The following is a 57,139-nucleotide window of genomic DNA, read 5'->3' on the forward strand; positions in this document are numbered from 1 at the left end:
TGCTCTGCGGCTGCTGAACACCGGCGCCGGCAAAGGCAGTCGGGAGGGCACGACCCTGGGGCGCCGATCCGGGCGCACTGCCCGGCCAGCGCCAGGACGGGAATCGTGAGCATGAGCAACGCCAGCGCGACACCGGGCCGCAGGCCGGGTTCACGCAGCAGCGGGCTGGTGTAGGTCTGTGCCCAGACCACGCTGCCGTCGGCGGGAGCGGCCGGCTTGCTGATGGAGAGCACGGTCAGCGCTGCGAGCCCCGCGAGGGCGGCGAGAGCCGCGCTGAAGGCGGTGAGCAGCACGCGCAGGATGTCCGTACGGGTCCCGGCCAGCGCGAGCCGTACGACAGTGGCGGGACGGAGACCGCCGTTCCCCAGGGCGATCATGCCCGGCCCCCCATCTGCGCGGGGACGCCGAATCCGCTGGGGTCGGGCTCACCGTCGCGCAGGATGACTTCCCGGTCGGCGTAGGCAGCGACGCGCGCTTCGTGCGTGACCAGCACGACGGTCGTTTCCTGCTCGCGGGCCACCCGGACCAGCTGGCCGAGGAGTTGTTCCCCGGACAGTGCGTCCAGAGCGCCGGTTGGCTCGTCCGCGAAGAGCACGCGGGGTTCGGTGACCAGCGCACGTGCGGCGGCGCAGCGCTGCTGCTGACCACCGGACATCTCTCCGGGACGCGCGTCCGCGACGTCCGCGACGCCGAGTCTCTCCAGCCACGTCAGCGCCGCTGTCCGCGCCTCTTTGCGTGCACGTCCGCCGAGCAGCAGCGGCAGCGCGACGTTCTCTGCGGCGGACAGTTCGGGAACGAGCTGGCCGAACTGGAAGAGCACGCCGAAGTCGGTACGCCGCAGGCGGGACCGCTTGGCCTCGGACCAGGCGTCCAAACGCTCGTCGCGATAGAGGACCTCGCCGGCGTCGGGCACGAGGATGCCCGCCAGGCAGTGCAGCAGCGTCGACTTGCCGCAGCCGCTGGGGCCGGTGACGGCGAGGATCTCGCCTGCCGCCACTTCGACGGTCACTCCGCGGAGTGCGGGCGTGGGGCCGTAGGACTTCACGACCCCGCGGGCTTGAAGGAGCGTCATGAGTGCACCTCCCGGTGCAGGTCGGTGACGCGGTCCAGCGTGGTCTGCATCCAGCGCAGGTCGGCGTCGATGTGGGCGATGGCGTAGTCCGCGGCGACGACGTCGCCGATCGCTGCCGCCGGGTCGGTCTTGAGCACGGTCAGCTCCCGCAGCCGCGCGGTGTGTGCGCGGCGTTGTTCCGTCAGGTAGGTGCGTGCCTCTTCGGTGTCGGCGACCAGCAGGGCGACGACGACCTTGGCGATGAGGTCGCTGCTCACGTACGGGGCGGGCGTCTCGATCTGCGCGAGCCAGCTGTTCAGGCGGGCCCGCCCGGCGTCGGTGAGCGCGAACCGGGTCCGGTCGGGGCCGCCGTCGCGGGTCTGGCCGGCCTGCTCGACGAACCCGTCGCGTTCCAGTCGCGAGAGTGTGCCGTACACCTGCCCGAAGGCAAGGGGCTTGCCGCGTGGGAAGCGCTGGTCGTGCGCCTTCTTGAGGTCGTACCCGTGCAACGGCCCGGCGGCCAGCAGCGCGAGCAGAACGAGTGCTGCGGTGGACATGACGAGGACTATTCCCTGAGAGAATAGTGACCGTCAAGTCCACTGGTGAGGGGTGCTCGGGGGTGAAGGACGGGGAGCTGGGCTTCCTGTGGGGTGATTCACGAGAAGGGTCCTCCCGTCGTCAGGAGGGGCCGCTGTTCATCCGGGTTAAATCAAACTGAATTGATGTATTCTGCGGTCGTGGTATCCACAGGCCGAGCTGCACCCGCGTTCGTACGCATGGCCGCCAACCCGCTCCGGTGGCGGCTGTTGACCGAGCTGGCGGCGGGCGATCTCCGGGTCGGTGAGCTCGTCGATCTACTCGGCCGGCCTCAGAACCTGGTCTCCTACCATCTCCGGCAGCTGCGCCGGAGCGGGCTGGTCACCGCCCGCCGGAGCAGCTTCGACGCGCGCGACAGCTACTACCACCTGGACCTGGAGCACTGCGGGCACGCGCTGACCGCCACCGGTGTCGCCCTGCACCCGGCACTGCGCCTCGATCCCGCGCCGCGAACTCCCACGGCTGCCCAGCAGCCGACCCGTCCTCGCGTGCTGTTCGCGTGCACCGGCAACAGCGCCCGCTCACCGGTCGCCGAGGCCCTGCTGCGTCACCGCATCGGCGGCCGTGCGGAGGTGACCAGCGCCGGCAGCCACCCCAAGCCGCGTACCGATCCCGGCGCCGTGCGGGTCCTGCGCGAGCACTACGGCATCGACATCGCCGACCGGCGGCCGCTCCACCTGGACGCGGTGGCGGGCCGCCGTTTCGACCACGTGATCAGCCTGTGCGACAAGGTCCGCGAGGTCTGCCCCGAGTTCAGTGGTGAGCCACGACGAACCCACTGGAGCATCCCCGACCCCGCCGCCGCCGACGGCCGAGCGGGCCCCCCGGCCTTCCGTCACCTGGCTGCGGAGATCGACACCCGCATTCGCCACCTGCTGCCCGTCCTCGCCCCCGCCGCGAACCCGGAGGTCCAGTCATGACAACAACACCCGGCGAACTCGCCGGCGTCCGCTACGTCGTCGACGACGTGGCCGCGGCGGTCGCCTTCTACACCACCCATCTCGGCTTCACCCTGCTCACCAATCCCGCTCCCGCCTTCGCCGACGTGGTCCGCGGCCCGCTGCGGCTGCTGCTGTCCGGCCCTGCGAGCTCAGGTGCGCGGGCCACGCCCGACGACTCCACCGCGCCGGGCCGCAACCGCATCCACCTCGTGGTCGACGACCTCGACACCGAGATCGACCGGCTGCGCGCCGCCGGTCTGCCGTTCAGCAGCGACGTCGTGGCAGGGCCGGGCGGGCGCCAGATCCTGCTCGCCGACCCGGCCGGCAACCTCGTCGAGCTGTTCGAACCCGCCGCACGCTGAGCTGCGTCCTGGAGCAGCCGACGGAACCGGCCCCGGAACACCTCGGTGCCGGTCAGCCGGGGGGAGGCCCACCGCCGACGCGCAGCGCCGGATTGTCCAGCGGCGGGGTGCCCAGAACGTGCACACGCCGCAGGTGGCGCGGGGCGCGGCTGGTGAACGCCTCCCGGCCGTGCAGCAGCGTGTAGTTGTCCGCGATCACGAGGTCGCCCGTGCGCCACCGGTGCGTGTACATGTGCTCGGGCGCGCGCAGAGCCGCACTCATGCTGCGGTGGAACTCCGGCAGCCGCTCCGCGGGTACGCCGGTGAACTCCAGGTCCGGGTGGTTGATGAACTCGTCGTCGGGGGCGACCGGTTCGTTGTAGCGGATCACCGGCTCGGCGGTGACGGGATGCGCCGTGACCACCGGCGAGACGGCCGTGCTGTCGTAGTACTCCATCTTCCGGCGGTAGATCCCGGTGACCTGCTCCCACAACTCCCGTACGGCCGGGCCGGCGTCGCGCAGGACGGCGGAGGTCTGGGAGAAGACCGTCCCGCCGCCCTGGTCGTGCCCCGGCGCGCTCACACAGTGGAAGAGCTGGAACTCGGGCACCTGGGGGCGGTACATGCCGTCCCAGTGCAGGGGCACATGGCGGTGGTCGAAGATGTGGTCCTCGGGATTCTCGTGCTCGACCAGTTCCAGCACGGCGCCGAACGGCCACATGCTGATCTCGCCCCAGCGCGCGCAGTACGCGGTCAGCTCCTCGGCGTCGGCGAAGGCAGAGAAGCCGCGCAGGAGCAACAGGTGGTGGGCGCGGACCAGTTCGCGCAGTTCGCCGACGGGGAGCTCCTCCAGCCGCTCCCCGGTGGAGGACGCCTCGATGAGCGCACCGTAGCCGGCGAGCGGCAGGCGTGCGGGGATGCTGGTGGTCATGTCACCACTCCTTCGGTGCGGCGGGAACGGTGGCGGCCGCCGGCTGCCACCCCGTGCGGCGGGCGGTGTCCTCGTGCGCCGAGCGGACCGGATCACGCAGGACGAAGTGGCTCGGCCGGCCCGCGCGTTCGACGAGGTCGCAGTTCAGCCCTTCGGCCTCCGACCGCTTCATGAGCACCAGCCGCCCGCCGACGTCCACGGCGACTCCGTGCCACGGCGTGAGCCACGTGCCGGTGGACTCGCCCAGATGGATGCCGAGCTTGGCCGTCGAGCACGGCTGGGGATGGATGGACAGCCGGACGGAGCCGGGGAACCGCTGGGCCAGGAAGTCGCCCCAGGCCTTGCTGCGCTGGATGACGACGTACGCACGCGCTCGCGCGTCCCGCTGCAGAGCGGCCCTGCTGCCGCTGTACTCCGGTGTGTTGCCGTCCTCGAAGAGGAACCGCGTGATGGCCCGGTAGAGCGGCACGTCCTCGCCCTGCCGGACGCGGCCGCGCAACTCCTCCAGCGGCACGGCATGGCGCTCGGTCAGGACCGCCCGCATGCCGTCGTGCCCGAGCCCTGTGAACTCGGAGACCTGGTCGAGGGTGAAGAGGGAGACGGCCCGGTGCGGCAGCGCGTTGATCATCGTGCGCAACTCCCGGTGGTAGGCCGTGATGTCGTCGTCGGGGATGCGCACGGCGTCGCTGAAGACGCGGCCGTCGGAGCAGATCACGATCTCGGCGCCGGGCGGATGGATCCGGCGTATGCGCCCTGCGAGGGAGTCGAGGAAGCCCAGCGCCAGTTCCTCGGCCATGTCCGGGAGGGTCCCCAGCACCTTGGCGCGGTTCGGCGACTTGCCCGGGAAGGCGGGCAGCACCAGGCGTACGGGACGGTCGGCCGCCACGAACTGCTCGATCACCCCGGCCTGGGTGCTCCGGCAGTCACGGCAGGGGGTCTCGCGGCAGCCTTCCGGCCGGCCGCGTCCGTCCGGTCTTCGGTGACGGCGCAGGAGCAGCCCGGCTATCTCGTGGGCCTGCGCCCTGGCGTCGGACGCGGGCAGGGGGTGCGACGTGAGCATGCGATTGCTCCTCGCGGAGTGGGGGTGTGGGGGGTGGCGTGGGGGCCGGGCCCCCAGGACCTCACGATGCCCTCTGACGGTCACTCCCGGCTCATCCCGAGTGGCCATAGCATCGTGTGATGGACCTCGAAGTGCGCCACCTCCGAGTCATCCGGGCCGTGGCGGATGCCGGGAGTCTGACCAGGGCGGCAGCGGAGCTCGGGATGTCCCAGCCGTCTCTGACGGCCCAGCTGCAGCGCATCGAGCGCATGCTGGGCGGCCCCCTCTTCGTGCGACACCGGGCCGGTGCGAGCCCCACGGCCCTGGGCGAACTCGTCATAGCCAAGGCCCGCGATCTGCTGCCGCAACTTGACTCGGTGCAGCAGGAGGTCCTGTCCCATCTCGGCTTCTCCGACGGCCGGTTGTCCCTGCGCTACGTCGCCAATCCGGGGCCGCTCATGGTGCGGCTGCTGGACCCTCTGCGGGAGCTCTTCCCGGGCGCCGACGCGAAGTTGCGCACCGAGGCGCACGTCGCGACCGTGGTCGACCTGGTCGCCGACCGTCAGCAGGATCTCGGTGCGCTCGTGGAGTACGAGGGGAAGCCCCGTACGCCCCGACGCGAGGTGGAGGAGCGAGTCGTCGCAGTCGAGCCGGCGTTCGTGCTCCTCCCGGACGTCCACCCGAAGGCCCGTCGGCCGATGCTGGAGCTTGCCGAACTGGCCGAGGAGGAATGGGTGTTGCCCCCCAGCCACGGCAGCGGCCTCCACGACGCGTTCACCGCCGCATGCACGGGTGCCGGATTCACACCCGTCGTCCAGCACGAGGCCGAGGCCGCGGCGGCACGCGAACTCATCGTCGCCGGGGCGGCGATCGGGCTCGGACAGGCCACCTTCCGCAGTACGCCGGGCATCGCGCCCCGCCCCCTGCGGGGAACTCCGTTACGGCTGCGGCACTCCGTGGTGTGGCACCGCGAGAGCGCCCTCGCCGCCCATGGGCCGGCCGTCCTCGACCGTGCCGAACGCGCGTACGCGGACGCGATCGGCAACAACCCGCAGTACCCGGCCTGGCTCAGCGACCACGACGGCCGGAGCCTGACGCACCGGGGCCCGGGGGCGAGCGCGACCCGCAACGCGCCTCTGCCACCTGCGAGTTGACGCACCTCGCCCGAGGGTGGTCGAGCGCGCCGCCCGCGCCGGACGCGGCGAAAAGCAGTGGGGTGCCTGGCCCGGAAGCGGCGATACTCCCGTGCCGAGCCCGGTGAGGCCGTTCTTGACCGCGCCCGCTCCGGCACCGTCGGGGGCCTGCGCCAGACGAAGACCTCCGTGCTCGGGAGGCGTTCGGAGAAGAGTCCTGCGGGGGAGGCCTCCCGGAGCAGCTGGAGCAGGTCTGCCTCGAAGGCGACGAGGTGCTCGCCGAACAGGTGCGGTGCGGAGAAGGAGTGCGAGAACACCCACGCGACGACGTCACCCCGGGAGCGCTCGAGAGCCTGCCCGCCGGGCACGACGAGGTGCTTGGGGCCGGCGAAGCCGGAACGGGTGAGCACGGCGGCTTCATCGCCGGGTGTGCCGTGGGGCAGGAATCCGCGGCCCGCCCGCCTGACCGGACCGAGGAAGCGCGTGACCAGGTCGCTGACGGCGGCGTAGGGCACCGCGGGATGCGGTAGTCCCTCGACGGCCGGCGATTCCGACTTCAGGTCCGAGATGTGCACGAGCGCGCCGCCCGGCCGGAGCATGTCCCTGACCGCCGCCGCTACGACGTCGCGGTCCATCCAGTGGAAGGACTGACCGAAGGTCGCAACGGTGAACTTCCCCAGTCCCGCCGGCAGTTGCTCCGCGCGAGCTTCGACCCATCTGGTGCTGCCGGACACCCCGGCCGCCGCCGCCCGGCGCCTGGCCTCAGCGATCATCCCGGTGTCCGGGTCCAGTCCGACGACCTCGTGGAAGTGACGGCACAAGCTCAGGGCGAGGGTGCCCGGCCCGCATCCCACATCGAGGAGACGCCCCCGGCCGTCGAGTTCGAGTGCGCCGGCCAGCACGTCCGGAAGCCCCGGCGCATACGGAAGCCGTCCCCGCGGGTAGTACGGGGCAGACCCAAGGAAGAGTGTGCTGTCCCATTCCCAGCCGTCGGGCATTTCGGGTTCCCGCTCTCGTCTCACGTGGACGTCATCCCCCCCGTCGAGCATTCCAGCAGCGGAGCCGCGCGGCATCCCGCCGCGCTACCACGTACCCCTATGCGCGGGGCTGAGGGGGCCTCAGCAGGCAGGGGGGGGCGAATCTGATCTTCTGGACGCTGTCACCCAAGAAGCGCGCGGGCCACGGGGGAGGGACTGCACAGTGTCGGCTGAACGCCGCTCGGGCGAGATCGGGGTTCTGGGAGCGGGCAGTGAAGGCCTCGCGCTTGCGGCCCACTTGGCGTCCCGAGGCGAGTCGGTGCACCTGCGCACCCGGTTCCCGGACCGGATCCGGACGATCGCGAGCGAGCGGTCCGTCCATGCGCGAGGTCTTCTCCAGGGGCGCTTCCCTCTGGCCGCTGTCGGAAGCGACCTGCGAGAGGTGGCCGGGCGGTGCGGGGTGCTGTTCGTCGCCGCCGTCACCACCGCCTACCGGCCCCTGGCCGCCGCGCTCGCACCGCACCTGGAGCCCGGTCACGTCGTGGTGCTCTTCTCCGGGAAGTTGTGCGGCACGGCCGAGTTCGGACATGCGCTGACCCGTTCCGGAGCGGCGCGGGTGGACGTCCTGGAGACGGACGCGCTCTTCGCGGCACGCACCTGGGGCGACGCAGGAGTGACCGTCCACGGGCAGAAGCAGTGGAACCTCTACACGGGGCTCGACCGGGACACGACCGAGCGCCACGGGACGCGAATGCGGCAGCTCTTCCCCGGACTTGAGCAGGCACGCAGCCAAGTGCAGCGCGGACTCACGGACTTCGGAGCCGTCGCCCACGTACCATCGCCCTCGCCAACATCAGCCGCATCGACCGTACCGAGGAACTGCTCTTCTACCGCGAGGGGTTGTCCGAGCGGACGGTCGTCCTGATGGAGCGGGTGGAGCGGGAGTTCCAGCAGGTGGGTGAGGCCTACGACGCTCCGGTGCCGTCCATGGTGGAGTTGCTGGACCGCTACTACGGGTGCGAGGGCGACACCGTGCTGGAGGCGATGCGCAGCGTCCACGTGTACCGGGACATCACTGCACCGCGGTCCTTGAACCACCGGTTCCTGAAGGAGGACGTGGCGTCCACCCTCGTCCCCCTGACGCAGCTGGCCGAACGGGCGGCCGTGCCCACTCCGATGACCGACGCGCTCGTCAGCCTCTTCTCCGCACTCGGCGGTGAGGACTACCGGCGTACAGGGCGCACACTCGCGCGGCTCGGCTGGGAGGGCATGTCCCACGCCGAGATCCGCGCGGAGCTGAGCCGGTGAGCGGGCCGAGGCCGGTCGCACCGACCACACCGAACTCCCATGCCACGCCTTGCCGTTCATTCCTGTGACGGCACGACGCGCCGCTGCGTGAGCCCTCCCGCACTGAGGCGGAAGGGGCTCACGGTCACTCGACGGCGCATTTCGATCTCCCCCACTTTCCGCCTTCCCGACGTGTCGGCCTGCGGCATGACACCGCATGACACTTCTCCGCTCGGAAATTCCCGGCCCGTGAGGTGAATCGGCGTACGGCAAGCGGGGGCTGACGCGCGTGGGGTTTCACATTCGGCGTGTGCCGGGCGATCACATTCGGCGTGTGCCGGGCGACCACGGTCGGCGAAATGCAGAGGGGCGGTGCCATGCGTGTGTCCACATGCCTGTGTGCCTGCGGTACGAAAACCCGCGTCCCCAACTCCGTCCCGCCAGTGGTGACTTCGCCCCGAAGGCGAAACAGGACCGAGGGTGCGGTGATCAACTCGGTCTGCGTCTCCTGCGATCACGCGAAGGAAGAATCGGTCACGACCGCAACCACGACCCCCTCTCGCTTGTCCTGTCTGTGTAAGCCGTGACACGCGCCCGAGATCGACAACCGCATTGCTTGCGGGGCGAGTTGACGGCACCACCGACCAACGCGACCAGCCATCCCCCTCGCTCCCGGCGCCGTCCGGGTTGGCCGCTGACCACGACCAACTGGAGGATCCGTGCTTCCACGACGCAGACTCGTCACCGTTCCCAAGGCCGCAGCTGTCGCCGCGCTCGTCACCGGATGCGCCGTCCTGGCGGTCCAGGCCGGGGCCGTACCGCTGCCGCACGACGACGACAGCCGCCCGGGGCGCGGCCTCGTCGCCTCACAGGCGCGTGCCGGAGCGGATGCCGGAGCGCAGCGCCCTGCCGGGCTCGCGCCGAAGGCCGACTTCAACAAGGACGGTTACGGGGACTACGCCGTCTCGGCTCCGAAGGGCGCCGTCGGCGCGAAGAAGAAGGCGGGCTACGTGGCCGTCGTCTACGGATCCGCGGACGGCGCCGACATCGGCCACCGGCAGATCCTCAATCTGGACAGCCCGGGAGTCGCCGGTGCGGCCGCGGCCGACGACGAGTTCGGGGACCGCAGCGTCGCGCGTGACCTCAACGGCGACGGCTTCACGGATCTCGCTGTCGGCGCCAGCAACTACTACGAGCCGGACAGGCGGTTCGTCACCATCCTGTGGGGCGGCGCGAGCGGGCTGACCTCCGGCACCCGCCTCACCGGTGTCGAGTGGCTCGACGGCCGCGAGATGACGGCGGGCGACTTCGACGGGGACGGCAAGGGCGACCTGGTCGCCACCGGCCAAGGCGGCGCCATGCACGTCTTCTACGGCCCGATCAGCAAGGACGGCACCGCCGCAAAGGTCACCCCGCTGCCCGGTCAGGACTCGACCGGTGTGAACGTCGTCGCCGGGGACATGACCGGCGACGGCAAGGACGACCTGGTCAGCATGCACGTCTACGAAGAGAGCGCGGAAGGCAGCCTGTTCTGGAAGGGGAGCGGCAAGGGGCTCGGCGGTGAGCCCAAGCGGCTGGAGTCCGCGGCCACGGGGACGGTCGGCGACCTCGACGACGACGGCTACGGCGACCTGGTGATGCGCATCATCCCCGACGACGCCGCCGACCTGCTCGAAGAGGACGAGGGCACCGTGAAGGTCTACTACGGCTCGCCCGAAGGGCCCGGCGGCAAGGGCACCACGGTCAACCAGGACTCTCCCTCGATGCCCGGAGCCGGCGAGAAGGGCGACCAGTTCGGCTACGACCTCACCGCGGGGGACGTCAACGGGGACGGTCACGCCGACATCGGCGTCGGCGTCCCGTACGAGACGCTCGGGTCCGGCAGCGCCCGTAAGAACACGGGCACGGCGATCCTGCTGCGGGGCGGCAAGCGCGGCACGTTCGGAACAGGTGCGCAGGTCGTCTCGCAGGACGGCTACGGCGTGCCCGGCAAGGCCGAGGCCGGGGACCTGTTCGGTAGCACCGTCACGCTGCGGGACCTCGACGACGACGGCCTGGACGAGTTGGGCATCGGCGCACCCGGCGAGTACGGCAACGCCCAACGCTCCGGCGCAGGCTGGGTGCTGCGCGGCACGCCCGGCGGGCTGGGGGCGGAGGGAGCCGTCTCCTTCAACCCGGGCGACCTGAAAGCACCGTCCGCGGGTGCTCAACTCGGGCGCTGGTCCGCGGAGTAGGGCACACGCACCGACCGGCAGACGGCCCGCTGAGGACGGACCCGCGCGATGGGGGCCCTCCTCGGCGGGCCGTCCGGCACGTCCACGGCCGTCCGGCATACGCAACCGGGGCCTCGCCCGCGTCACGCGGATCAAGTACCGTCAGCCGCGGTGATCCACATGCGGCCCGCCGTTACCAAGGGCGCTGCCCGGTCCCTTTGTTGAGGAGTTCCGGCATTTTGGGACGGTGCGCTCCCGTTTGACGAATTCCCCGTCCTTTGTGGCACCGCCGCTCACCGTTCCAGACGCATGGCCGGTGCCCGGTGTTCCGGACCGGTTGAAGTCTTTGCCCGATGAATGGCAACTTCATTGGATCGACCACGGGTGCACTTCTACGCCGGATTCGCCCATCGCTGTCCCCGGGCGGTAATTCGCGGCGTCGGGCCGCCCTCCGGAAATGGGCAGACGGACGAATCGCCACCACTCGCCACCAACTCACTCGCTGACTTCATCGCCTTTGGCCAAAGGCTGCGCTGGCTATGGCGCTCGGGCCCCGATTGCGCTGGACTTGACGCCGACCACCCAGGAATCGACGCGGAACCCGGCGTCGAGCCCGCGCGCGAAGCATTCGTCTTCACCCAGCCACCTTCGTGCCCCACAACGGAGACGCCGTGAACCGCCGGGAGTTGATCGGGGGAAAACGGATGGATTACGCATACCTCGCCGACGCCGACCTGCTCCACCTCGTGTGGGAAGGAGGAGAGGCCTCCTACCCTGCCGTGCAGGAGCTCGAACGGCGTCACTTCCCTGCCGTGCGCGCTTTCGCAGCAGTCAGTGCCGCAGGCCCGCAGGCCGTCGACGAACTGGCGTACCAGGCGTGGCACGCAGCGCTGCGGCAGCAGGTCGACAGCGGAGCCGTACGTCCCCGTGCGCTCTCCTCGGTTCTGCGCACGGCGTCCGGATGGGTCCGGGGGAACCATCGGGTCGTGTTGAACCCGCAACTGGCCGCCTGGATCGAGACCAACGGCCCGGTGATGCTGGGGAACACCGCGACCGCGGGATTCCGCACCCCGTCACTCGTGGCACGGGCCTTCGCCGGTCTTCCGTTCCGCAGCCAGACGATCCTGTGGCACCAGAAGGTCGAGCACGACGACATCGCGCTGATCGCCGGGTTGATCGGAACGGGCCCCGAAGAGGTGTCCGTATTCAGCGGCGCGGCACAGGGGGAGCTCTACAACGGGTACGTCCAGATCCTCCGGGAGGGGATGTCGGACGAGTGCCGCCGTTACCACCGGCTGGTCCTGGCCTACGCGGAGTCGAGGTCCAGCAACATCGAGGTCCAGGTCGCGCCGCACCTGGACCGCTGCCCCCGTTGTGCCCAGGCCGTCGCCGACCTCGGGGGTGTGCGGCACGAATGCGGCACGCTGCTGGGGCAAGCGCTGCTGCCTTGGGGCGGCGCGGACTATGCCGTTCGCGCGATGAACGAGAGGGCCGCTCGGGAGAACTCGATGCCCGGAGCGGGCAGTCCGGGTCTTCCTGGAATCCCGGGTGCCCCGGCGCTCAGGGCCCTGCCCGCCGGCAGCCAGACGTCCGAGCCGCTGGTGCCCGACTACGCCGAGCTCGGAAGTCAGGGGATCGACGACCGGGCGACCGGCACGGGCCGGCATGCGGCCCTCGGCGCCGAGGGGCTCGTCCCGCGCAAGAAGGGCAGGCGGCGTACCGAACTGGTCGTGCGAGGCGTGGCGGCGGCCGGCGTCTTCGCTGTGGGCACTGCTCTCGCCTTCAGCTTCGTCGGGGACTCCACCACGGAGGAGCCGCAGAGCAAGGGAACGGCGCCGTCGGCCAAAGCTGAGTTGCCGTCCCCTCCCGCCAAGAGCCGCCCCAGCCCCTCCCGTTCGGACAAGGCGAGATCGACGGCGAGGTCCATCGCGAAGCCCACTTCGAAGCCGTCCAAGAGCAAGCCCGAGCCGTCCCAGCCCAGCAAGAGCCGGCCTGCCCCACCGGCGTCCGTCGACAACGCGTCGGTGGAGTGGCTGTTCAACAAGGTCAGCGGCAGCGGTGTGACGCCCGACAGCTCGGACAACAACAAGGACGGGACGCTCTTCGGCGCGGCTCGGCCAAGACCCGTGAACGGGGGAGCGCTCGCGTTCGACGGGCAGCAGTTCGTCGGGGCGAGAGGTCCCCTGGTCGACACGAGCGGGAGCTTCACCGTCTCGGCGCGGGTCAAGCTGGACCGCACGGACTTCTCGCAGACGGTGGTGAGCCAGGACGCGACGGATTCCAGCGCCTTCATGCTCCAGTACGACGCGGGTGAGTCCCAGTGGGAGATGCGGATCCCGGGGCGGGACTCGTCCGACGCGGAGGGGGACGACGCCGACGAGGCCACATCGGCGTCGAAGCCCGAGGCGGGCGAGTGGACCCACCTGACCGGTGTCTACGACGACGCCGACAACGAGGTCCGCCTGTACGTCGACGGCCGCCTCGGTGAAACCGTCAGCCGCAAGGAAGACTTCAAGTCCGAGGGGACCTTCGCTGTCGGACGGGCGCTGTCGAACAACGAGTTCTTCCAGGGAGTCGACGGGACCATCGACGACGTCCGGGCGTTCGGGCGGGCCGTCTCCTCGGCGGAAGCGAAGACCCTGGCACGCAAGTCCTGACCACATGACGCGTGTTGAGCCCCGGAGCCCGCACCGTGGACAGCCGCCGTGGACTGCACCTGCGCAACGCCCCGTACCGGACCCCGGTACGGGGGCGTTGCGGACTCCGCACCGACGGCACGTGCGGTCGTGCCGGGAGGCCCGCACCTCGACGGCACGGGCCCCCCAGGTGAGCGGTAGCCGCAGCCCCCCGTGCCGCTGCGGCTACCTGGTCGGTGTCAACGCCTGGGCCGTTGCTTGACCTTGTCGACGACGGCGAAGTCGGTCACCCAGATGAACTGCTCGTAGCTCTTCTTGTTGTCCAACGTGGTGCGGATGTCCCTGTCGCCGACGTATTCGTAGCCGTCCTCGTCGAAGAGGAGCATCTGCTCCTTGGAGAACTTGCGGTCGTAGGCGACCCCCACCGCAGGGCGCCCCTTGCCGTCCACCACGCCTGAAGTGGCCTTCATCCCGGGGACCTTGGCAAGGGCCTCGTATGCGGCCGGGCGCAGGCCCTTGGGCGCCACCTCTCGTGTCGCCAATCCCTTCAAGGTGAACTGGAGCATGTACCAGTCCTGCTTCTTGATGTCTTTCAGCGAGTCCGGCTTCTTCCCCACCCCGGCGGGCCCCTTCGCCAGGTAGCGGATCAATTCGTCGGGGTCCGTGGAGAGTTCCTCCAACGCCTTCCAGCCGGGTCGCGGAAATGTGGACTCGTTCCTGCCCAACGGCTCCACCCACGTGCCCGTGCCGCCGATCTCGTCCACCCACCCGCGCTTGGTCCTGTCCACCGAGTCCCAGTTCTCGGCCGTCCTCCTCTCGGTCTTACCGGTCTTGCGGTCGGTCTCCTTGACGGTCTCCTTGGTGTAGACGAACTGGTCGTCCCGCGGGACGTCGAGCTCCGCGCCCTTCTCCGCCTCCCGCACACGGTCGGCAGCGGCGTTGAGCACCTTCTTCGCGCTGACCGTCTTCGTACGTGCGACGTCCGAGCCGGGCCGTGCCGAACCGCCTTGCCGGTCACCGATGTTGCCGGCGACGACGACCGTCGTGGTGACCGCGACCGCCGCAGCGGCGGCCACCACGACACCCAGCATCGGCCGCCGGCGGAAGAGCCCCCGGGAGTCCTGCCCGGAGTGACCCGTGATCTCGACCTCGTTCATGGTTCCCCCTGTCGGTGATGGATCCGAGGCGGTCCTGGACGCTGACGCCTCCTCGTCGATCGCGGCTTGGAGCCGCTCCCGGCCGGTGGTCAGCCGGTCCGGGCCGGGGCGAGAGATCTCCGCCCGCATGTGCCGAAGCGTTGTCATCTCATCCACGGTTGAACTCCTCGCGTGCCGCGGTGGGGTCGACTCCACCGAGCGCTTTCCGGACCTTCTTGCGAGCCCGGTTCAGTCGGGAGCGCACCGTCCCGACGGGAATCTCCAGCGCCTGTGCCACCTCGTCGTAGGTCAGCGACTCCCACGCGACCAGCAGAAGCACGTCCCGGTCGCCCTTGCTGAGCCGAGCCAGAGCCGCACCCAGCTGCCGGGCCACCGCGGCCGCGGCCACCCGGCTGTCCGAGCGCTCGTGGTGTCCTTCGACCACGGGGTCGACCGCGGTCCTGGCCAGCACGCGGTACTGCATGACCTCCGAACGCCGGTGTCCGGCGATCAAGTTGCTGGCTATCCCGTAGAGCCACGGGCGTGCGGCACCCCGCGACGGGTCGAAGCGGTCCCGGCGGCGGAACGCGACCAGAAAGGTCTCCGCCACGACGTCGTCCGCAGCGGAGTCCCCCAGGCGTCGCGCGGCATATCTGTGAATGTCCGGCGCGTGCCGGTCGTACAGTTCGGCGAACCGCTGCGGATCGGTCTGTGACGCCTGCACCAGGACCGAGTCCTCCAAGGGGTCCGGCCGGCGCTCCACATGGGAGGGCGCTGTCACATCGGGCTCCGTTCGTCTCGCCTCGCCGGGCGAACACCGAGCCCGGTCACTCCCTACTCCGCACGAGCCCGCAATCGAGTTCACGGTCGTTCTCACCGTCCTTCCCGGAAGGCTCCGGCGAGGAAGGCCATCGGCGCGGTTCGCTGGGCTGCGGGAGCCGGCACGAAGGTATCCGTCAACCCGGCGCCGTCGAAGGCGAGTTCGCCTCGGAGCCCACGTCCTCCCCGCGGGTACGGGCAGCGGCACGGCGGCGCTCAGCGGTCGGGGCCGCAGGTCACGTACAACCCTGGACGGTCTTCAGTGGTCTTCCAGGTGACTTGAGTTCGGGGCATTGCCCTCATCGCGCTACAAAGCGGGCAGGCCGCACGCGATTCCGCGCCGTTCCGCGGCGGACGCGTCGGCGACACCCAGGCCCTCCCGGGCACCTGCACCGGTCCGTGCTCCGGCGTCCTGCCGGGGCCGACCGGGCAACTCTCGCCCCGCCCGCGCACATCCACCGCAGCTGAAACGGACGTCGCAGGCACCTAGGGGACCAAGGAGGTTCTCCTGTGCGTCACATCAGAAGCGTGGCCCTCACGGCCGCGGCACTCATCGGCCTCGGAGGCGGCGCCGTGTTCGCGGCCCCCGCCGCGTCGGCCGCCGTGCCTTTTCCGTCGATCGGCTGGCAGCAGCGCAACTGCGACTACGACGGCAACGGTTTCGACGACGTGCTGACCGGTGCCCCGGGCGCCACGGTCAGCGGTGTCACGGGCGCCGGCTACGTCACCGTGCAGTACAGCTCGTCGAGCGGTCTCAGCACCACCAAGAAGAGCGTCCTCAACCAGAACACCTCGGGCGTCCCGGGCGGTGCCGAGGCCGGCGACGGCTTCGGACGGGCCGTGGCCTCCGGCGACCTGGACAACGACGGCTACGACGACGCGATCGTGGGCATCCCCGGCGAGGACCTGGCAGGGCTGTCCGACGCGGGCGGCGCCACCGTCCTGTGGGGCTCGCCGACCGGGCTGCACGGGAGCGACAGCACCTGGCTGGAGAACCCCGACCAGCCGCGGACCGGCGCGAACTTCGGGCGGGCGATCGAAGCGGCCCGGTACTTCGCCCCGGACCCGGCGAACCCCGACGCGAACCTGCGCGACAGCATCGCCGTCCTGGAGAACGACGCACTGCTGTTCTTCACCGCCCCGCCCGGGGCGGCGACCCAGCTGAAGCTGGCGGACAAGGAAGTCCAGATCCTCGAATCGGCCCCGGCGGCCGGGGACATCGCCCTCCGGAGCCTGAGCCACGGCAACTACAACGAGGACCCCTGGGCGGACCTGGCGATCTCCGGGGTGACCACCGGCGGCCAGCCAGGTGTCGGCGCCACGCAGGTGCTCCACGGCGCACCCGACGTCGAGGACCTGGGGGAGGGCGGCGTGTTCGAGGGCGGTCCCGCGGTCACCTCCAGCGACTTCAACCACGACGGCCAGGACGACCTGGCCGTCGGCGACACGGGCTCCGGCTCGTCCCTCGGCGGCTCCGTCTCCGTCTACCTGGGCCAGGGCGACCTCTCCGGTCTCGACCCCGCTCCGGCGCAGACGTGGACGCAGGACTCCCCGGGCGTCCCGGGTGTCGCCGAGGCCGGCGACCAGTGGGGCGCCGAGATGTCCTCCGGCGACACGAACGGCGACGGTCGTCCCGACCTCGCCATCGGCGCCCCCGGCGAGGACATCGGCTCCACCTCCGACGCGGGCGCGGTCTGGTCGTTGCGCGGCGCACCGGGCGGCCTGACGGCGACCGGGGCACGCAGCTTCGACCAGAACCACGCCGACATCCCAGGCGTGGCCGAGGCCTCGGACCGCTGGGGCGGCCAGGTGCGGCTGCTCGACGCCAACAAGGACGGCCTCTTCGGCCTGCTGGCGGCGGCACCGGGCGAGAACACCGGCGACGGCTTCGTGTGGGTGCTGCCCGCGGCGTCGTCAGGGCTGGTCGCCGGCGGCACGTGGACGTACGACGGAGCGAGCCTCGGAGCCCCGGTGGCCAACGCGCAGTTCGGGGCCGCGATCGACGAGTGACGCGGGCCCCGGGAGGGCGGTTCACACAGTCGAGCGCGGGGATCCGGCGGCCCACACCGCCGAGTCCCCGCGCTCGAAAGTCCTGTCGCTCTAGTAGCTGAGTGAGGCGGCCCAGTCGCCTCGGCCCTTGCGGGTGAGGTCGAGGAAGTGCCACACGGGGCTGTAGAGGTCGGTGCCTCGCTGGTCGATGTCCTCGGACATCCGGGGGTGCACCGAGTAGACGTGGCGTACCGACCCGGTGTCGTCGCGGGAGAACACCGACACCGTCGAGTCCTGGTCGCCCTCGGCGTCCTCGCTGCCCGTGTCGTACTTGAAGGTGCTGTCCCCGGCACTGAGCAGACGCAGATTCGTCCACCCCCGGCCCCGCGCGTGCGCGCGGAGCGCGGGCAGGTCTGCCGCGGCGACGACCGCGAAGTCGATGTTCTGCGTCAGGTGGCGGACCACTCCGTTGAGCCCGTCGAGCCACATCGTGCACATGGGGCACGGCTCGGTGTGCGTCTTGCCGTACATGAGCTGGTAGACGACCAGGTCACGCCCGGGCCCGGTGAACAGCTCACCCAGCCGCACGCTCCGCACCGGCGCGTCACCGGCGTCCAGATCAGCAGGGCCCTCCTCCAGGACGTAGTCGTCCATGACAGGGCCCAGCGGCAGTCGCCGACGCTGCTCGGCGACGCGTTCGCGATGACGCATGAGCTCGATCTCCGCCTGCTGCAACTCCTCGCGGGCGCTGACGTATTCGGCCGACTCCGTGAGATTGGTCTGACGCATCGCTGCCCCCGGGTTCGTCTGCGGTAGTGGTCACCTTCTGAGCTGACCCGGCATCGTATTCCCGCGCCCCGGGCTCGCGGGGCAGTGAAACGACGAGGGCCTGGCCGGAGACCCCTATGGATCAACCGGGATCCACCCGAACCGGCGTCGCTCCTCGCATCGTGACGGAGGTCCCGGGCACACCCGGATCGGCCGGTCAACCGCTCGCAGGCACCCGGGTGGCACGCCAGGTCGCGGGGGTGCCGGGCGCCCGGTCTCCCCGGTCACATGGAGGAATCGGCGACTCCGACGGAAACGCGAGGATCGTCCCCGAGGCCGATACTGGGTCCAGCATCGTAGGTGCCGCCACCGGAACACGGTGGGGATCACCTCGAGCGGTGCTGCCGCGTGGTCCCGCTGGGAAGGCCCGAGGTGGTGGTGATGGGCACGTCGCTGTTCGGTGAGGGGCCGAAGGACCCGTTCGCGGTGGTTTCCTCGGCCTCGGTCGTACTCGACGATCACGGAACGGTCGTGGGATGGAGCGAGCGGGCCGAGGCGCTGCTCGGCTACACGCTTGACGAGGTCCTCGGCCGTCCGGCGGAGGACGTCCTGGTGGACCCTTCCGATCGTGATGCCCTCATGGAGGCGGTGGCGGCGGGCACGCGCGACCGGGTGTGGTCCGGGATCGTGCCCGTACGGCACCGCGGTGGTCACCGCGTGGAGCTGGGGTGCCGCGCCAGGGCCGTCTCAAGGGCTGATTCCACCTACGAGTGGTTCCTCGTCGGCTCTCCGGCCGAAGAGGTGGTCCAGTGGGAGACGGAGCGGTCGCTCCTGTACGCGCTGTTCCGCAAGTGCCCGATCGGACTCGCGATCTTCGCTCCGGACCTGAGCATTCTCCGGGTGAACCGGGCAATCGCGAAGTTCAGTGAGGTCTCGGCCGACGAGCACACCGGCGGGCGCGTGGGCGACTTCCTGTTGCAGCCGGATGCGGAAGCGGTGGACGCGCAGCTACGGGAGGTACTGGAGTCGGGGAGGTCCTCGCTCTTCGCCGAGCAGCTCTGCCGGACCAGCTCGGACCCTGCCCGCGAGATGATCGTGTCGGTCTCGGCGTTCCGGATGCAGGACCCCGAAGGCCGGGTCTTCGGCGTGGCGCAGACCGTCGAGGACGTGACCGAGCGCTACCGGGCACGCCAACGGCTGGCGCTGCTCAACGAGGCCAGCGCCCGCATCGGGACCACGCTGAACGTGGCGAAGACCGCTCGCGAACTGGCCGAGGCGGTGGTGCCCGACCTGGCCGACTGCGCCTCCGTGGATCTGCTGGAGCCGGTGATCGGCGGTGACGAGCCGGTCCAGGGGACGTACGGACCGGCGCGCAGGATGGCCGTCCACTGCCTCCCGCCGGAGATGTCGCAGGTCATGATTCCGGCGGGCGAGACGATCTCCTCCTTCCCACCGGACTCTCCGCACCTTCGGTGTGTGAGCCGGCGGCGCCCCGTCCTCGAAACGCATCTGGACAGCCGCCTTCCGTGGCTGGCCGACGATCCAGAGCTGGGCGAACGTGCGCTCGAGATGGGCGTCCACTCGTTGATGGTGGTGCCGCTGGTGGCGCGCGGCATGGTGCTGGGCACGCTCGGCCTGTGGAGGTCGCGACGACCCGCGCCGTTCGAGGAGGACGACCTCACGCTGGCGGAGGAGATCGCCTCCCGCGCCGCGCTGTGCATCGACAACGCCCGCCGCTACACCCAGCAGCACCAGGCGGCACTGACCCTCCAGCACAGCCTGCTGCCGCACGAAGTCCCCGGACACCCGGCGGCCGAGATCGCCCACCGCTACCGACCGGCCGACCCGACCGCCGGCGTCGGCGGCGACTGGTTCGACGTCATCCCGCTCTCCGGGCTCCGCGTCGCGCTCGTCGTCGGCGACGTCGTCGGACACGGCACCCACGCCGCGGCCACCATGGGGCGGCTGCGCACCGCCGTGCACACCCTGGCCAACCTCGACCTCACTCCGGACGAGGTACTCGCCCACCTCGACGATCTCGTCGACCGCCTGGCCGCCGAGCAGGAGACGGCCGACGCGCACTCCCCGCAACTCATCGGCGCGACCTGCCTCTACGCGGTCTACGACCCCGTCTCCCGGCTCTGCACCCTGGCCCGCGCGGGCCATCTGCCGCCGGCCGTCGTCACCCCGGACGGAGAGGTGAGCATCCCCGAGATCGCCGCGGGGCCGCCGCTCGGCCTGGGCGGGCTGCCGTACGAGGCCACCGAGCTTGAGCTGGCCGAAGGCAGCCTGCTGACCCTGTACACCGACGGCCTGATCGAGACCCGCCGCCGGGACCTCGACGAAGGGGTGGCGCGTCTGCGCGGCGTGCTGGGCGTCCCCGGCCGCACGCTGGAGGAGACGTGCACGGCGGTGGAGGAAGCGATGCTGCCCGAAGGGCCCACCGACGACGTTGCGTTGCTCATCGCCCGCACCCGGGCCCTGACGGCGGAGAAGGTGGCCACCTGGGAGCTGAACGCGCAGTCCACCGTCGCTGCTGAGGCCCGGAAGCTGGCGACACGTCAACTCACAGACTGGGGGCTGGAAGAGATGGCCTTCACCACCGAACTCATCGTCAGCGAGCTGGTCACCAACGCCTACCGCCACGCCGAGGGGCCGATCACCCTGCGCCTCATCCGCGATCGTGAGCTCATCTGCGAGGTCTCCGACAAGAGCAGCACTTCCCCGCGCATGCGCCGTGCGCGCAGTACGGACGAGGGGGGCCGCGGGCTCTTCCTGGTGGCCCAACTCGCTCAGCGTTGGGGCACGCGCTATGTACGCGACGGCAAGACGATCTGGGCCGAACAACCGCTGACCCTCACCACGCCGATGACGCCGCCGGCCGACATCGAGGACGTCTTCGACCGGATCGAGCAGGCGCAAAGCTGAGCTGGCTGGTTGGTCGGCGGGCGGGCAACGGCAGCTGCAACAGGGCGTCCGCCCCGAGCAATCGACGACTGAGTCTGGCTCCACCGTCCGGGCATGGTGACGTGGAACCAGACCAGTCGCTGACCGGGATCGCTGCGATCACCTGGTTGGTGTACCTGTTGATCACCGACGCCGTCGCGGGGACCAGCCCCTTCCCCGTCAACTGGTTCGACAAGGTCAACGAGACGGAAGTCCTCGCCGGGCAACGGGAGTTCCTGGACCTACTCGGCAAGGTCGGCTTCCAGCACGAGCGACACGAGGAGCTTTGCGGCCACACCTTCCGGGGAACATGATCAGCCGCGATCTGGGCGGCATGATCGAGCGGCTGCGCAAGGCGAAGGGGTTGGGACTTGCTGATGCCGGTGCGCGTCCGTGAGGGCCGGGTGAATCCCCGAGCGAGGGGAGCAGGGGGCCGCGCGGTGTGCCGAGCGGCCGTGACCACCTACTCACGTGAGTAGGTGGTCACGCTGTACACAAGCGTGGCTCGATGCGCAGGACGAAGGAGCGTGTAACGATGTTGTTGAAGCGGCGCAGGTGCGGATGCCGCGCCGTGCTAGCCGGACCCGCGACGTACCTTTGCCTGCCAGTTGCCGAACGTCCGTCGTCTGGTCAGTTCTTGCCGGCGCGGGTCTTGAGAGCAGTTCGAAGCACGGTGCTGGCCTCATCGCTCATGTGGAACTCGTCCAGCAGGACAACTGCCGTCTCCATGACAGCCGGGTACTCCCGCCTCTTGGCATAGATCTCAAGGAAGGGGTCGGCCACGGCGTCGTGCTGCTCCTCCTTGAGTAAATGCAGCGCGGCAGCGCCCTCATGAGCGGTCAGCTCACCGGCGGCAACGCGGACGATAGACAGGAGTCCTGACGGGTTCGACTTGAGGGTTGCCGCCCGATCTACGAACTGGCGTGCGTTCGGGGCCGTAGGCAGTGCCCCGGGGCGGGGGGAGGTTCTGTGTCGTTGCCGGTCCCTCGCCGACAAGGGGACCGGCAGCGATGACTGGGCCGTTGCGGGGGTCTCAGAAGTTCCAGCGGCTGCAGGCGGCTTGCTCTCAAGGTCCTTCTTGCCGCGCTCCTCGCGTATGCGACGTTTCGTCCTGGCCGCGAAGGCCTTGCGCGCGAGCTCCTCTATCCTCTCCTCGGAGTACTGAGGACTAGCGAGTAGTCGGTGCAGGCCATGCATGACCTCCACGCGTGGCAGGGCGTTGTTCCGCCCGTGCAGCATGCGCCATGCCCAACTTCGGCTGATGAACTTCAGCTCTCTTGCCAGCTCAGCGGCCGATGCGACGCCCAGGCTTATGGTCATGTCGCGGAAGGCCTGGACGTAGACCTTCTCGTTTCGTGTGAGCTGAGGGTCGATCTGAGATAGCTCCAACTTGGCAGACACCTGTGCCCCCTCGTGAATTTTCAGGTGAACCACCTTGTCTACCACCCGCAGCAATGGCAGCTGAAGAGCACCGTGTTGCGTGATTCGGAGACTGTTCCCGGCTTCCCTTTTTCTCGCAACCGCCGGCGCTGGACATGGCGTTCGACGAGTGGGCATGGTTGAAGTCGATGTCAATTCAGGCCGCGAGCCAAGCCATCTGGCGTGCTCGTGCAGGGTACGACTGTGTCCCGTGGGGCAGTTAGGAGAAATCGGATGGGTCGGCTTCCGCAGTTCTCGGTGGAGGAAAAGGTCCGGATCGCGTCGTCGGTGATCTCGGGCCAGATGACGATTCCCGAGGCAGCGCACCGGAACAAGACGTCTACGTCTTCGGTGTACAAGTGGCGGGCGCAGCTCTTGAAGTCTGGGGAGTCGGGCCTGTCGGGCGACGCTTCGAGGCGTCGCCCGAATCAGAAGTTCATGACGAAGAGGGAGATGGACGTGCTGCGCAGGGTGCTGGAAAGGGCGGAGAAGTAGTAGTCGCGGCTTCCGAGAGCTGAGTGCCGATCCGCGGCAGTGCTGGCTCTGCGTTCTTGCGGGTTTCGTCGGCATCCGATTTCACGGGTGCATCAGCTGGACGTCGGGGCGCAGGTCCAAGGGGGCAAAATTCTGCAACCGTGTTTTCAGGGCACTTTTCAAGTCGGCGTCCCGGCGTGCCAGTTAAGTATTACTCAACACAAATGAGGAGTAAACCCATGGAGCAGCCGTCGTGGCAGGACAAGGAAAAGGGCAGCATGATCCGAGCCGCCCTCTGGCTGGAGCGCGAGGTGGGCGAAGGGAACATCTTCAAGAAGTCCCAGTTGCGTGAAGCTTTCCCGGACGTAGCCCAGATCGACCGGCGTATCCGTGATCTTCGTGATTTTGGGTGGCAGATCGATACACATCGCGAAGACAAGCGTCTCCTTCAGGACGAGCAGCGTTACGCCAAGAAGGGGGCGGAGGTCTGGATCCCGGGCCAGAGGAGGGCCAATGCCAGGGCGCGGGCCGGCCTCTCCTCGGTGCAGCGGACCCGGATCATGGATGGTGATGACCACCTTTGCCGTTCGTGCGGCATCAGCGCGGGAGAGCCCTACCCGGACGGGCAGGACGCGCAGTTGGACGTTGCACGCCGAAGGGTCATTCTGGAAGACGGTTCGGAGGACGTCCAGCTGGTGACCGAGTGCAACCGCTGCCGCGTCGGCGGGAAAGGCCGACTGGATGACGTAGGTGCCCTGATCGAGGCTGTGCGGGACCTTACGCAGCTTGAACAAAGAGTCCTTCTGGAATGGATGGCTGCTGGCCAGCGGTCCCTGGGGCCGGCGGAAGAGATCTGGGGCAGGTACCGGACACTCCCGGAGGAGTCGCGCAAGACTGTTCTGCAGGCTTTGACAGAAGACCAGGACTGATTTAGGGAGATACCATCTCATGACGCACGACTTCTCATTGCCGCCCGCGGCCGGCGAAATCGCCGAGCTGGTCGGGAAGAGGCTCAAGGAGGCGAGGGAGGCAGGCGGCTCTCGTGAAAGCGTGACCGTAGACCTCAATGGCCAGCCGTACCACGCTGAGGTTATCGACCTTCAGTTGAAGGACCTCTGCTTCAACCCTGCGACGCATCGCATCCGAGCCCAGCGAAGCCATCAACCAGAGCGTGAAAAGGCTCTGCTGAGGGATCCTTGGGGTTCCGTGGGGCAAGACTATTTGAGGCTCCTGCTCAAAGCTGATCCGTCGAATCCAGAGAAGCGGGATTCCGCCTTCGACACGCTGAAGGAAGACCTCAAGAAGTACGGCCAGAACGAACCTGGCCTTATTACCTATTACGGGGTCCTGGTAAACGGAAACACTCGTGCTGCTGCCCTGCTTGAGCTCGGCGAGACTTCGATGCGCGTCGGCGTGCTGCCCGAGTCTGCTACGTGGGCTGAGATCAATGCAGTTGAGCTGTCGCTGCAAATGCGGGAAGACCATCGTCGTGACTACACGTTTCTCAACAAGCTGCTTGCCATGGAGGAACGACGCGAGGCGGGCCTACCTCCCGAGACAATCGCCAGGGAGTTCCGGGTTCAAGTCAAGACGTATGAGCAGTGCCAGTGGATTCTCCAGCTTCTCTATGATCAGATCGAGCGCAGCGGCTCAAATGACGCTTCGCTTCGGCTGGTCGACTTCGAGGATGCTCAGGAGAAGCTGAAGGAGCTGCATCGTGACTACATGAGTCTCGCCGCAAATGATCCGGATGGCGCGGAGATTCTCAAGGAGTCGCGCATGCCGGCGATTGTTCTCCGCTTCGCCAAGACTGACGTCCGTTTTATCGAGGCCGACTTCCAGGACAACTACCTGTCTCGCGAGCTCCCGGAAGACATGAACACTGCAGGTCAGGAGGCGTCGGCGCAGGCTGAGACGCTGATTCCCGGCCTGGGGATCGCGGTGCCTGGTCCGTCCTCGAAGGTGTCGGCGGCCCGGCAGCGCACTACTCAACTTCTCCAAGCGCAGGCGCAGTTGAACAGCAAGGAGCTGGACGAGGAAAGTCGGCGTGGGGCCAGGGAGTACTGGCAAAAGGTGAGGGACGGCTACGACAATGCCATCACCAGCGCCGGCCGGGACGTACGGCTCCGAAGGAAGAAGCAGATGGCCCCCGAGCGCCTGAAGGACGCCGGTAGGTCCATAGAACTCTGCGTCGGCGAAGTTGTGAAGGCACGCGGGTCGAAGAGTTTCGACGAAGTCGCCTTCGACGAGGCCCTATTGCAGCTCCGGGAGAGCGTCCAGAAGCTCGCCCGCCAAGTCGGCAAAGGGGTGGAGGACCCGGGAGAAGGCCTCTCCTGGCTCTTGGACGCAGCGAAGGCAGAAGGGAACTAGAGCGTGACCACGAGCCAAGAGGGCTCACTGCATCTCGGTCTGGATGCCACCGGCACCAAGGCCGAGTTGACGGCGGCAGAGGGATACAGGTCGGATCTCGTCCAACTGGCTGCCCGGTTCCGTACGGGTCGACAGCCAGCACCGCTGATTGTCACCGTGGAGTTGGACGACTTCCTCTCTAGTATCGGTGTCATCAGCCAATGGCCGGACCATCAGGGCGTGAAGTGGGACGCCGATCTCCAGAAGCTCGTCACATCCAGCCTTCGCGATGCCGAGACTGTCCGGAAGCAGCTGAGCGTATCCGATTCAGCCGCGCTGGAGCTGGCTGCCGACGACGTGCCGACGCTGCTCGGTTCCGAATGGCAGGGCCCGCTCACCGAGTTCCAGCGACGGGACATCGCCAAGCTCCTCTCGCTTGGTCACGGAGCGAACTTCAGCGTGCCCGGTGCCGGCAAGACCCGCGTCGCCCTAGCCGTCTACGCTGCCGCGCGTGAACGAGGCGACGTACGGCGCCTGTTGGTCGTCAGCCCTAAATCTGCGTACGAGTCCTGGGTGTACGAGACCGGTGTCTGCTTCGAGAACCCCCTCCGCTCGCACATCTTGGAAGCCGGCCGGGACCCGTGGGCAGAGGTACTGATCGTCAACTACGAGCGGCTCAACCGCGAACTAGCCTTCCTGGTTTCATGGCTGAAAGCCGAACCCTCCATGCTCCTGCTGGACGAGGCACACAGGATGAAGCTCGGCAAGCGGGGCACATATGGGGCTGCATGCATGGCTCTCGGCCCGCGGGCCAACAGGCGGCTGATCCTCACCGGTACCCCAGCTCCCAATGGCGCGAAGGACTTGGAGAACCTCCTCGGTTTCGTCTGGCCGGGCCACGGTCAGCGAACCGTCGTGCAGGCGGTTGCCGGTGGCGACCTCAGCCACGCAAGTGCCACACTGCGCCCGCTCTTTACCCGGACAACGAAGCAGGAGCTGGCCCTCCCGCCAGTCACTGCACGCGTGGTCCGGGTGCCCTTGGCGCCACTGCACTCGGAGATCTACGGCGCACTGGTCGGCAACTTCTCGGCCCGCGCGTCGGCTGTCGCTGACGACTTCAACGCTCTGGGCAAGTCCGCTCTGCGCTTGCTCATGGCAGCCACCAACCCGGCGCTGCTGCTGGAAGGAGCGAGCAAGTACGAGCCCGTCGAGTACCGGCTGCCCCCTCTTGAAGTTCCCCAGGACCAGTCTCTGTACGACCACTTGAGGAACCTGTCCGACTACGAGCTGTCGCCCAAGTACGCCGAGGCGTCGACCATCGTGGCCGCCAACGCTGAACAAGGACGTAAGACGCTGGTGTGGACGACGTTCGTGCGGAGTCTTACCTCGCTGGCCAAGTTGCTGGAGAACTTCAACCCCGCGGTGGTTCATGGCGGAACCCCGGACAGGGAGGAGGAACTCCGGCGTTTCCGTGATGACCCGGACTGCATGGTCCTTGTCTCGAACCCCGCAACTCTCGGTGAGGGCATCAGCCTTCACCAGGTCTGCCATGACGCTGTGTACGTGGACCGGGACTTCATGGCTGGCCGGTACCTGCAGAGCCTGGACCGTATCCACCGGCTTGGTCTCGCCGGAGATGAAGAGACCCGAGTGACTGTCCTGGCTGCGGATCAGACCATTGATGAGGTCGTCGAAGCCCGGCTCCACGACAAACTGGACTTCATGGCTCGGGTGCTGGACGACCCTTCGGTCCAGCAGCTTGCGGACCTCCAGGACGCGCCTCCCGCAGTCGGCGGCCTTGATGCTGTTGATGCTCACGCTGTCTTGCAGCACATCAGGCAGATATAGACGCTCCGATGCCCCGTGCTGCAGCGAGCTTGTCTGCCCTGCTCGCGGCAGCGCTTTGGTGAGCTGCGACAATCCTGTTACTGAGCAGGGAAATTGAGGTGGCGAAGACTGTCGCTTCTCGGTAACTCTGCGAGACTGAGGTCTCTTTGAGCCACCCCGGGAGGACCACGCCGATGGGCGCGAGTAGCCATGAGCCAAGTGAGCAGCTGACCTCGCTCGAGATCTGCGCAGGGGCGGGCGGACAGGCGATTGGGCTTGAACAGGCCGGTTTCCGGCACCTCGCGCTGGTGGAGTACGACAAGTATGCGGCCGCCACACTGCAGAAGAACATGGAGCGGGAGCACGGCCCGGATGGCCCGGAGGTGTTCGGTGAGGACGTCCTCGAGTTTAACCACGACCGCGCGCTAAAGGCGTTGGGTGGCGAATCCCTGAAGCCCGGTCAGCTTGACCTGTTGGCTGGCGGCGTGCCTTGCCCACCATTTTCCAAAGCAGGACAGCAACTTGGGGAAGATGACGAGCGAGACCTCTTTCCCAGGATGCTTCAGCTGGTCTCTTCGCTGAAGCCAAAAGCCGTCATGATCGAGAACGTTCGCGGGATCATGGACGCGAAATTCGAGATGTACCGGAAGTCCATCGTAGAGCACCTAGTTGACGAGGGTTATCGGTTCTGCGGTTGGCGGATCTTGGAAGCACATAACTTTGATGTACCTCAACTCAGACCGCGGGCAGTCCTGATCGCCATCCAGGACAAGTATTGCGTGAGAGCTGGCCTAGAAGACGGGAAATTCCCCTGGCCGACGGAAATGGGCAGTACGCGGAACACTGTTTTTGACGCGCTGAAATCCTCCATGGAAGATCGCCGGAAGGCGCTCACGCAGAGGTTCCCCAGCCTCGCCGACAGGATCGACGAAGCGTATGCCAGGTGGCACCAGAGGGCGCAGCAGAACGGCGCCGTCGCGCCGACCCTGGTAGGCGGCTCAAGGAAGCACGGAGGAGCTGATCTGGGGCCGAGTCGCGCGAAGAAGCAGTGGGAGTCCCTGGGCGTCAACGCTCACGGAGTCGCGAACGAGGCAGCTGAAAGCACAGACCCCGAAAGGGACTTCCTGCGCGCAGCAGGTCCGATGCTCACGGTCGGCCAAGCCGCGAAAATTCAAGGTTTCCCGGAGGGCTGGGAGTTCGTAGGAGGAAAGACGGCTAGGTACCGACAGGTTGGCAATGCCTTTCCCCCGCCGGTCGCGAGGGCCATTGGTCTTGTCATCGCTTCTGTCCTCAGACCAGAACTCAAGGAAAACCTGCTGGACGACCTGCAAACTGAGTATTTCGCCCCGCAGTCAGAACCCGAGCACTTTCAAACCACATTGAAATTCGCGGCGGCTCTCTCAGACTCCTCGGTCAGCCCGGCGCCGACGGACGACCGTAGCGATCTCGTTGGCGCAGACCTCTGAGGCTTCGTGCTCCCAGAACCGCAGAACTAGCCAACCTGCTTCGCTGAGCCGCTTGTCGGTGTCCCGGTCGCGCCCCACATTCCGCAGGACTTTCTCGGACCAGTACCCGGAGTTGGTCTTCGGCGGTACGTAATGCTCAGGGCAGCCGTGCCAGTAGCAGCCGTCGATGAAGACAGCCACCTTCGTCGGCCGGAAGACCATGTCGGCGGTCCGGCGCAGACCTGTCAGCGGTCTCGCGCTCACCCGGTATCGCAAGCCCTGTGCGTGGACGAGTCGGCGAATCTGCTGCTCGGGCTTTGTGTCCCGGCTGCGGATCGCCTGCATGTTCCGGCGGCGGGCGGCCGACGAAGCCCACGATCCCTCCGGGGGGACCCAGTCTTCTGCGCCCTTCTCTGTGGCCATGACTCGTAGATATCAGTCGTCGGGTGGTGTGCCAGAGCGTACCGCCTGGCGGAAGCTCTCTTCGAACGTGCTCATGACGCGGAGGAGAGGTGGCAGGCGAGCGAGTGTGTCTTCACCACCCGGAACGGGCGGCCGGTCGAGCTACGAAACGTCTACCGATCCTTCACCCGGGTCGCCAAGGATGCGGGCCTTCGTGTCGTGCGCCTGCATGGTGCACGGCACGGGTGCGCGACGCTGCCTCCCACTGGGCGCCACTGGTGCGTCAGATCTGGATGTCAAAGGCCCCGGACCAAGATCGGTCCGGGGCCTTTTCGCTGGTGCCCCCGGCAGGATTCGAACCTGCGACACCCGCTTTAGGAGAGCGGTGCTCTATCCCCTGAGCTACGGAGGCGGGGCTGTCGGAGAACGCGCCCGGAGCCGCTCCGCGATGGGCGACCCGGCCGGATTCCCGGCAGTGTCATGGCGGTCGCCGACAGCGAAGCCCGCGCCACCGCCGACAGTGTAGCGGGTGGTGATCCGGGGTCTGCAGCTTGCCGGTTGGCCCTGCCTGACCAGCGGGACAGGGCGCCCGGCGTCCCCCTGCTCGTGGCAGGGGAGGGCGGCAATGCCGCTTCGGGCTCCTCCGCGATTCCGGTCTCCCCGCGATACAGCCCGCCCACGGTCAGCCCTCGTAACGCCGGCCAGCCCTCGTGCCCACGCTCAGCCCTCCTGCCCCCGCTCAGTTCCCGTATCCCCGCTCAGTTCTCGTACTGGTTGTGCGGGGCCTTCACCGGCCTGGCCCGGCTGACGTCGATGAACGGGATGGCGCCGTCGTTGACCGGGTCCTTCGCCTTCTTCTTGCTGTACGTCCCCGTGATCTCGAGCCACGCGTCCGGCTGCAGCGTCGGCGGGACCCGCCCGGAGAGGCCGACCTTGACCGGCTGGGCGTCGGCGGCGCAGCAGTTGAGGCTCATGCGGCTGAGGTACGGGGCGCCGCTGTCGCCGAGGGTGATGAAGCCCGTGAGTTTGATCTTCCGGTCGTCGAGTGAGCGTCCGTGGTCGAAGACCGCGCGGCCCGCGTAGTCGAGGACGCTGAGCCGGAGGGGGTCGCCGGCCGGCAGGGTGGGGAAGCCGGGCGGTCGTTGCAGGGCCGTGCCGGTGCGGCCGGCGCTGTAGGAGCCCGGTGGCGGCGGGGCGACCAGGATCAGCGCGAGTACGGGGAGGGCGAGGAACCAGGCGATCCTCGGTTCGTGGTGGGTGTGGCCGCCGGAGTCGCCGTGCTCGGACGCGGATCGGTTCGCCGCACCCTCGCGCGGCCGTCTCACTTCGTACCAGACGGTCGCCACAGCCGCGGTGATGAGGACGACGCCGGCCACGAGCAGGAACGGGCGCAGCCCGGCCTTGACGTAGCGCAGGTAGAGGTCGGTGAAGCTCGCCCGAATCACCGTCCCGCCGATGAGGAACAGCACCACCGCCTGCGCCTGACGCTTCACAGCAGCACCGCCCCGACGAGGGCCGATGTCAGTACGGCCAGGGCGAAGGTGACCGGAGCGAACCGCAGCGCGAACCCTCTGCCGAATGTTGCCGCCTGCATGGCGAAGAGCTTGAGGTCGATCATCGGCCCGACGACGAGGAACGCCAGCCGGGCGGTGAGCGAGAACTGGGTCAGGGATGCGGCCACGAACGCGTCGGCCTCGGAACAGATCGACAGCAGCACCGCGAGGATCCCCAGGACCAGGATCGACACGACCGGGTTGTCTGCGGCGAGGCGCAGCCAGCTCTCCGGTACGACGGCTTTGAGGGTGGCCGCGGCCATCGCGCCGACGACGAGGAAGCCGCCTGCGTGCATCACGTCGTGCCGTACGGATCCCCAGAACGCCGCCCCCTTGCCGAGGCCTTCGAACGACGGACGGGCAGGCGGGCGCAGCCAGTCGGAGCGGCCGAGCCGGTGCCACAGCCAGCCCATCGCGCAGGCCACGACCAGACTCGCCACGAACCGCGCGAGCACCATCTGCGGATCGTCGGGGAACGCGACGGCGGTGGCCGTCAGCACGATCGGGTTGATCGCCGGGGCGGACAGGAGGAACGCGAACGCCGCGGCGGGGGTGACGCCGCGGCGTACGAGCGCTCCGGCCACCGGCACCGAGGCGCATTCGCAGCCGGGGAGGACCACTCCGGCCATGCCCGCCACCGGCACCGCGAGTGTGGGCCGTTTCGGCAGCGCCCGGGCGAAGAACGACGGCGGGACGAACACGGCTATGAGCGCCGACAGCAGTACGCCGAGCACCAGGAAGGGCAGGGCCTGGATGAACACCGCGACGAACACCGTCATCCAGTTCTGCATCAACGGCAGGGACAGGGCCCGGCGGATCGGCGTCTGGAACACGGCCACCAGCAGCAGGAGCGCGATCATCAGCACGAGGGACGAGTTGGCCTGCCGGCCTTGCGGACCGTCCGCTTCGCGATCGCCGGCCCGGGGCGGCGCTTCGGTGGTGGGCACGGTTGGGGTACCTCCGGTGTTGCGTGCGGGCCGTCGCGGCCGACGGTGTGCGGCACCGCCGGTCAGAGTAGCGGGCGTGTCCGCGCGTGTGTCCTGAATCCGCTGGCCGCACGGGTCCGGGGGGTGGGGGAGCACTGTGATCGTGTACGGGTCCTCGCTGAGCCCGCGCCGCAGCCTTCCCGCCCGTTGACGTGCCCTTACGCTCGCCCGGTGCGCGGCGGCTGCCGGGCTCACCCGGCGTGGTGGCGACCGGCGACCGTCAGGGATTCGGGTGAGCGTGGGCCGGTCCCTCGGCACGGGTCCGGCGGCCCGACCCGCGCACTCATCGCTCGGAAGCACGACGGGAGTTCTCAGTGTCCAGCTCCATCCGTCCGTGGTCCGGACCCTCCTTCCGGCACCGGGTTCGAGACTGGCTCCTCGAGGGACGAGCCGACAGCGCCAGGCAGCAGCCCGGCCCGCACGCACAGCCGCCGGACCCGGACGGCCGCCACAGCTGGTGGAAGGTCATGTGCCTCACCGGGGTGGACTACTTCTCCACCCTCGGCTATCAGCCGGGCATCGCCGCCCTGGCGGCGGGAGTGCTGTCTCCGGTGGCGACCGTGGTGCTGGTCGTGGTGACTCTCGCCGGAGCGCTGCCGGTGTACCGGCGAGTGGCGGAGGAGAGTCCGCACGGTCAGGGGTCGATCGCCATGCTGGAGAGGCTGCTGACGTTCTGGCGGGGCAAGGTGTTCGTCCTGGTGCTGCTGGGGTTCGCCGCGACCGACTTCCTGATCACCATCACGCTGTCCGCGGCGGACGCCACCGCTCACGTGGTGGAGAACCCGGCCGTGGCCCACGTGCTGCACGGTCACGAGGTGGTCATCACGCTGCTGTTGATCGCGTTTCTGGGGGCGGTGTTCCTCAAGGGGTTCACGGAGGCGGTGGGGATCGCGGTCGTGCTCGTCGGTGTCTATCTGGCGTTGAACGTGGTCGTCGTGGCGGTGGGGCTGTGGCACGTGGGGACCGGGCCGCACGTGGTCGGCGACTGGTCACGCGCGCTGACCGCCGAGCACGGCAGTCCGCTGGCCATGGTGGGTGTGGCTCTGCTGGTCTTCCCCAAGCTGGCACTGGGTCTGTCCGGCTTCGAGACAGGCGTGGCGGTCATGCCCCACGTCGAGGGGGAGCCGGGGGACACCGAGAAGCGCCCCGTCGGGCGGATCAAGGGCGCGAAGAAGCTGCTGACCACGGCGGCGGCCATCATGAGCGTCTTCCTGATCACCAGCAGCCTGATCACGACGTGGCTCATCCCGCAGGACGCGTTCGAACCGGGCGGGGAGGCGAACGGACGGGCGCTGGCCTTCCTCGCCCACAGGTATCTGGGCAACGGGTTCGGCAGCGTCTACGACGTATCCACCATCGCCATCCTGTGGTTCGCCGGCGCCTCGGCCATGGCGGGTCTGCTCAACCTGATGCCGCGCTATCTGCCGCGGTACGGAATGGCTCCTGCCTGGGCGCGGGCCGTGCGGCCCATGGTGCTGGTCTTCATCTCCCTTGCCTTCCTGGTGACTTGGATCTTCGACGCCGACGTGAACGCGCAGGGCGGCGCGTACGCGACCGGTGTCCTGGTGCTCATCACCTCGGCGGCGATCGCCGTGACGATCGCGGCGCGGCGGGCGGGCCAGCGCGGCTGGACGATCGGCTTCGGGCTGATCTCGGCGGTCTTCCTCTACACGACGGGCGACAACATCGTGGCGCGGCCCGACGGCGTGCAGATCGGCGCCTGCTTCATCGCCGGGATCATCGCGGTGTCGCTGCTGTCCCGGATCTGGCGGGCCTTCGAACTCCGGGTCAGCAGCGTGACCCTGGACCCGGTGGCCGAGAGCTTCGTGAGGGACGTCGCCCACCGGAGGATCCGGTTCATCGCGAACGAGCCCGATGCGCGTGACGAGGCGGAGTACCAGGACAAGCTGCACCAGATCCGGGCCGACAACGACATCCCGTCCGAGGAGGACCTCATCTTCGTCGAGGTCACGGTGCGCGACGCCTCGGAGTTCGAGTCGGAACTGACCGTCAACGGGGCGGTGCTGCACGGCCGTTACCGCGTACTGACCCTTGAGAGCTCGACGGTGCCCAACGCGCTCGCCGCGCTGCTCCTGCACGTACGGGACACGACGGGCCGGCGCCCGCACATCTACTTCGAGTGGACCGAGGGCAGCCCCCTTTCCCACTTCGTGAGGTTCTTCTTCTTCGGGCAGGGGGAGGTCGCGCCGGTCACGCGCGAGGTGCTGCGGGAGGCCGAAGCGGACCGGGCCCGTCGACCGCACGTGCACGTCGGCTGAGGCCGCGCGCCGTGGGGAGCCGCGCCCCTCGCCCTCGGCAGGGTGCGAGTCCTCCCGTACGGGCGCCACTTGAGCGTCAGATCGCCAACTCTCCATGGGGTCGAGGGTGTCGGGGAGGAAGACGATTGGACATGTATGCGAGAGGAAAGGCGATTCAGGCTCTCGTTTGATCTCCCTAGGGTTGAGAACGTCAATCCGAACCACAAGGGAGATCCTTCGTGCGTGCAGTTGTCCAGAACTCCTTCGGCGGCCCCGAGATACTCGAGCTCGTGGAGACCGAGCGGCCCGAGCCGCTGCATGGAGAGGTGCTCGTCCGGGTCCACGCGAGCGCCCTGAACCCCGTCGACGCGGCCGTGAGATCCGGTGCGTTCCCGCTGCTGGGCGAGCCGCCCTTCGGCGTCGGCTGGGACATCTCCGGAGTCGTCGAACAGGCCGCTCCCGGGGCCCGGTTCAAGGTCGGCGACGAGGTGTACGGGATGCCGTTCTTCCCTCGGGCCGCAAACGGCTATGCCGAGTATGTCGCCGCGCCTTCCCGGCAGTTGGCCGGTAAGCCGGCCTCGATCGACCACGTGCATGCCGCGGCTCTGCCGCTCGCCGCCCTTACCGCCTGGCAGGGCCTGGTGGGGCTCGCCCGACTGGCGGACGGCGAGCAGGTCCTGATCCACCGCGCCGCGGGCGGTGTCGGCCATCTCGCGGTTCAGATCGCGAAGGCCCGCGGCGCTCACGTGACCGCGCTGGCGAGCGCGGCCAGGCATGAATTCGTGCGCGGTCTGGGGGCCGATGAGGTGATCGACTATCAGACCACCGACTTCACCCAGGCCGTACGGGACGTCGACGTGGTCTTCGACTCCACGTCCCAGGGCGTCCGTTCACTGGAGGTGCTGCGCCACGGCGGCACGCTCGTCAGCATCACGGAGCACCGGGACGACGAACTCGCCGCGAAGACCGAGAAGTTGGGGTACCGCTTCGCCGGGGTGTCCGTCGAGCCGGACTACGCCTCGCTGGAAGTGATCGCCGAGCTGGTGGACACCGGCCGGATCACCCCGCACGTCGAGTCGACGTTCGAGCTGGCCGAGGCCGGCAAGGGACATGAGCTGATCGAGTCGGGGCGCGTGCAGGGCAAGGTGGTGCTGACGGTCGTGTGACCGGCCGGCCCGGAACGCCCGCGAGGCGGCCCGTATCGTGGCGGCCGAGGAGTGAGGGGTGGGGCATTGGACATCCTGACCGAGGCGCTGAACTCGATGCGGACGGGGCATCCGGCTTCCGTCCGCACCGACGGCCGCGCGCCGTGGGGGCTTCGCCTCCCACCGGTCGCGGGGGCGGGATTCCACGTGGTGCTGTACGGCACCTGCTGGCTGATTCCACTGGGGGACGCGTCACCGGAGCCGATCGCCCTGAGTACCGGTGACGTGGTCTTCCTGCGCGACGGCCGCGGCCACATCCTCGCCGACCACCCCTCCTCACCGGCCGTGGAGCCGAAGCCCGAGCACTTCCACTCCGGTTCGCCGATCGGGACGCTCTCGCTGGGCGGCGACGGCCCCCGGACCAGCCTGCTGTGCGGCAACTACCACCTCGATCAGGGGCGCGCGCACCCGCTCGTCCGGCAGCTGCCTGCGGTGATCCACCTCTCCACCCGGCACGGCCGCCACCCCGAACTGAGTGCCGCGGTCCAACTCCTGGGCGCGGAACTGGAGAATCCGCGGATCGGCTCGGACGGCATCGTGCCGACGCTGATCGACTCGCTGCTGCTGTACATCCTGCGGGCCTGGCTGGAGTCCCAGCCTCCGGCGAACGCCGAGGGCTGGGCCTCTGCCCTCGGCGACACCGCGGTCGCGCCCGCGCTCACGGCCATTCACGCGGACCCCTCGGCTGTGTGGACCGTCGAGTCACTGGCCGCGAAGGCCGGGCTCTCCCGTGCTGCGTTCGCCCGCCGGTTCACCGCTCTCGTCGGCGAACCGCCCATGGCCTATCTGACGCGCTGGCGCATGACCACCGCAGCCAAGCGCCTGCGTGAATCCGACGTCCCTCTGGCCACCGTCGCCGTCCACGCGGGATACCGCTCGGAGTTCGCCTTCGCCAAGGCGTTCAAGCGGGAGTACGGCCTGGCCCCGGGCGCCTACCGCCGTGAGGCCCGCGCCGCCTGACCATTGCCTTCCGGGCCTCGCACGCTCAGCGCGTCTGCACGCCTCCCACGCTCTGCACGCCTCCCACGACGCGCCTCACAACTTCGCCCGCCGCGCCTCGGACGAGGTCACGGGCGAACCCTCGGTCACTCCGTGCAGGATGTGGGCGAGGACCTCGACGCCGCGCACCACCCTGGGGCCGGGCCGGTTGAAGTACGCGGGTCCGTCCACGACCCAGACCTGTCCCTCCCGTACGGCGGGCAGCTCGTCCCAGCCGGGCAGCCCGGTCAGCAACTCCTGCTCCGCCTCCGTACGTTCGGGGTCGAGCCCGCAGGGCATCAGCAGCACGACGTCGGGTTTCACGGACCGTACGGTCTCCCATTCGACCGGCACCGTGTGCTCGCCCGCCTCGGCGAGAAGCGGCTCACCGCCCGCGATCCTGACCTGCTCGGGGACCCAGTGGCCGGCGGGCCACAGCGGGTCGAGCCATTCGATCGCGGCCACGCGTGGACGCGGCAGGCCCCGGGTGGCCGAGCGGACCGCGTCGAGCCGGGTGCGCAGGGCGGCGACGCTCTCCGATCCCCTTGTGGGCACGCCCAGTTCGTCGCCGACGCGTTCCACGCAGCCGAGGACGTCGGTCAGCGTGCGGGGCTCCAGGCTCAGCACCGTCGGACCCGTCTCCAGCGAGCGGACCGCGTTGGAGACGCTGCTGTAGGAGACGGCGCACACGTCGCACAGTTCCTGCGTCAGCACGACGTCCGGCGCCAACTCGGCCAGTTTCGCGGTGTCGAGGGCGTAGAGAGAGGAACCGCTGTGCTGGGCGCCGCCGACGGCGTCGGAGATCTCCCGGCTTCCCATCTTCTCCGCGTCGATGCCGGCCGAGGTGACGACGGGGGTGCCCTCCAGCTCACCGGGAGGCCAGTCGCACTCGTGCGTACGGCCCACGAGGTCGGCCACCAGGCCGAGTTCGGCCACGATGTCGGTGGCGGCGGGAAGGAGGGAGACGATGCGCATCCCCGAACGTTAATGCCGACCGGGGCGGGCCCGGGCTGCTCAGGACGTCGGGTTGTGGGGGGATTCGTGGAAGGCCGTGAGCAGGCGTTCCGCGGCGAGGGAAGCCGTCAACGTCCCTTCGCGGACCTGCTGTTCGAGATCCGGCCCGACTCGCTTGACCTGTGGGTGGTCGCGAAGGGAGGACAGCAGCTGGTCGCGGACCATGGACCACGTCCAGTCCACCTGCTGGTCCCGGCGCTTCGCCTCCAGGCGGTCGTTCGCGCTGAGGACCTCGCGGTGAGCTTCGAGACGTTCCCAGACGGTGTCCAGGCCCGTCTGTTCGCGCGCGCTGCAGGTGAGGACGGGCGGTGTCCACACGGCGTCCGGGGGCTGCAACATCCGCAGCGCACCGCTGAGTTCACGGGCGGCGGAGCGGGCGTCTCGTTCGTGCGGGCCGTCTGCCTTGTTGACCGCGACGAGGTCCGCGAGCTCCAGTACGCCCTTCTTGATGCCCTGGAGCTGGTCGCCCGTACGCGCCAGCGTCAGCAGCAGGAAGGAGTCGACCATGTTGGCGACGGCGGTCTCCGACTGGCCCACGCCGACGGTCTCCACCAGCACCACGTCGAAGCCGGCGGCTTCCATGACGACCATCGTCTCGCGCGTCGCGCGGGCGACGCCGCCCAGCGTTCCGGACGTCGGCGAGGGCCGTACGAACGCCGCCGGGTCCACGGCCAGCCGCTCCATGCGGGTCTTGTCACCGAGGATCGAGCCGCCGGTACGGCTGGAGGAGGGGTCGACGGCGAGGACGGCGACGCGGTGCCCGAGGCCGGTCAGCATGCTGCCGAGGGCGTCGATGAAGGTGGACTTGCCGACGCCGGGCACTCCGCTGATGCCGACCCGGCGGGCCTTCCCGGCGTACGGCAGCAGATCGATCAGCAGTCGCTGGGCGAGCTCCCGGTGGGACGCCCTGGTGGACTCGACGAGTGTGATCGCGCGGGCGATCTGCGCGCGTGAGCCGTCCAGGACGCCCTTGGCATAGCTGTCGATGTCGATCTTCGGCGGCATGGACTCACAATTCGTGGCCGAGGATCCCGGCGAGGGACTTCAGCAGATCGTACGCAGCGTCGGGGATCACGGTTCCGGGCGGGAAGACCGCGGTGGCGCCGGCCTCGTGGAGGGCGTCGACGTCCTGCGGCGGGATGACTCCGCCCACGACGATCGTGATGTCCTCCCGTCCGGCCTCGGCCAGTGCCTCGCGCAGCGCCGGTACGAGCGTGAGGTGCCCGGCGGCCAGCGAGGAGACGCCGACGATGTGGACGTCGGCCTCGACCGCCTGACGGGCCACCTCGGCCGGCGTCTGGAAGAGGGCGCCGACGTCGACGTCGAATCCCAGGTCGGCGAAGGCCGTCGCGATGACCTTCTGGCCGCGGTCGTGCCCGTCCTGGCCCATCTTGGCGACGAGGATGCGCGGACGGCGGCCCTCGGCCTCCTCGAACTTCTCGACCAGTTCGCGGGTGCGCTCGACGCCCGGTGACGTGCCTGCCTCGTCTCGGTACACGCCGGAGATCGTACGGATCTGTCCCGCGTGCCGCCCGTACTCCTTCTCCAGCGCATCCGAGATCTCGCCGACGGTGGCCTTGGCGCGGGCCGCGTCCACGGCGAGCGCCAGCAGGTTGTTCTCCAGCTCGGAGGAGCCGCCGCCCCTCTGGGCCGCTCCGTTCAGGGCGCGCAGGGCGTCCTGGCAGGCTTCCTCGTCGCGTTCCTCGCGCAGGCGCCGCAGCTTCTCGACCTGCTGGGCGCGGACCGAGGAGTTGTCGACCTTGAGCACGTCGATCTGCTCGTCGTCGTCAACGCGGTACTTGTTGACGCCGATGAGCGCCTGGCGTCCGGAGTCGATGCGGGCCTGCGTGCGGGCTGCGGCCTCCTCGACGCGGAGCTTGGGGATTCCCGCGTCGATGGCCTTGGCCATGCCGCCCGCCGCCTCGACCTCCTCGATGTGCTGCCACGCGCGGCGTGCCAGATCGTGGGTGAGGCGTTCGACGTAGGCGCTGCCGCCCCACGGGTCGATGACGCGTCCGGTGCCCGACTCCTGCTGGAGCAGCAGCTGGGTGTTGCGGGCGATGCGCGCGGAGAAGTCGGTGGGCAGCGCGAGGGCTTCGTCGAGTGCGTTGGTGTGCAGCGACTGGGTGTGGCCCTGGGTCGCGGCCATCGCCTCGACGCACGTACGGGCCACGTTGTTGTAGACGTCCTGAGCGGTCAGCGACCATCCGGAGGTCTGGCAATGAGTGCGCAGCGAGAGCGACTTGGCGTTCTTCGGGTCGAACTTCTTGACGAGCCGGGCCCACAGCAGCCGTCCCGCGCGCAGCTTCGCGATCTCCATGAAGAAGTTCATGCCGATCGCCCAGAAGAACGACAGCCGCGGTGCGAAGGCGTCCACGTCGAGACCCGCGTCGAGCCCCGCACGCAGGTACTCCACACCGTCGGCGAGGGTGTAGGCGAGCTCCAGGTCGGCTGTGGCTCCGGCCTCCTGGATGTGGTAGCCGGAAATGGAGATCGAGTTGTAGCGCGGCATCTTCTGCGAGGTGTAGGCGAAGATGTCGGAGATGATCCGCATCGAGGGCTGCGGCGGATAGATGTAGGTGTTGCGGACCATGAACTCTTTGAGGATGTCGTTCTGGATGGTCCCGGCCAGCTTCTCGGGCGGTACGCCCTGCTCCTCGGCCGCCACGATGTACAGCGCCAGTACGGGCAGCACGGCGCCGTTCATCGTCATCGACACGCTCATGCGGTCCAGCGGGATGCCGTCGAAGAGCTGCCGCATGTCGTAGATCGAGTCGATGGCGACGCCCGCCATGCCCACGTCGCCGGTCACGCGCGGATGGTCGCTGTCGTATCCGCGGTGGGTGGGCAGGTCGAAGGCGACGGAGAGGCCCTTCTGCCCGGCGGCGAGGTTGCGCCGGTAGAAGGCGTTGGACTCCTCGGCGGTGGAGAAGCCGGCGTACTGGCGGATCGTCCAGGGCTGGTTGACGTACATCGTGGGGTAGGGGCCCCGCAGGTACGGCGCGATGCCGGGATAGGTCCCGAGGAAGTCCAACCCGTCCAGGTCGCCGGAGGTGTAGAGCGGCTTGACCGCGATGCCCTCGGGCGTCTCCCAGACCAGGTCCTCGTCGGCCTTGCCGGTGCTCTCCTGGACGGCCGACTGCCATGCCGTGTGCGTCGGTTCGTCCGTTCCGGGCTCGCCGGGCCCCTCCAGGGCCACGTCCGAGAAGTCCGGGACGGCACTCTGCTGCCGTGCACCGCCCTGCATCACGCCACTCCCAATTGGTCGAGGACGGAGGAGAGTACGGCGACGGCGTCGCCGCCCGCGAAGACGAACTCCCCGACTCCGGCCCGTACAAGTGCTTCCTCTTCCGTGCCCGGCTTCCCCGCGAGGAGGATCCGGGCCGCGCCGGCCGAGGCCAGGGCGCGCGCGACGCCCTCGGCCTGCTCGGCGTACAGCTTGTCGCTGGAGCAGAGGCAGGCTGCCTTCGCTCCGCTCCGCTCGAACGCCTCCGCCGCCGAGTCCGCGTCGACCGTCTCGGGGTCGTGCACGGGCTCGATGCCGCCCGCCTGGAAGAGGTTGGAGGCGAAGCCCACGCGGGCGGTGTGCGCCGCCGCGGGCCCGAGAGCGGCGATGAAGACGCGTGGGCGGGAGCCGGTGGCCGCCAGATGCGCGTCCGAGCGTGCCCGCAGCGCTTCGAAGGCCTCGTCGCGGCGCACCCTCGGCAGTCCGCCGCCGACGGGCTCGGGCGCCGCAGGGCGGCGGACGGGCTCCTCGGCGAGATTCGGGAACTCGCTGACGCCGGTGACGGGTTCGCGACGGTGTGACAGGTCCGCTCGGCGCTCTTCCCATGAGGCGGCGAGCCTGTCGGCGACGAGACCGGAGCGCAGTGCCGCGGCCTGCCCGCCCTCCCGCTCGATCTCCTGGAAGAACTCCCAGGCGGCGTGGGCGAGTTCGTCCGTCAGCCGCTCCACGTACCAGGAGCCGCCGGCGGGGTCGATGACCTGGGCCAGGTGCGACTCCTCCAGAAGGATGGAGGAGGTGTTGCGGGCGATGCGCCGCGCGAAGCCGTCGGAGATGCCGAGCGCGTCGTCGAACGGCAGGACGGTCACCGCGTCGGCGCCGCCGACTCCCGCTCCCAGAGCGGCGATCGTGGTGCGCAGCATGTTCACCCAGGGGTCCCGCCGGGCCATCATGACGGACGAGGTCACCGCGTGCTGGCGCTGAGCCGCGGCGCGCGAGGTGACGGAGCAGACCTGCGCCACGCGGGCCCAAAGGCGGCGCGCGGCACGGAGTTTGGCGATGGTCAGGAACTGGTCGGCGGTGGCCGCGTACCGGAACTCCAGCTGGGCGCAGGCCGCTTCGGCTGTCAGCCCCTCGCCGGTCAGCTCTCGGAGGTAGGCGACGCCCGTGGCGAGCGAGGCGCCGAGCTCCTGGGCGGCCGAGGCGCCGGCCTCGTGATGGGGCAGCGCGTCGACGGTGAGCGCGCGGAGCCCGGGGTGGTCCCGGTGGCAGAGGCCCGCGAGCCGCGCCGCGCGGGCCGACTGCTCGGCGAGGTCCGTGTCGTCGCCCGTACGGGCGAGGTGGCCCAGCGGGTCCGCGCCGAGGTTGCCGAGCGCGGCGTGGGGCGGCACGGAACGCTTCTCGTAGAGGTCCAGCAACTCCCGTGCGGCGGCGTCGAATTCGGCACCCGCGTCGAGCACGACGGGCGCGAGGTCGAGGTAGACGCCTTCGAGGGCGGCGGGAACGGACTGGACGGGGACGCCGGAGGCGCCGGCCGCCAGCCACACCGAGGTGACGCCGTTCTCGAGGTCCGCGAGGACTTCCTCGTTGCACCGCGCGGGGTCCGGCCGCTGATGGCGCTGGCGCACGTCCCATCCGGTGAGCGCGTTGCCTTCAGGCTTGCCGCCGCGTACGAACGGGGTGGCGCCCGGATAGCCGGGGTCGCCCGTGAAGTCGGAGGCGGTGTAGAGAGGACGGGCGGTGAGCCCGTCCTGGAGTTCGGTGGCGAGCACGTCCTCGGCGGCGGGGCCGGAGGCCTCCGACGCGCCGGTCTTACGCAGCACACCTTCAACGAGGCGCTGCCACTCCTCGCGGCTCGCGTCGGGGAACTCGGCGGCGAGGGAGAACTCGTCGTCAGGCAGGACCGTCATGGCCCAAGGCTAGGCGAGCGGCCGCTTGGTAGGGAGCGGCAACGACTGTGACCTTGGACGCGTAAGAGGGCTGTTTCGGAGGCCGTACGACCTCCTCACCAGGCTTGTCCGCGCGAACAGGCAGGCCCGTCGCGGCAGCCCGGAGCCCCGCGTGGTGCTCTCACATCCCGGCGTCCGGCCAGCCGAAGGCGGCCTGCGTCCGCTCGGGCAGCGGACCCGCGCCGACGCCCTGGAGGTCCCGGTCGGCGACGCGCATCAACTGCCGTCCCAGCTCGGCCATCGCCCGGCTCGCGGCGAGTTCGTCGCCGATCGTCGGGATGTCCACATCCTGGGGATTGCAGCGGGCCATCCCTCGGCCCGTGTACGTGTTCGTCGCGGTCTCCAGTACGGCACGTGCCGTGGTGGTGCCCTCGTTCTCGGAGATGAAGATCCGCACGTTCCACTCGTTCATGGTCGCCATGGTGTCCTCCTTGCGGCTGCCCGGTTCTCCCGGTCGTTTCGCGGGTCTGCTCCTTCCAGGACTCCGCTCCCTCCTCAGACCTTCTCCGGGGAGAGGAGTTCGCTTTCGATACGGCGTCGCACCTGCTCGCCCAGCTCCGTCACCCGGTCGGAGAAGACCGGGTGCGGAGCGACCGGTTCGCCGATCCGCCGTGCATCGAGCGGAAGCCGGGCGAGTTCGGCGGCGAACCGCTCCTGCGCCTCGCGCAGTGCGGGACGGTCGTTGACGCGGAAGCCGTCACGCATCACCGGACGCATCAGCGGACGCACGCCCGGCGGGGGCGGCTCGTCCTTGAGCGCGATCACGTCGGAGAAGTCGTGGCCGCGGAGGATCTGCTTCTCGCCCGGCGCGGTGATCTTGTGGGAGGAGAGCTTCATGACGGGACGGCCGTCGTAGGCGACCATCTTGTACGCGGAGTCCAGGTAGGGGGCGTCCGCGGAGACGCCGACCCGCGTGCCGACGGCGAAGACGTCGATCGGCGCCTCGTCACTCACGAGGCGCTCCACACTCGTCTCGTCGAGTCCGCCGCTCGCCACGATCTGCACGTTCTGCAGCCCGGCCGAGTCGAGGATGCTCCGTGCCCTGCGCGCTTCCTTCCCCAGGTCGCCGCTGTCCAGCCGTACCGCCGAACCGGCGCCCAGACGCAGGGACTTCAGAACCCGCGCCGCGGTGCGGACGCCCTTCTCCGAGTCGTAGGTGTCCACCAGGAACGTGACAGGACCGGGATGGGCGCGGGCGAACGCGCGGAAGGCCTTCTCCTCCGACCCGAACGCCTCGATGTAGGAGTGGGCCATCGTGCCGATGGCGGGCAGGCCGAGCGAGGCGGAGGCCTCCACGTTGCTCGTCCCCGCGAAGCCCACGAGCGCACCGAGCCGCGCCACGTCGTGACCCGCCTCGGGCCCGTGCGTCCTGCGCAGGGAGAAGTCCACGACGGGGCGTCCCGCCGCGGCGATGACGCAGCGCGCCGCCTTCGAGGCGATGGCCGTCTGGAAGCTGACCAGATTGAGCACGTACGTCTCGACGAGCTGGGCCACCGGCAGGGGAGCGGTGACCTCCAGGATGGGCTCGCCGGCGAAGACGACCGTGCCCTCGGGCACCGCCCGTACCTCGCCCTCGAAGGCCGTGCCCAGCAGCGGCACGAGATCCCGGGGAGGACGCCCCAAGGCGTACGCGAAGGCCTCCACGTCCTCGGGGCCTATGCGGTAGCCGGAGAGGTAGTCCAGGGCGGACTCCAGCCCGGCCGCGACGAGGAAGCCGCGCTCGGGAGGGAGGTCGCGCACGAAGAGGCTGAACGTCGCAGGCGCCGTCATGTTCTCGCGCACGTACGACATCGCCATCGTCAGCTCGTAGAGATCTGTGGTCCTCGCATCTGACATCTGTGTGCACCTTCCGGGATCAGTCGTGCGGTACGACGGCGACGGGTGTGCGTGCGTGGTGCATGACGGCATGGGTCACCGGGCCCAGATGCGTGCCGAGCCGGGAGCGCCGGTTGCGACGGCCGACCACGAGCAGTGATGCCTGGCTCGCGCTCTCCACCAGCAGACGGGCGGGATGCCCGATCTCGGCCTCGGCGTGCACCTTGACCTCGGGGTGGCTCTCCTGCCAGGGATGCAGGGCGGCGGCCAGCGCCTCGTTCTGTGCGGCCAGCAGCTCGCCCGACATGGTGGGAGGGACGGGCAGGGGCCGCAGGCCGTACGTCTGAGGGAGGTTCCAGGCGTGCACGACGCGCAGCGCCGCGGCGTGCCGGGCGGCCGACTCGAAGGCGAACGCGAAGAGTTCGTCGCAGGGACGGCTCAGATCGACGCCGAGGACGATCTCGCCCGAAGGCGGTTCCGAGGTGGGGAAGAAGTCCTCGGCGCTCTCGAACTCCCCGCTCGGGCGGGCCCGGACGAGGACGACCGGGCATGCGGTGTGGGCGACGGTGGGCAGTGCGGTGGAGCCGACGATGAACCCGAGCACGGAGCTCAGACCGCGCGAGCCGAGGACCATGAGGTCGGTCTCGGCGGAGAAGTCGGCGAGGACGTGGGCGGGGCGGCCCGAGAGCATCTCGACGTCGGTGCGCAACTCGGGGAGGCGCTGGCCGAGTTGGTCGAGCACCTCGTTCGTGAGCGTCTGCGCCCATTCCCGTTCCACGTCGTCGTCCACGAGTGGCGTGTAGGGGTAGGCGCCTGCCTCACGGACCTGGATCAGCCTGAGCGGTACTTCACGCGCCAATGCTTCGTGCGCTGCCCAGTCGACAGCGGCGAGGCTCTCACGTGAGCCGTCGAGACCCGCGGTGACGGATCGGAACATCGCGCCTCCCTCCGCAACCTGGCCCTCCCGCCGGGTCCGTCGGGTGGCTCGCCGCGCCGGGACGGGCTCTCACGACCAGCCTCCTGCGGGCAGCGGGTGGAGCCGAGGGCCCGTGCGGGCCCGATGGGCGGGCCGAAGGTCCTCACCCTCCGGCCGTGCGGGGTCCGCAGGACCCCTGGTCGGGTCCGGGCGGCCCATGCGTGCCCGGCAGGGCCCGTACCAGGCTGGAACCGGGGACGTGTGCACCGGCCGGGTGCGGTCCACCGCACGCGGGCCGGGGCGGACGAGCCGACGGAGAAGGACCGACCCGGAGCGACGGGAGGAGACCGATCATGAAGGCGCTTGTCTTCCACGGACCGGGCAGCTGCGCCTGGGAGAACGTCGGGGAACCCGGGATCCAGGATCCCGCGGACGTGATCGTCCGGGTGGAGACGACCACCATCTGCGGCACCGACCTGCACATCCTCGACGGGGACGTGCCCGGGGTGCCACCGGGCACGGTCCTGGGGCACGAGGCCGTCGGCGAAGTCGTCGAGACCGGCAGGGAGGTACGGACGCTGCGGCCCGGGGACCGCGTGCTCGTCTCGTGCATCTCGGCGTGCGGGCGATGCCGCTACTGCCGCCAGGGTTCGTACGGGCAGTGCCGCGGCGGCGGTGGTTGGCTCCTCGGGCGTGAGATCGACGGCACGCAGGCCGAGTACGTCCGGGTCCCCTTCGCGGACCATTCGGTGAACCTGGTCCCCGGCGGTCTCGAGAGCGAGGACGCCGTGCTCTTCGCGGACGTCTATCCCACCGGCTACGAGGTCGGTGTACTGAACGGATCGGTGAAGCCGGGCGACACGGTCGTGGTGGTCGGCGCGGGTCCGGTGGGGCTCGCCGCTGTCGCCACGGCCCGCCTGTACTCGCCCGACAGGATCGTGGCGGTCGAACGGTCGCCGGGCCGGCTCGCTTCGGCGGGCGCCTTCGGCGCCGACGCGAGGGTGCTCGCATCCGACGATCCCGAACAGCTCGTCGAGGACCTGACCGACGGCCTCGGCGCCGATGTGACGATCGAGGCGGTCGGCACCCCGGAGACCTTCGAGATGTGCACGCGCATGGTGCGGCCGGGCGGTCACGTGGCCAACGTGGGTGCGCACGGCAAGCCCGCTGTGCTGCACCTCGAGGACCTGTGGCTCAAGGACCTGACGATCCGTACGGGCCTGGTCGACACCTCCTCCGCGCCGATGCTGCTCAGCATGCTGGCCGCCGGACGTCTGCCGACGTCGCCGCTGGTCACGCACGTCTTCGAGCTGGGGGCGGTGGAGGAGGCCTACGACGTCTTCGCGAGCTCGGCGGAGACGGGGGCGCTGAAGGTGGCGCTCAAGGGCGAGCAGGTCTACAGGGCGGACAGCGCCTCGCTCGTCACCATGGCGCACTGACCGTCCGGCGCACTGACCGTCCGGCGAACGACCGTCTGAAGCCCCGCCGGGCGGCTGCGGCGGGACGGCGGTGCGAGGTCGGTCACAACGGGGTCCCGGGAGGCGGCTCTGGGTACGCGGAGCGGGAACCAGAGCCCGCCCACGTACCGGGAGAAGCATCGATGGCAGAAGCAGCGGCGCCGCCGGGGCGGACACAGGCCGCGTCACCAGGTCCACTCACCCGCGCGGGGCGCTGGCTGCACCGGGCCGCCGCCGTGAACGGCCACGAGCGCCAGACTCTGACCCTCATCGGCAAGAGCACGCTCGTCGCGAGCATCGCCTGGTACCTCGCCCACGAGGTGATGAACGCGTCGACTCCCGCGTTCGCCCCGTTCTCCGCCGTGCTGATCGTGCAGGTCACCGCCTACCAGTCGGTCCTGCAAGCTCTGCGCTACGTCGGCGCCGTCTGCGTCGGCGTAGGACTCCAAGGGGCGTTCGGCGCCCTGGCCGGACCGCACCTGCTCAGCTTCGTCCTCGTGGCGCTCGCCGCCGTGGCCATCGGACGGTGGGGGCGGCTGGGCTCGCAGGGATCGCAGGTGGCCACGGCCGCGTTCTTCGCCTTCTCCACGTACGCAGCCGCGGCCAGCGAGTCCCAGGGGCTGGCGGAGCTCTGGCAGATCATCCAGCTCGTCCTCATCGGGTGCGGAGTGGGAGTGATCGTGAACGTGCTGGTGATGCCGCCGATGCGCTACCGCAATGCCGAACACGGCATCCGCCTGCTGGGCGCGGCGATGGGCGACCTGGCCCGCGACATCGCCCCCGCACTCCGCGAGGGCGAACTCGACAAGCACCACACGGCCCACTGGCGCCAACGCGCGACTTACCTCGGGCCCATGGTCTCCCAGGCGCAGGCAGCCGTACGGACCGCCTGGGAGAGCATCCGCTACCACCCGCGCCGCGTGATGCAGCGGCACCGGAAGCACCCGTCGTTCAGCGGCTACCAGGCGCTCGTCGACGCCCTGGAGAGGCTCACCTACCAGATGGCGTCGATGACCCGCAGCTTCGACCAGTGGCGCGATGCCGACGGAAGCGAGGACCACCGCGAGTTCCTGCGTGCGTACGCCGACCTCCTGGAGGGCTTCGCCGACTCCACCGACGTCATCGGCAGGCTGGATGAGGACGAGCTCCGGGAGCAGACGCGGGAGCTGCGTTCCGCCGTCGGACGCGGGCACGAGACGCGTACCCGCCTGGCCGGGTGGGCTGAGGCCGGTTCCTTGCCCGTCAGCGACCCCTCCCAGCCGTACGGGATCCTCCTGGCGGAGGCCGTGCGGCTGGTGGACGAGCTCCAGTACACGTGTGACGTGCTGGAACAGGGCGTCGACCGGTCGGCGACCGGTGGCGGCTGACGGGGAGCGCGATGCGGGCGCGGATCTGGACGTGGTTCTCGCCGGGTGCCGCGAGCGGGGGGTGTCACAGCCCCCCTGCACGGTCACCCGGGGGTGAAGCGAACCCGGAAGGGTGGCAGGAGCGATGCGCTACGAGGACTTCACCGGCCAGGTGCAGGCACGCGCCTCCCTGGGGAGCCGACAGGCGGCGGAGGCAGCCGTCCGCGCCACGCTGGAGACCGTCGCGGAGCGTGTGCCCGACGGGGTGGCCGACCATCTCGCCGCACAACTCCCGCACGAGGCGGCCGAGCCGCTGCACCGGGCTGTCGCCGTGCACGAGGCCTCACCGCACGAGAGGGCCGAGGGCCGCGTCCGCGGTGAGCCCTTCGACCTGTCCGTCTTCGCCGGACGTGTCGCCTGGCGGGCGGAGACCTCCGAGGGGGAGGCGCTGAGCCGTGCGGCAGCGGTGCTCGAAGTGCTCGACGCGGCTGTCGACCCCGAGCTCATGCGCAAGCTGGAGGCCGCCCTGCCCCCGGACATCCGTGAGGTGCTGCCGTCCGGGCGTGCGGAGAACGGGGAGCGCGGACGGCAGAGCTCCACAGCGGACGGACGAACAGGCTGACGAGCAGAGCAGTCGAGCAGAGCAGACGAAGAGCACGCCAGATCACGAGCAGCTCAGCCAGCAGCGACGAGCAGGGGAGACGACATGACCCGTGACTCCGCAACCCCCGAAGGCCGCAAGGACACCGGCGCCGGACTGCGCGTGGTGGTCGTCGGCGCCACAGGCAACGCCGGGACCAGCGTGGTGCAGGCCCTCGCCGACGACCCGCAGGTCGGCTCGATCCTCGGCATCGCCCGCCGCATCCCTCGCTGGGCGCCGGCGAAGACGACCTGGGCCGGCGTCGACATCGGGCAGGAGAGCGGACGCGATGACGACCGGGAAGACCTGCTGACCAGGCTCTTCCGGGGCGCGGACGCGGTCGTCCATCTCGCCTGGCTCTTCCAGCCGACGCACCGTCCCGTCACGACGTGGCGCACCAACGTGCTCGGCAGCCTCCGGGTCTTCCGCGCCGTCGCGGCCGCCGGAGTGCCCGCGCTGGTCCACGCCTCGTCCGTCGGCGCGTACTCACCGGGCCCCAAGGACAGCCGCGTGGACGAGAGCTGGCCGACCCACGGCTGGCCGGAGGCGGCGTACTGCCGCGAGAAGTCCTATCTCGAACGCGTCCTGGACGGCTACGAGCACGAACACCCGGACATCCGCGTCGTACGCATGCGTCCGGGCTTCCTCTTCAAGGAGGCGGCGGCGACGGAGCAGCGGCGGCTGTTCGCCGGACCGTTCCTGCCGCACCGGCTGATCCGGCCCGGTCTGGTCCCCCTCGTGCCGGATCTTCCCGGGCTGCGCTTCCAGGCTCTGCACACCGACGACGCCGCACAGGCCTTCCGGCTGGCCGTGACCAGCACGGCGCGTGGTGCCTACAACCTCGCCGCCTCACCGGTCGTCGACCCGGAGCTGCTTGCCGGGCTGCTGGACGCCCGCGTCGTGCGGATGCCGCTCAAGCCCGTGCGCGCGGCACTGGCCGCCGGATGGTACTCCCATCTGCTGCCCGCTTCGCCGCAGCTGTTCGATGCGGTGCTGCGGCTGCCGGTGATGGACGACAGCCGGGCACGCCAGGAGCTGGACTGGTCGCCGCGGTGGACGGCGGACGAGGCGGTCAGTGCCTTCCTGGCCGGCCTGCGCAAGGGGAGCGGGATGGACACTCCCACCCTGGCGCGGCGGCTGCCGCACGGCGGGCGGCTGCGGGAGCTGCGCACGGGCGTGGGCGAGCACCCCTGACGAGGAGACGGCCGCGCGCCGCCGGTGGTCCGGGGGCGCGGAAGAGTCAGAGCGGCGCGGGCCTGCCGTCCACCGGGGTGGGCCTGCGGTGGGCCAGGTAGTCGCGGACCTCGATCACGCCGGGCACGCCTTCCACGAGCCGTTCCACGATCGGCAGCAGGCCGGGGTGGTCCACGATCCCCTGAAGCATCACGCGGCCGTCCTTCACCGTGACTCTCACCTGGGAGGGGCCGAGGCCCAGCGTGCGGTCCAGGATCTCCGACACGATCTCCTCCCGTACGGCTCCGTCGGCGCGTACGAAGACCCGGAGGAGGTCGGCCCTGCTGACGAAGCCGACGAGCTGGTCGGCCTCGTCGACCACCGGGAGCCGCTTGACCCGGCGGCGTTCCATCACCCGCACCGCCTCCACGACGGTCCATCCGGGCCGGGCCGTGACCGCGGGGCTCGTCATCACCTCACCCGCTGTGGGGGCGTCGCGCATCACGTTGCCGGCGGGGCCTGGATGCGGACGGGACGGGGAGAGGGCGTTCCGCGAGTCCGGCAGATGCCGTTCGCTGCGCCGCAGGTCACCTGCCGAGACGACGCCCACCGGGCACTCGTCCTGGTCGACGACGGGGACCGCGCTGACGTGGTGCTGAGAGAGCGTTGCTGCGACCTCTTCCAGGGCGGTGCCGCGGTGGACGCGGATCCCCGGCGTCACCATCAGGTCGCCGACCTCGCGGTACCGCATCGGCCCCATCTCCCTCTCGGCCCGACCGGGTGCGAACGACCCTGCCCGGTTCCGTCCGGGCGCTTCGGTTCGTGGCTCCGGCCGGGTTCACGGTCAATCCTCCGCAGCGACGGCTGACGGGGGCAGAGGCGAAGGGACACCGGCTGCGCGGCCGACGGTACCGGCGTCCGGGGGCCGCACGGCCGGCGGCGGTGTCCGACCGGCCCCACCCGTGCCGGGCTGTGACGGGGGGCCTTTCCGATGCCGTCCGCGAGCTACGCGGCTAGTGTCGTGAAGGAGGTGCGGTCAAATCCGTACAGACCTCCCATTTCGTGCGGAGGGCCGATGAGCGCTGTGCATCACGATGGGCACGAGGGTCCGGGGCACCTGCCCCGCATGCAGCTCGACGATCTGCTGGAGGAGCTGCAGGTGCGGATCGACGCGGTGCGCGGCACGCGCGACCGCATCCACAGCCTGCTGGAAGCGGTGCTCTCGGTGGGCCGGGAGCTGGAGCTCTCCCAGGTGCTGCGGCGCATCGCCGAGGCAGCCGTGCAGCTCGTCGACGCGGAGTACGGCGCGCTCGGGGTGATCGGGGAGGACGGGCAGCTCTCCCAGTTCATCCCGGTGGGAGTGACCGAGGAGCAGACGGAGGCCGGCGGGCTGCTGCCGGCCGGGAACGGACTGCTCGGCGAACTGATCCGTGATCCGGCGCCCCTGCGGCTGGCGGAGCCGGCCAGGCATCCGTCATCGCAGGGATCCCCCGCGGGCCGGCACCAGACGGGCTCCTTCCTCGGCGTTCCGATCCGGGTGCGCGAGGAGGTGTTCGGCAACATCTATCTGGCCGAGAAACGCGACAGCAAGGAGTTCGACGGCGACGACGAGACCGTGCTGTCGACCCTCGCCGCGGCCGCCGGCGTCGCCATCGAGAACGCCCGGCTGTACGAGGAGGCCCGCTACAGGCAGCGCTGGATGGAGGCGAACGCCGAGGTCACGCGGGCGCTGCTGTCCGGGGTCGGCGAGAGGCGGGTCCTGGGGCTGATCGTCGAACTGGCGCGCACGATCCTCTCCGCGGACCTGGGCGTGCTCGCGCTGCCGGAGGAGGGCGGCGACTTCCTGAGGGTGGCCGTCGCCGCCGGGACCGACGCGGAGATGCACAGAGGGCTGCTGCTGCCACGTGAGGGCTCCTTCGTCGGAGCCGCCGTCGACGCCGGTGAGGTCACCACGAGCGCGGACGTGGAGCACGATTCGCGCATCACCGCCGGTCCGCCGCGCTGGGCCGGCCTGGGACCGGCCGTCGCGGTCCCCATGATCGCGGAGGACACGGCGAAGGGGGTGCTGCTGCTCGCCCGTACGAAGCCGCGGCAGCCCTTCGCGGACACCCAGACCGCGCCGCTGAGCGCCTTCGCCGGACAGGCCGCCGTGGCGATGGAGCTGGCCGAGCGGCGGCGCGACGCCGAGCAGATCACTCTCTTCGAGGACCGCGACCGCATCGCGCGGGACCTGCACGACCTGGCCATTCAGCGGCTGTTCGCCACGGGGATGACCCTCCAGAGCGCCATGCGGTTCGTCGATCACCCCAAGGCGGGGGAGCGGCTGCTGAGAGCGGTGGACGATCTCGACGCGACGATCAAGATCATCCGGTCGACCATCTTCGGGCTGCGGACGCACGACGCCGACTCGGCCGGCGAAGGGCTGCGCAGCCGCATCACCGAGGCGGTGCAGGACGTCGCGCCCGCCCTGGGGTTCGCCCCCGCCCTGCGCATGGAGGGGCTGCTCGACACGGAGGTCCCCGGCGACGTCGCGGACGACGCGGTGGCCGTACTGCGTGAGGCGCTGTCCAACGCGGCCAGGCACGCGGCGGCGCACGCCGTCGAGGTGTCGGCGGAGACAGCGGCAAAGACCCTCACGCTGTGCGTCGAGGACGACGGCGTCGGGATGCCCGCAGGGGGACGGCACAGCGGGCTGCACAATCTCGCAGAACGGGCGGACCGCCTCGACGGCGAGATGCGGCTCGAGACGCCTGACGGGGGCGGTACGAGGGTCGTGTGGAGCGTGCCCCTGAACAGGCCCGGCCAGTGAGCCGCGTGAAGCCGGTCGGGGGCGGCCCGGCGCGGGGCAGGCGAGCGCGGGTAGGGCCGATGGGGTCAGTGCGGCCGCGGCTGGTCCCGTCCCTGCGAGTGCGCCTGGGTGGCGAGCACGGCGGCCTGCACGCGGCGCTCGACACCGAGCTTCGCCAGGAGCCGGGAGATGTGGTTCTTCACCGTCTTCTCCGACAGGTAGAGGCGCTTTCCGATCTCCTGGTTCGTCATCCCCTCCCCGATCAGCGAGAGGATGTCCCACTCGCGGGACGAGAGATCCGCGAACGCGGCCTCCCCCTGCTCCTCCCGGCGGGGCTCCGGGCTACGCAGGCTGCCCATGAGCCGGGCCGTCGTCGCCGGGTCGAGCATCGACTGGCCCGCCGCCACCGTCCGTACCGCCGAGACCAGGTCGGACCCCTTGATCTGCTTGAGGACGTAGCCCGCGGCGCCCGCCATGATCGCGTCCAGCAGCGCCTCGTCGTCGTCGAACGAGGTGAGCATCAGGCACGCCAGCTCAGGCATGCGGGAACGCAGCTCGCGGCAGACGGTCACGCCGTCGCCGTCGGGCAGCCGGACGTCGAGGACGGCCACATCCGGCCGCAGCGCGGGGCCGCGCGTGAGGGCCTGCTCGGCGGTCCCCGCCTCGCCGACGACGTCGATGTCCGTCTCCGACTCCAGCAGGTCGTGCACCCCGCGCCGGACCACCTCGTGGTCGTCGAGCAGCAGGACCCTGATGGGGTTCTGCTCGGAGAACGTGCGCAGATCGCTCATGTGGGCCTCGTGTCCGGTCGACGGCGGCTGCTTCCGGCGGCCTCTTCGGACGGGTCCGCCGGACGAACCCTTCAGACCAACTCTGACGAAATCCTCACCCCGCGGCCCGTCGGCCGAATAGGGCCGAACGGGCCCGACCGGGGCGATGCGGGGGCCACCCGTACCCGCGGGATGGACCCGTCGGCCCTCGGCATGGACCTGTCGGCCCTCTTGGCGGACCCATTCCGCGGTCACTTTGCTCCCGTGGCCGTTTGACGCCCGTGAGGGGAGTCGGCACATGAAGACCAGGAAATGGCTGTGGCGCTGGCAGAACAACTCGCTCAGACGCCGCTCCGACCGTGTCGAGGCATGGGTCGGGCTGATGGCTGCGGCGGTCATGGCCGTCAGCGCTCCCGTCACCGGAGCGGTGGCCGCGGACGCGCTGGGCGACAGCCTTCGCGACCGTTCGGACTTCCGCCGGACGTCGGCGGTGCTGATCGAGAACGCTCCCACCACCGACGGCCTCTCCACCGTCTCGAGCAACCCGACGGTGCCGGCGAAGGTCAAGTGGAAGGCGCCCGGCGGCCACTCCCGGACGGGCCGGGCTCCCGTGGAGGCGGGCACGCCCGCGCACACCCGCGTCACGGTGTGGCTCGACAGCCGGGGTGAGCCGCGGCAGCCGCCCCCGGGGCCCGGCGAGATCACGGGCGAGAGCGCCGCAGCCGGCGGCGCCACCGCGGTCGCCACCTGCTTCGCCGTCGCGAGCGGCTGCTGGATGGTGCGGCGGCGCCTGGATTCCGTACGCGAGAAGGACTGGGAGAGGGAGTGGGCTGCCGTCGGACCCTGGTGGAGCCGCCGCGAGTAGCCACGATCCCCGGACTCGCCGATTCCTGCTGCTTCCCGTTGATCCTCGCCGATGACGCCCCAGGGTCGGCGGCCACTCAGGGAACGATGTCCAGCACGTCCCGCACAGGGCGGCGGGGCGTACGGGAGCCCAGCGGCCCGTAGCCCAGGCGGATGACCATCTGCACGGGCCCCGCGCCCCAGACCGGATCCCGCAGCAGCCAGCGCAGCTCCGTGTTCTCCAGCGCCTGCGTGGCGAACGAGCTCGCCAGCCCTTCCCTTGTGGCCACCAGCAGCACCCGCTCCATGGCCTGCCCCGCCACGAGCCAGTCCTCGGGACGGTCGCGGTCGGAGTACAGCAGCCCCAGGTGCGGCATGTGCTCGAACCGGGCAGACTCCCGGTCGGTCTCCTCCCGGCCGCGAGCGAAGTCGCGCACCGGCGCCCGGCCGTCCTGCCGTCGCGGTCCGAAGCTGTACTCCGGGACGCCGTCCAGGATCGTGTCCGGGTCGACGGGCTCGCCGGCGGTCCCGGAGAGCGTCACGCCCGTACGGACCCAGCGCCGCTCCTCCGGGTCGCCCTGGTGCTCCAGCTTCAGCTCCGCCTCCTCCAGCAGGTCGAGGACGAGGGCCAGGTGCCAGCCGGACAGCAGGGCCAGCCTCGACCCCTCGGCGCGTGCCTGATCGATCAGTAGATGCTCCAGCGCGGTGGGTATGGGCCGCTCGGCGAAGGGATAGCGGTTCGTGCGCCGCTCAGCGATCGCGCCGTACAGCCCGAAGAGGTCGTGGTCGAGGTCCTTCGGGGCGCGCGTCAGCTCCACGATTGCCAGCGTCTGCCTGTCGTCCGGGTCGGGCAGCAGCCTCACCACGGGCTGCAGACCCGCGTGATACGCGGCCACCCGCAGGTTGAACAGAGCCGCACCGCAGCCGAGGTGCAGAGCACGCATCTGCGGGTCTGACTGCGGCATCGCCCGCTCGAAGTCCGCCCGCAGCGCGATCGAGTGGTCGGCTCGCCGGTACCGGAACCGCCAGGGCTGCGCATTGTGCATGGACGGCGCCGTGGAGGCATCGCGGACCAGAGTCTCGACCATCTCCTCCTCGGCGAATGAGGTGAGGCCCATGTGTCGCCTCCTTCGATCCGGTCCGGCGGTCGCCCTGCGCGGGGAGCCGCCGGCCTGGTGCCGTGGGCAACGCCCTGATGCTGCGCTCCGCGGACGTCCGTCCGGTGGGCGTACGGCGTTCCGGGGCAGCGCCCTCACTGGACAGCCTGCTGCGAGTGCTCCGCGACGCCGAAGGCCCGGGAGGTCCTGAACGGGGGGCCGACTGTCCCTGTCTTCGTCTGCTGCTCGCGTCTCCCGGTTTGCTGCTCCGCCTGCCTGCGGCTGGGACGACAAGAGGCAGCACCCCGTTCGCGGGGAACGGGGTGCTGCCTCAGGGAGTTCTGGGGGCCTCAGCCGGAACGTCGTGCGGCCGTCGGGCCGCCTCCGTAGGGCTGAGCGGTGCGGAGCGTCAGTAGCCCAGTCCGTGCCCGAACTCGTAGAGCGTCTTGTCGGGGTCGTCCAGGGCGGGGATGGCGACCGGCAGCTTGCCCGCGGGGGCGAGGTCGCCGTAGAGGGCGTCCACGACGGAGGCGACGGAGAGCTTGCCGTAGGAGAAGGTGGCCAGATAGGCGGGGACGTCGGGGAAGCGGCGGATGTCGTAGGCGTTGCGCACGGCCACCGCGATCACCGAAGTCCCGGTCTTCATCAGGGCCTTGACGAGGGACGCCTGCGCCGCGCCCTTGTCCGCTGCCGACGCGGCGGCGTTCGTCAGGACGACGGTGACGTCGTGGTCGGCCGCTGCCGCCACGGCCTCGTCGATCTTCACCTGGGTGGGGGCCGCGCCCGTCTCCAGCGCGGTCGCCGACTGGCCGGAGCGCGTCTCGACGGCAGCCGTGAGGTCGGCGACCTGGGTGGCGCCCCAGCCGGTGACGAGGACGGAGTGGTCGCCGCCGGACAGCGGCAGCACCTTGCCCTCGTTCCGCACGAGCGTGACCGTGCGGTCGGTGATGCGGGCGGCGTCGGCGGCGTGACGCTTGTTGCCCACGACGCGCTCGGCGCGCTTCTCGTCGACGTACGGGCGCGGGAAGAGCCCGTTGCGGATCTTGTGTTCGAGGATGCGGAGCACCGAGGCGTCCAGCCGGGACTCCGGCACGTCGCCGGACTCGACGGCCTTGAGCACCGCGGCGTGCGCGGTGTCCGCCTTCGGGGCCAGCACGAGCTGGTCGCACCCGGCCTTGAGCGCCCGCACCGGGGCGACGTCCGGCGGGAAGTCCTCGGTCGCGCCGCCCATGTCGAGGGCGTCGGTGACGATGAGGCCGCGGAAGCCCAGTTCCTCGCGGAGGAGGCCGGTGACGATGGGCTTCGACATGGTCGCCGGGACCTCGCTGGAATCCAGGGAGGGGACGACGATGTGCGCCGTCATGATCGTGTCGACGCCGCGTGCGATGGCTGCGCGGAAGGGCGGCAGGTCGATGGTGTCCAGCTGCTCACGCGTGTGCTTGATCACGGGCAGGCCCGAGTGGCTGTCGACGTCCGTGTCGCCGTGACCGGGGAAGTGCTTTGCGGCGCTTGCCACTTCACCGCGGTGGTAGCCGCGTACGGAGTCGGAGACGAGCCTGGAGCACAGCTCGGGGTCTGAACCGAAGGAACGGACACCGATGATGGGGTTGTCCGGGTTGATGTTGACGTCGGCGACCGGGGCGTAGTTCTGGTTGATGCCCATCGCGGCCAGCTCGGTTCCGATGATCTCGGCGGAGCGGCGGACGTCGTCGCTCGAACGGCCCGCGGCCAGCGCCATGTTGCCCGGCAGCTGCGTCGCCGGCTCCAGCATGCGGTAGACGACGCTGCCGCCCTCCTGGTCGATGGAGACCAGGAGCGGGATGCGCGCGCCGGTACGGAGCGCGGCGCGCTGCAGGCCGTTGGAGAGTCCCGCGACCTGGCGGGGGTCCTTGAGGTTGTCCGGGCCGCGCCGCGCGTCGAAGTAGATGACGCCGCCGGGACGGTACTTGGCGATGACCTCGGCAGGCGTCGAAACCCCGTACAGCTCCTTGTTCTTGGCGTGCGAGGTGGCGGCCGTGGTGCCGTAGACCTCCACGACGAAGAGCTGACCGATCTTCTCCTTCAGCGACATCCGGCCGAGCAGGGTGCGGGCCTCGCGCTGCGTGCGGGCGTCCGCGGCGGCCGCCTGCGCAGTGCCGGACGAGAGGCCGAAGGCCGCCGCGACACCTGCGGCTCCGGCGAGGATCTGTCTGCGGGTGGTGGACTGGTGCGGCGGCGTCTGCTGCATCGGTGCTCCTCAAACGGGCGACTCAAACGGGCGACGCGGAGTCGGGCATACGGGAGCGCACATCGTTGCAGCGGGGCGTGGGGAGGACCAGACGCCGCGCGGATGTTCATGGGTCCAGTCCAGTGGCGGAGACCGGGCGCGGAGCGCCCCGGAAGACCGCCGGCGGAGCGCCCCGGAAGAC

General features: G+C 69.9%; 45 protein-coding genes, 1 tRNA gene and 4 pseudogenes. 25 read left to right on the forward strand and 25 right to left on the reverse strand.

Features of this window, described 5'->3' with window-relative positions; genetic code table 11:
• The 3 genes and pseudogenes from H5J26_RS04290 to H5J26_RS04300 form a co-directional block, all read right to left on the reverse strand.
• A pseudogene (locus H5J26_RS04290) lies at positions 1 to 377 on the reverse strand (hypothetical protein); the annotation flags it as partial.
• A complete protein-coding gene (locus H5J26_RS04295) occupies positions 374 to 1,072 on the reverse strand; it encodes an ABC transporter ATP-binding protein (protein ID WP_181764324.1) in 699 nt (232 codons plus the stop codon). The gene H5J26_RS04295 and the pseudogene H5J26_RS04290, both read right to left, overlap by 4 nt.
• The gene (locus H5J26_RS04300; RefSeq protein ID WP_181764325.1) at positions 1,069 to 1,608 is read right to left on the reverse strand and encodes a PadR family transcriptional regulator; all 540 of its coding nucleotides are present in this window, start codon (positions 1,606 to 1,608) and stop codon (positions 1,069 to 1,071) included. Before H5J26_RS04300 ends, H5J26_RS04295 begins: the two co-directional genes overlap by 4 nt.
• 180 nt (positions 1,609 to 1,788) lie before the next feature.
• Between H5J26_RS04300 and H5J26_RS04305 the strand changes: the two genes are divergently transcribed.
• The gene (locus H5J26_RS04305; protein ID WP_309237769.1) at positions 1,789 to 2,568 is read left to right on the forward strand and encodes an ArsR family transcriptional regulator; all 780 of its coding nucleotides are present in this window, start codon (positions 1,789 to 1,791) and stop codon (positions 2,566 to 2,568) included.
• The gene (locus H5J26_RS04310; protein WP_181764326.1) at positions 2,565 to 2,951 is read left to right on the forward strand and encodes a VOC family protein; all 387 of its coding nucleotides are present in this window, start codon (positions 2,565 to 2,567) and stop codon (positions 2,949 to 2,951) included. Before H5J26_RS04305 ends, H5J26_RS04310 begins: the two co-directional genes overlap by 4 nt.
• 52 nt (positions 2,952 to 3,003) lie before the next feature.
• Here the strand turns inward: H5J26_RS04310 and H5J26_RS04315 are convergent, their stop codons facing one another.
• Positions 3,004 to 3,861: a TauD/TfdA dioxygenase family protein gene (locus tag H5J26_RS04315; protein WP_181764327.1), complete on the reverse strand. Its 858-nt coding sequence runs from the start codon at positions 3,859 to 3,861 to the stop codon at positions 3,004 to 3,006.
• A 1-nt stretch (position 3,862) separates the two neighbouring features.
• Positions 3,863 to 4,921 (reverse strand): L-tyrosine/L-tryptophan isonitrile synthase family protein, encoded by a 1,059-nt coding sequence (locus H5J26_RS04320; protein ID WP_181764328.1) that lies wholly within the window; start codon positions 4,919 to 4,921, stop codon positions 3,863 to 3,865.
• Between the two features lie 119 nt (positions 4,922 to 5,040).
• Between H5J26_RS04320 and H5J26_RS04325 the strand changes: the two genes are divergently transcribed.
• Positions 5,041 to 6,054: a LysR family transcriptional regulator gene (locus tag H5J26_RS04325; protein ID WP_181764329.1), complete on the forward strand. Its 1,014-nt coding sequence runs from the start codon at positions 5,041 to 5,043 to the stop codon at positions 6,052 to 6,054.
• A gap of 131 nt (positions 6,055 to 6,185) precedes the next feature.
• Here the strand turns inward: H5J26_RS04325 and H5J26_RS04330 are convergent.
• Positions 6,186 to 7,031: pseudogene (locus H5J26_RS04330) on the reverse strand (class I SAM-dependent methyltransferase); the annotation flags it as partial.
• 202 nt (positions 7,032 to 7,233) lie between these two features.
• On the opposite strand from H5J26_RS04330, the gene H5J26_RS30865 reads away from it, so the two are divergent.
• From H5J26_RS30865 to H5J26_RS04345, 4 genes are all read left to right on the forward strand, one after another.
• Positions 7,234 to 7,935: an NAD(P)-binding domain-containing protein gene (locus H5J26_RS30865; protein ID WP_210770996.1), complete on the forward strand. Its 702-nt coding sequence runs from the start codon at positions 7,234 to 7,236 to the stop codon at positions 7,933 to 7,935.
• Positions 7,890 to 8,318, forward strand: a complete 429-nt coding sequence (locus tag H5J26_RS30870; RefSeq protein ID WP_210770997.1) for an NAD/NADP octopine/nopaline dehydrogenase family protein — start codon at positions 7,890 to 7,892, stop codon at positions 8,316 to 8,318. The genes H5J26_RS30865 and H5J26_RS30870 overlap by 46 nt, the downstream gene beginning before the upstream one ends.
• 698 nt (positions 8,319 to 9,016) lie before the next feature.
• Entirely contained in the window at positions 9,017 to 10,531 is a 1,515-nt protein-coding gene (locus tag H5J26_RS04340; protein ID WP_181764330.1) for an FG-GAP repeat protein, read from the forward strand.
• A 683-nt stretch (positions 10,532 to 11,214) separates the two neighbouring features.
• Complete coding sequence (locus H5J26_RS04345) at positions 11,215 to 13,167, forward strand: LamG domain-containing protein (RefSeq protein ID WP_181764331.1); 1,953 nt, start codon at positions 11,215 to 11,217, stop codon at positions 13,165 to 13,167.
• Between the two features lie 218 nt (positions 13,168 to 13,385).
• On the opposite strand, the gene H5J26_RS04350 is transcribed toward H5J26_RS04345, so the two are convergent.
• Positions 13,386 to 14,450, reverse strand: a complete 1,065-nt coding sequence (locus H5J26_RS04350; RefSeq protein WP_235980395.1) for a CU044_5270 family protein — start codon at positions 14,448 to 14,450, stop codon at positions 13,386 to 13,388.
• A gap of 1 nt (position 14,451) precedes the next feature.
• Complete coding sequence (locus H5J26_RS04355; RefSeq protein ID WP_309237770.1) at positions 14,452 to 15,063, reverse strand: RNA polymerase sigma factor; 612 nt, start codon at positions 15,061 to 15,063, stop codon at positions 14,452 to 14,454.
• Between the two features lie 548 nt (positions 15,064 to 15,611).
• Between H5J26_RS04355 and H5J26_RS04360 the strand changes: the two genes are divergently transcribed.
• Positions 15,612 to 17,111 (forward strand): FG-GAP repeat protein, encoded by a 1,500-nt coding sequence (locus H5J26_RS04360; protein ID WP_181764333.1) that lies wholly within the window; start codon positions 15,612 to 15,614, stop codon positions 17,109 to 17,111.
• Positions 17,112 to 17,201: 90 nt separating this feature from the next.
• Here the strand turns inward: H5J26_RS04360 and H5J26_RS04365 are convergent, their stop codons facing one another.
• Positions 17,202 to 17,879 carry a DUF899 family protein gene (locus H5J26_RS04365; RefSeq protein ID WP_181764334.1) on the reverse strand — a complete coding sequence of 226 codons (678 nt, stop codon included), beginning with the start codon at positions 17,877 to 17,879 and terminating at the stop codon, positions 17,202 to 17,204.
• 420 nt (positions 17,880 to 18,299) lie between these two features.
• On the opposite strand from H5J26_RS04365, the gene H5J26_RS04370 reads away from it, so the two are divergent.
• Together H5J26_RS04370 and H5J26_RS04375 are read left to right on the forward strand one after the other, a co-directional pair.
• Positions 18,300 to 20,786: a SpoIIE family protein phosphatase gene (locus H5J26_RS04370; RefSeq protein ID WP_181764335.1), complete on the forward strand. Its 2,487-nt coding sequence runs from the start codon at positions 18,300 to 18,302 to the stop codon at positions 20,784 to 20,786.
• A 173-nt stretch (positions 20,787 to 20,959) separates the two neighbouring features.
• Positions 20,960 to 21,201, forward strand: a pseudogene (locus tag H5J26_RS04375) (hypothetical protein); the annotation flags it as partial.
• A 233-nt stretch (positions 21,202 to 21,434) separates the two neighbouring features.
• On the opposite strand, the gene H5J26_RS04380 reads toward H5J26_RS04375, so the two are convergent.
• Positions 21,435 to 22,250 (reverse strand): hypothetical protein, encoded by an 816-nt coding sequence (locus H5J26_RS04380; protein ID WP_181764337.1) that lies wholly within the window; start codon positions 22,248 to 22,250, stop codon positions 21,435 to 21,437.
• A 207-nt stretch (positions 22,251 to 22,457) separates the two neighbouring features.
• On the opposite strand from H5J26_RS04380, the gene H5J26_RS04385 reads away from it, so the two are divergent.
• From H5J26_RS04385 to H5J26_RS04405, 5 genes are all read left to right on the forward strand, one after another.
• The gene (locus tag H5J26_RS04385; RefSeq protein ID WP_181764338.1) at positions 22,458 to 22,718 is read left to right on the forward strand and encodes a transposase; all 261 of its coding nucleotides are present in this window, start codon (positions 22,458 to 22,460) and stop codon (positions 22,716 to 22,718) included.
• Between the two features lie 218 nt (positions 22,719 to 22,936).
• On the forward strand, positions 22,937 to 23,626 hold the full coding sequence (locus H5J26_RS04390; RefSeq protein ID WP_181764339.1) for a hypothetical protein: 690 nt from the start codon (positions 22,937 to 22,939) through the stop codon (positions 23,624 to 23,626).
• Between the two features lie 19 nt (positions 23,627 to 23,645).
• Positions 23,646 to 25,067, forward strand: a complete 1,422-nt coding sequence (locus tag H5J26_RS04395; RefSeq protein WP_181764340.1) for a hypothetical protein — start codon at positions 23,646 to 23,648, stop codon at positions 25,065 to 25,067.
• Positions 25,068 to 25,070: 3 nt separating this feature from the next.
• Positions 25,071 to 26,894: a DEAD/DEAH box helicase gene (locus H5J26_RS04400; RefSeq protein ID WP_181764341.1), complete on the forward strand. Its 1,824-nt coding sequence runs from the start codon at positions 25,071 to 25,073 to the stop codon at positions 26,892 to 26,894.
• A gap of 173 nt (positions 26,895 to 27,067) precedes the next feature.
• Positions 27,068 to 28,339 (forward strand): DNA cytosine methyltransferase, encoded by a 1,272-nt coding sequence (locus H5J26_RS04405; protein ID WP_181764342.1) that lies wholly within the window; start codon positions 27,068 to 27,070, stop codon positions 28,337 to 28,339.
• Here H5J26_RS04405 and H5J26_RS04410 read toward each other — a convergent pair.
• Positions 28,274 to 28,741, reverse strand: coding sequence for a very short patch repair endonuclease (locus tag H5J26_RS04410; protein ID WP_181764343.1), 468 nt, complete (start codon positions 28,739 to 28,741; stop codon positions 28,274 to 28,276). The two genes, H5J26_RS04405 and H5J26_RS04410, sit on opposite strands and share 66 nt — an antisense overlap.
• A gap of 99 nt (positions 28,742 to 28,840) precedes the next feature.
• On the opposite strand from H5J26_RS04410, the pseudogene H5J26_RS31245 reads away from it, so the two are divergent.
• A pseudogene (locus tag H5J26_RS31245) lies at positions 28,841 to 28,978 on the forward strand (site-specific integrase); the annotation flags it as partial.
• Between the two features lie 78 nt (positions 28,979 to 29,056).
• Here the strand turns inward: H5J26_RS31245 and H5J26_RS04415 are convergent.
• The 3 genes from H5J26_RS04415 to H5J26_RS04425 form a co-directional block, all read right to left on the reverse strand.
• Positions 29,057 to 29,132: transfer RNA gene (locus H5J26_RS04415), tRNA-Arg, on the reverse strand.
• 346 nt (positions 29,133 to 29,478) lie between these two features.
• Positions 29,479 to 30,213 carry a TIGR03943 family putative permease subunit gene (locus H5J26_RS04420; protein WP_181764344.1) on the reverse strand — a complete coding sequence of 245 codons (735 nt, stop codon included), beginning with the start codon at positions 30,211 to 30,213 and terminating at the stop codon, positions 29,479 to 29,481.
• A complete protein-coding gene (locus H5J26_RS04425) occupies positions 30,210 to 31,220 on the reverse strand; it encodes a permease (protein WP_309237771.1) in 1,011 nt (336 codons plus the stop codon). Before H5J26_RS04425 ends, H5J26_RS04420 begins: the two co-directional genes overlap by 4 nt.
• Positions 31,221 to 31,573: 353 nt before the next feature.
• On the opposite strand from H5J26_RS04425, the gene H5J26_RS04430 reads away from it, so the two are divergent.
• From H5J26_RS04430 to H5J26_RS04440, 3 genes are all read left to right on the forward strand, one after another.
• Positions 31,574 to 33,538 carry an APC family permease gene (locus H5J26_RS04430; protein WP_181764345.1) on the forward strand — a complete coding sequence of 655 codons (1,965 nt, stop codon included), beginning with the start codon at positions 31,574 to 31,576 and terminating at the stop codon, positions 33,536 to 33,538.
• A 218-nt stretch (positions 33,539 to 33,756) separates the two neighbouring features.
• Positions 33,757 to 34,683, forward strand: coding sequence for an NADP-dependent oxidoreductase (locus tag H5J26_RS04435; protein WP_181764346.1), 927 nt, complete (start codon positions 33,757 to 33,759; stop codon positions 34,681 to 34,683).
• Between the two features lie 66 nt (positions 34,684 to 34,749).
• Complete coding sequence (locus H5J26_RS04440; protein WP_181764347.1) at positions 34,750 to 35,682, forward strand: AraC family transcriptional regulator; 933 nt, start codon at positions 34,750 to 34,752, stop codon at positions 35,680 to 35,682.
• A gap of 75 nt (positions 35,683 to 35,757) precedes the next feature.
• On the opposite strand, the gene H5J26_RS04445 is transcribed toward H5J26_RS04440, so the two are convergent.
• The 7 genes from H5J26_RS04445 to H5J26_RS04475 form a co-directional block, all read right to left on the reverse strand.
• Complete coding sequence (locus H5J26_RS04445) at positions 35,758 to 36,675, reverse strand: cobalamin-binding protein (RefSeq protein WP_181764348.1); 918 nt, start codon at positions 36,673 to 36,675, stop codon at positions 35,758 to 35,760.
• Between the two features lie 39 nt (positions 36,676 to 36,714).
• Positions 36,715 to 37,719: a methylmalonyl Co-A mutase-associated GTPase MeaB gene (meaB, locus tag H5J26_RS04450; protein ID WP_181764349.1), complete on the reverse strand. Its 1,005-nt coding sequence runs from the start codon at positions 37,717 to 37,719 to the stop codon at positions 36,715 to 36,717.
• Positions 37,720 to 37,723: 4 nt separating this feature from the next.
• The gene (gene scpA / locus H5J26_RS04455) at positions 37,724 to 39,961 is read right to left on the reverse strand and encodes a methylmalonyl-CoA mutase (protein WP_181764350.1); all 2,238 of its coding nucleotides are present in this window, start codon (positions 39,959 to 39,961) and stop codon (positions 37,724 to 37,726) included.
• Positions 39,961 to 41,847, reverse strand: a complete 1,887-nt coding sequence (locus H5J26_RS04460) for a methylmalonyl-CoA mutase family protein (protein ID WP_181764351.1) — start codon at positions 41,845 to 41,847, stop codon at positions 39,961 to 39,963. The genes scpA and H5J26_RS04460 overlap by 1 nt, the downstream gene beginning before the upstream one ends.
• Before the next feature lie 160 nt (positions 41,848 to 42,007).
• Positions 42,008 to 42,307: a DUF1876 domain-containing protein gene (locus H5J26_RS04465; protein WP_181764352.1), complete on the reverse strand. Its 300-nt coding sequence runs from the start codon at positions 42,305 to 42,307 to the stop codon at positions 42,008 to 42,010.
• Between the two features lie 74 nt (positions 42,308 to 42,381).
• Positions 42,382 to 43,722, reverse strand: coding sequence for a nicotinate phosphoribosyltransferase (locus tag H5J26_RS04470; RefSeq protein ID WP_181764353.1), 1,341 nt, complete (start codon positions 43,720 to 43,722; stop codon positions 42,382 to 42,384).
• Positions 43,723 to 43,741: 19 nt separating this feature from the next.
• Positions 43,742 to 44,638, reverse strand: coding sequence for a universal stress protein (locus H5J26_RS04475; protein WP_181764354.1), 897 nt, complete (start codon positions 44,636 to 44,638; stop codon positions 43,742 to 43,744).
• Between the two features lie 332 nt (positions 44,639 to 44,970).
• Here H5J26_RS04475 and H5J26_RS04480 point away from each other — a divergent pair, with 332 nt between their 5' ends.
• The 4 genes from H5J26_RS04480 to H5J26_RS04495 all read left to right on the forward strand — a co-directional run bounded on the left by H5J26_RS04480 (position 44,971) and on the right by H5J26_RS04495 (position 49,254).
• Positions 44,971 to 46,056, forward strand: coding sequence for an alcohol dehydrogenase catalytic domain-containing protein (locus tag H5J26_RS04480; protein WP_181764355.1), 1,086 nt, complete (start codon positions 44,971 to 44,973; stop codon positions 46,054 to 46,056).
• A gap of 161 nt (positions 46,057 to 46,217) precedes the next feature.
• Positions 46,218 to 47,441: an FUSC family protein gene (locus tag H5J26_RS04485; protein WP_181764356.1), complete on the forward strand. Its 1,224-nt coding sequence runs from the start codon at positions 46,218 to 46,220 to the stop codon at positions 47,439 to 47,441.
• A gap of 124 nt (positions 47,442 to 47,565) precedes the next feature.
• Positions 47,566 to 48,042: a DUF2267 domain-containing protein gene (locus tag H5J26_RS04490; protein WP_181764357.1), complete on the forward strand. Its 477-nt coding sequence runs from the start codon at positions 47,566 to 47,568 to the stop codon at positions 48,040 to 48,042.
• An 84-nt stretch (positions 48,043 to 48,126) separates the two neighbouring features.
• Positions 48,127 to 49,254: an NAD-dependent epimerase/dehydratase family protein gene (locus tag H5J26_RS04495; RefSeq protein WP_181764358.1), complete on the forward strand. Its 1,128-nt coding sequence runs from the start codon at positions 48,127 to 48,129 to the stop codon at positions 49,252 to 49,254.
• Between the two features lie 46 nt (positions 49,255 to 49,300).
• Here the strand turns inward: H5J26_RS04495 and H5J26_RS04500 are convergent, their stop codons facing one another.
• Positions 49,301 to 49,984 carry a CBS domain-containing protein gene (locus H5J26_RS04500; RefSeq protein ID WP_181764359.1) on the reverse strand — a complete coding sequence of 228 codons (684 nt, stop codon included), beginning with the start codon at positions 49,982 to 49,984 and terminating at the stop codon, positions 49,301 to 49,303.
• Positions 49,985 to 50,308: 324 nt separating this feature from the next.
• Here H5J26_RS04500 and H5J26_RS04505 point away from each other — a divergent pair, with 324 nt between their 5' ends.
• On the forward strand, positions 50,309 to 52,042 hold the full coding sequence (locus H5J26_RS04505; RefSeq protein WP_181764360.1) for a GAF domain-containing sensor histidine kinase: 1,734 nt from the start codon (positions 50,309 to 50,311) through the stop codon (positions 52,040 to 52,042).
• Positions 52,043 to 52,107: 65 nt separating this feature from the next.
• Here the strand turns inward: H5J26_RS04505 and H5J26_RS04510 are convergent, their stop codons facing one another.
• Positions 52,108 to 52,812 (reverse strand): response regulator, encoded by a 705-nt coding sequence (locus H5J26_RS04510; RefSeq protein WP_181764361.1) that lies wholly within the window; start codon positions 52,810 to 52,812, stop codon positions 52,108 to 52,110.
• Positions 52,813 to 53,089: 277 nt separating this feature from the next.
• On the opposite strand from H5J26_RS04510, the gene H5J26_RS04515 reads away from it, so the two are divergent.
• Complete coding sequence (locus H5J26_RS04515) at positions 53,090 to 53,656, forward strand: hypothetical protein (RefSeq protein ID WP_181764362.1); 567 nt, start codon at positions 53,090 to 53,092, stop codon at positions 53,654 to 53,656.
• Between the two features lie 76 nt (positions 53,657 to 53,732).
• On the opposite strand, the gene H5J26_RS04520 is transcribed toward H5J26_RS04515, so the two are convergent.
• The gene (locus tag H5J26_RS04520; RefSeq protein WP_181764363.1) at positions 53,733 to 54,752 is read right to left on the reverse strand and encodes an Acg family FMN-binding oxidoreductase; all 1,020 of its coding nucleotides are present in this window, start codon (positions 54,750 to 54,752) and stop codon (positions 53,733 to 53,735) included.
• Between the two features lie 388 nt (positions 54,753 to 55,140).
• Positions 55,141 to 56,958, reverse strand: coding sequence for a glycoside hydrolase family 3 protein (locus H5J26_RS04525; protein WP_181764364.1), 1,818 nt, complete (start codon positions 56,956 to 56,958; stop codon positions 55,141 to 55,143).
• Between the last annotated feature and the right edge of the window lie 181 nt (positions 56,959 to 57,139).

The organism is Streptomyces albidus (ex Kaewkla and Franco 2022), from assembly GCF_013870515.1.
Lineage (GTDB): Bacteria > Actinomycetota > Actinomycetes > Streptomycetales > Streptomycetaceae > Streptomyces > Streptomyces albidus.

Bases quoted from the DNA above. Each gene is read 5' to 3' on its own strand.
- H5J26_RS04410 (WP_181764343.1), bottom strand. From the start codon at position 28,741: ATGGCCACAGAGAAGGGCGCAGAAGACTGGGTCCCCCCGGAGGGATCG.
- H5J26_RS04500 (WP_181764359.1), bottom strand. From the start codon at position 49,984: ATGCGGTACCGCGAGGTCGGCGACCTGATGGTGACGCCGGGGATCCGC.
- H5J26_RS04310 (WP_181764326.1), top strand. From the start codon at position 2,565: ATGACAACAACACCCGGCGAACTCGCCGGCGTCCGCTACGTCGTCGAC.
- H5J26_RS04395 (WP_181764340.1), top strand. From the start codon at position 23,646: ATGACGCACGACTTCTCATTGCCGCCCGCGGCCGGCGAAATCGCCGAG.
- H5J26_RS04510 (WP_181764361.1), bottom strand. From the start codon at position 52,812: ATGAGCGATCTGCGCACGTTCTCCGAGCAGAACCCCATCAGGGTCCTG.
- H5J26_RS04475 (WP_181764354.1), bottom strand. From the start codon at position 44,638: ATGTTCCGATCCGTCACCGCGGGTCTCGACGGCTCACGTGAGAGCCTC.
- scpA (WP_181764350.1), bottom strand. From the start codon at position 39,961: ATGCAGGGCGGTGCACGGCAGCAGAGTGCCGTCCCGGACTTCTCGGAC.
- H5J26_RS04315 (WP_181764327.1), bottom strand. From the start codon at position 3,861: ATGACCACCAGCATCCCCGCACGCCTGCCGCTCGCCGGCTACGGTGCG.
- H5J26_RS04520 (WP_181764363.1), bottom strand. From the start codon at position 54,752: ATGGGCCTCACCTCATTCGCCGAGGAGGAGATGGTCGAGACTCTGGTC.
- H5J26_RS04525 (WP_181764364.1), bottom strand. From the start codon at position 56,958: ATGCAGCAGACGCCGCCGCACCAGTCCACCACCCGCAGACAGATCCTC.
- H5J26_RS04320 (WP_181764328.1), bottom strand. From the start codon at position 4,921: ATGCTCACGTCGCACCCCCTGCCCGCGTCCGACGCCAGGGCGCAGGCC.
- H5J26_RS04365 (WP_181764334.1), bottom strand. From the start codon at position 17,879: ATGCGTCAGACCAATCTCACGGAGTCGGCCGAATACGTCAGCGCCCGC.
- H5J26_RS04345 (WP_181764331.1), top strand. From the start codon at position 11,215: ATGGATTACGCATACCTCGCCGACGCCGACCTGCTCCACCTCGTGTGG.
- H5J26_RS04470 (WP_181764353.1), bottom strand. From the start codon at position 43,722: ATGTCAGATGCGAGGACCACAGATCTCTACGAGCTGACGATGGCGATG.
- H5J26_RS04515 (WP_181764362.1), top strand. From the start codon at position 53,090: ATGAAGACCAGGAAATGGCTGTGGCGCTGGCAGAACAACTCGCTCAGA.
- H5J26_RS04495 (WP_181764358.1), top strand. From the start codon at position 48,127: ATGACCCGTGACTCCGCAACCCCCGAAGGCCGCAAGGACACCGGCGCC.
- H5J26_RS04505 (WP_181764360.1), top strand. From the start codon at position 50,309: ATGAGCGCTGTGCATCACGATGGGCACGAGGGTCCGGGGCACCTGCCC.
- H5J26_RS04370 (WP_181764335.1), top strand. From the start codon at position 18,300: ATGGGCACGTCGCTGTTCGGTGAGGGGCCGAAGGACCCGTTCGCGGTG.
- meaB (WP_181764349.1), bottom strand. From the start codon at position 37,719: ATGCCGCCGAAGATCGACATCGACAGCTATGCCAAGGGCGTCCTGGAC.
- H5J26_RS04490 (WP_181764357.1), top strand. From the start codon at position 47,566: ATGCGCTACGAGGACTTCACCGGCCAGGTGCAGGCACGCGCCTCCCTG.
- H5J26_RS04405 (WP_181764342.1), top strand. From the start codon at position 27,068: ATGGGCGCGAGTAGCCATGAGCCAAGTGAGCAGCTGACCTCGCTCGAG.
- H5J26_RS04445 (WP_181764348.1), bottom strand. From the start codon at position 36,675: ATGCGCATCGTCTCCCTCCTTCCCGCCGCCACCGACATCGTGGCCGAA.
- H5J26_RS04485 (WP_181764356.1), top strand. From the start codon at position 46,218: ATGGCAGAAGCAGCGGCGCCGCCGGGGCGGACACAGGCCGCGTCACCA.
- H5J26_RS04390 (WP_181764339.1), top strand. From the start codon at position 22,937: ATGGAGCAGCCGTCGTGGCAGGACAAGGAAAAGGGCAGCATGATCCGA.
- H5J26_RS04385 (WP_181764338.1), top strand. From the start codon at position 22,458: ATGGGTCGGCTTCCGCAGTTCTCGGTGGAGGAAAAGGTCCGGATCGCG.
- H5J26_RS04480 (WP_181764355.1), top strand. From the start codon at position 44,971: ATGAAGGCGCTTGTCTTCCACGGACCGGGCAGCTGCGCCTGGGAGAAC.
- H5J26_RS04300 (WP_181764325.1), bottom strand. From the start codon at position 1,608: ATGTCCACCGCAGCACTCGTTCTGCTCGCGCTGCTGGCCGCCGGGCCG.
- H5J26_RS04325 (WP_181764329.1), top strand. From the start codon at position 5,041: ATGGACCTCGAAGTGCGCCACCTCCGAGTCATCCGGGCCGTGGCGGAT.
- H5J26_RS04295 (WP_181764324.1), bottom strand. From the start codon at position 1,072: ATGACGCTCCTTCAAGCCCGCGGGGTCGTGAAGTCCTACGGCCCCACG.
- H5J26_RS04460 (WP_181764351.1), bottom strand. From the start codon at position 41,847: ATGACGGTCCTGCCTGACGACGAGTTCTCCCTCGCCGCCGAGTTCCCC.
- H5J26_RS04350 (WP_235980395.1), bottom strand. From the start codon at position 14,450: ATGACAACGCTTCGGCACATGCGGGCGGAGATCTCTCGCCCCGGCCCG.
- H5J26_RS04465 (WP_181764352.1), bottom strand. From the start codon at position 42,307: ATGGCGACCATGAACGAGTGGAACGTGCGGATCTTCATCTCCGAGAAC.